The organism is Pseudomonas japonica (genome assembly GCF_900188455.1).
GTDB lineage: Bacteria > Pseudomonadota > Gammaproteobacteria > Pseudomonadales > Pseudomonadaceae > Aquipseudomonas > Aquipseudomonas japonica.
This window is the reverse complement of the sequence record NZ_FZOL01000006.1, coordinates 227,448-284,262: the sequence shown is the minus strand read 5'-3', so window position 1 is coordinate 284,262 and position 56,815 is coordinate 227,448. Positions and strand designations below refer to the sequence as shown.

54 protein-coding genes and 2 pseudogenes (1 of these 56 running past the window's edge) are annotated in these 56,815 nt (G+C 63.6%); 32 read left to right on the top strand and 24 right to left on the bottom strand.

The features are described from left to right. Positions 1-144 precede the first annotated feature (144 nt). The 5 genes from CHB99_RS10545 to CHB99_RS10525 all read right to left on the bottom strand — a co-directional run bounded on the left by CHB99_RS10545 (position 145) and on the right by CHB99_RS10525 (position 3,939). Positions 145-954, bottom strand: a complete 810-nt coding sequence (locus CHB99_RS10545) for an OmpA family protein (RefSeq protein ID WP_042123353.1) — start codon at positions 952-954, stop codon at positions 145-147. Then, the gene (locus tag CHB99_RS10540) at positions 951-1,304 is read right to left on the bottom strand and encodes a DUF4398 domain-containing protein (protein ID WP_042123351.1); all 354 of its coding nucleotides are present in this window, start codon (positions 1,302-1,304) and stop codon (positions 951-953) included. Before CHB99_RS10540 ends, CHB99_RS10545 begins: the two co-directional genes overlap by 4 nt. A 9-nt stretch (positions 1,305-1,313) precedes the next feature. Further along, on the bottom strand, positions 1,314-2,138 hold the full coding sequence (locus tag CHB99_RS10535) for a substrate-binding periplasmic protein (protein ID WP_042123349.1): 825 nt from the start codon (positions 2,136-2,138) through the stop codon (positions 1,314-1,316). A 121-nt stretch (positions 2,139-2,259) separates the two neighbouring features. Then, the gene (locus tag CHB99_RS10530; protein WP_042123347.1) at positions 2,260-3,189 is read right to left on the bottom strand and encodes an electron transfer flavoprotein subunit alpha/FixB family protein; all 930 of its coding nucleotides are present in this window, start codon (positions 3,187-3,189) and stop codon (positions 2,260-2,262) included. Further along, entirely contained in the window at positions 3,190-3,939 is a 750-nt protein-coding gene (locus tag CHB99_RS10525; protein WP_042123345.1) for an electron transfer flavoprotein subunit beta/FixA family protein, read from the bottom strand. A 542-nt stretch (positions 3,940-4,481) separates the two neighbouring features. Between CHB99_RS10525 and CHB99_RS10520 the strand changes: the two genes are divergently transcribed. After that, a complete protein-coding gene (locus CHB99_RS10520) occupies positions 4,482-6,146 on the top strand; it encodes an electron transfer flavoprotein-ubiquinone oxidoreductase (RefSeq protein ID WP_042123343.1) in 1,665 nt (554 codons plus the stop codon). Positions 6,147-6,205: 59 nt separating this feature from the next. Here the strand turns inward: CHB99_RS10520 and CHB99_RS10515 are convergent, their stop codons facing one another. Together CHB99_RS10515 and CHB99_RS10510 are read right to left on the bottom strand one after the other, a co-directional pair. Continuing rightward, the gene (locus CHB99_RS10515) at positions 6,206-7,516 is read right to left on the bottom strand and encodes an MFS transporter (protein ID WP_042123341.1); all 1,311 of its coding nucleotides are present in this window, start codon (positions 7,514-7,516) and stop codon (positions 6,206-6,208) included. Between the two features lie 90 nt (positions 7,517-7,606). Then, the gene (locus tag CHB99_RS10510; protein WP_042123339.1) at positions 7,607-8,089 is read right to left on the bottom strand and encodes a hypothetical protein; all 483 of its coding nucleotides are present in this window, start codon (positions 8,087-8,089) and stop codon (positions 7,607-7,609) included. Between the two features lie 372 nt (positions 8,090-8,461). On the opposite strand from CHB99_RS10510, the gene CHB99_RS10505 reads away from it, so the two are divergent. From CHB99_RS10505 to CHB99_RS10495, 3 genes are read left to right on the top strand one after another with little or no spacing between them, the layout of a single operon-like run. After that, positions 8,462-9,637 (top strand): efflux RND transporter periplasmic adaptor subunit, encoded by a 1,176-nt coding sequence (locus CHB99_RS10505; RefSeq protein WP_042123337.1) that lies wholly within the window; start codon positions 8,462-8,464, stop codon positions 9,635-9,637. Then, positions 9,638-11,605 carry a MacB family efflux pump subunit gene (locus tag CHB99_RS10500; protein WP_042123335.1) on the top strand — a complete coding sequence of 656 codons (1,968 nt, stop codon included), beginning with the start codon at positions 9,638-9,640 and terminating at the stop codon, positions 11,603-11,605. It begins immediately after the preceding gene. Between the two features lie 3 nt (positions 11,606-11,608). Then, positions 11,609-13,006, top strand: a complete 1,398-nt coding sequence (locus CHB99_RS10495) for an efflux transporter outer membrane subunit (RefSeq protein WP_042123334.1) — start codon at positions 11,609-11,611, stop codon at positions 13,004-13,006. Between the two features lie 111 nt (positions 13,007-13,117). Here CHB99_RS10495 and pvdP read toward each other — a convergent pair whose 3' ends face one another. The 3 genes from pvdP to CHB99_RS10480 form a co-directional block, all read right to left on the bottom strand. Next, positions 13,118-14,737: a pyoverdine maturation tyrosinase PvdP gene (gene pvdP / locus CHB99_RS10490; RefSeq protein WP_042123333.1), complete on the bottom strand. Its 1,620-nt coding sequence runs from the start codon at positions 14,735-14,737 to the stop codon at positions 13,118-13,120. Positions 14,738-14,970: 233 nt separating this feature from the next. Further along, positions 14,971-16,290 carry an ATP-binding protein gene (locus tag CHB99_RS10485; protein WP_042123331.1) on the bottom strand — a complete coding sequence of 440 codons (1,320 nt, stop codon included), beginning with the start codon at positions 16,288-16,290 and terminating at the stop codon, positions 14,971-14,973. Beyond that, on the bottom strand, positions 16,287-16,970 hold the full coding sequence (locus CHB99_RS10480; protein WP_042123329.1) for a response regulator: 684 nt from the start codon (positions 16,968-16,970) through the stop codon (positions 16,287-16,289). Before CHB99_RS10480 ends, CHB99_RS10485 begins: the two co-directional genes overlap by 4 nt. 165 nt (positions 16,971-17,135) lie before the next feature. Here CHB99_RS10480 and dsbD point away from each other — a divergent pair, with 165 nt between their 5' ends. The 4 genes from dsbD to CHB99_RS10460 all read left to right on the top strand — a co-directional run bounded on the left by dsbD (position 17,136) and on the right by CHB99_RS10460 (position 21,367). Continuing rightward, complete coding sequence (gene dsbD / locus CHB99_RS10475; protein WP_377697924.1) at positions 17,136-18,857, top strand: protein-disulfide reductase DsbD; 1,722 nt, start codon at positions 17,136-17,138, stop codon at positions 18,855-18,857. Beyond that, positions 18,857-19,702 carry a TlpA family protein disulfide reductase gene (locus CHB99_RS10470; protein WP_042123327.1) on the top strand — a complete coding sequence of 282 codons (846 nt, stop codon included), beginning with the start codon at positions 18,857-18,859 and terminating at the stop codon, positions 19,700-19,702. The genes dsbD and CHB99_RS10470 overlap by 1 nt, the downstream gene beginning before the upstream one ends. Further along, complete coding sequence (gene dsbG / locus CHB99_RS10465; protein WP_042123326.1) at positions 19,699-20,457, top strand: thiol:disulfide interchange protein DsbG; 759 nt, start codon at positions 19,699-19,701, stop codon at positions 20,455-20,457. Before CHB99_RS10470 ends, dsbG begins: the two co-directional genes overlap by 4 nt. A 364-nt stretch (positions 20,458-20,821) precedes the next feature. Next, positions 20,822-21,367, top strand: a complete 546-nt coding sequence (locus tag CHB99_RS10460; RefSeq protein ID WP_042123324.1) for an RNA polymerase factor sigma-70 — start codon at positions 20,822-20,824, stop codon at positions 21,365-21,367. A 28-nt stretch (positions 21,368-21,395) separates the two neighbouring features. Here the strand turns inward: CHB99_RS10460 and CHB99_RS10455 are convergent, their stop codons facing one another. Further along, complete coding sequence (locus tag CHB99_RS10455; protein ID WP_084702632.1) at positions 21,396-22,199, bottom strand: substrate-binding periplasmic protein; 804 nt, start codon at positions 22,197-22,199, stop codon at positions 21,396-21,398. Between the two features lie 169 nt (positions 22,200-22,368). Between CHB99_RS10455 and CHB99_RS10450 the strand changes: the two genes are divergently transcribed. Beyond that, positions 22,369-22,920 carry a 3'-5' exonuclease gene (locus CHB99_RS10450; RefSeq protein WP_042123321.1) on the top strand — a complete coding sequence of 184 codons (552 nt, stop codon included), beginning with the start codon at positions 22,369-22,371 and terminating at the stop codon, positions 22,918-22,920. Between the two features lie 74 nt (positions 22,921-22,994). Further along, positions 22,995-23,279, top strand: a complete 285-nt coding sequence (gene ppnP, locus CHB99_RS10445) for a pyrimidine/purine nucleoside phosphorylase (protein WP_042123319.1) — start codon at positions 22,995-22,997, stop codon at positions 23,277-23,279. Positions 23,280-23,423: 144 nt separating this feature from the next. Here ppnP and CHB99_RS10440 read toward each other — a convergent pair whose 3' ends face one another. Further along, complete coding sequence (locus CHB99_RS10440; RefSeq protein WP_042123464.1) at positions 23,424-24,125, bottom strand: alpha/beta family hydrolase; 702 nt, start codon at positions 24,123-24,125, stop codon at positions 23,424-23,426. Between the two features lie 49 nt (positions 24,126-24,174). Between CHB99_RS10440 and ccoN (CHB99_RS10435) the strand changes: the two genes are divergently transcribed. The 14 genes from ccoN (CHB99_RS10435) to hemN all read left to right on the top strand — a co-directional run bounded on the left by ccoN (CHB99_RS10435) (position 24,175) and on the right by hemN (position 38,406). Next, a complete protein-coding gene (ccoN, locus tag CHB99_RS10435) occupies positions 24,175-25,599 on the top strand; it encodes a cytochrome-c oxidase, cbb3-type subunit I (RefSeq protein WP_042123317.1) in 1,425 nt (474 codons plus the stop codon). A gap of 10 nt (positions 25,600-25,609) precedes the next feature. Then, complete coding sequence (gene ccoO / locus CHB99_RS10430) at positions 25,610-26,218, top strand: cytochrome-c oxidase, cbb3-type subunit II (protein ID WP_042123315.1); 609 nt, start codon at positions 25,610-25,612, stop codon at positions 26,216-26,218. A 5-nt stretch (positions 26,219-26,223) separates the two neighbouring features. Further along, positions 26,224-26,421 (top strand): cbb3-type cytochrome oxidase subunit 3, encoded by a 198-nt coding sequence (locus tag CHB99_RS10425; RefSeq protein ID WP_042123314.1) that lies wholly within the window; start codon positions 26,224-26,226, stop codon positions 26,419-26,421. Continuing rightward, positions 26,418-27,353, top strand: coding sequence for a cytochrome-c oxidase, cbb3-type subunit III (gene ccoP, locus CHB99_RS10420; RefSeq protein WP_042123311.1), 936 nt, complete (start codon positions 26,418-26,420; stop codon positions 27,351-27,353). Before CHB99_RS10425 ends, ccoP (CHB99_RS10420) begins: the two co-directional genes overlap by 4 nt. 493 nt (positions 27,354-27,846) lie before the next feature. Further along, a complete protein-coding gene (gene ccoN, locus CHB99_RS10415; RefSeq protein WP_042123309.1) occupies positions 27,847-29,289 on the top strand; it encodes a cytochrome-c oxidase, cbb3-type subunit I in 1,443 nt (480 codons plus the stop codon). After that, positions 29,289-29,897 (top strand): cytochrome-c oxidase, cbb3-type subunit II, encoded by a 609-nt coding sequence (ccoO, locus tag CHB99_RS10410; RefSeq protein WP_042123307.1) that lies wholly within the window; start codon positions 29,289-29,291, stop codon positions 29,895-29,897. Before ccoN (CHB99_RS10415) ends, ccoO (CHB99_RS10410) begins: the two co-directional genes overlap by 1 nt. Before the next feature lie 5 nt (positions 29,898-29,902). After that, entirely contained in the window at positions 29,903-30,100 is a 198-nt protein-coding gene (locus CHB99_RS10405) for a CcoQ/FixQ family Cbb3-type cytochrome c oxidase assembly chaperone (RefSeq protein ID WP_028945389.1), read from the top strand. Continuing rightward, positions 30,097-31,077, top strand: coding sequence for a cytochrome-c oxidase, cbb3-type subunit III (gene ccoP / locus CHB99_RS10400; protein ID WP_042123304.1), 981 nt, complete (start codon positions 30,097-30,099; stop codon positions 31,075-31,077). Before CHB99_RS10405 ends, ccoP (CHB99_RS10400) begins: the two co-directional genes overlap by 4 nt. A 390-nt stretch (positions 31,078-31,467) precedes the next feature. Beyond that, on the top strand, positions 31,468-32,886 hold the full coding sequence (gene ccoG, locus CHB99_RS10395; protein WP_042123302.1) for a cytochrome c oxidase accessory protein CcoG: 1,419 nt from the start codon (positions 31,468-31,470) through the stop codon (positions 32,884-32,886). A gap of 12 nt (positions 32,887-32,898) precedes the next feature. Beyond that, positions 32,899-33,435, top strand: coding sequence for a FixH family protein (locus CHB99_RS10390; protein ID WP_042123300.1), 537 nt, complete (start codon positions 32,899-32,901; stop codon positions 33,433-33,435). A 148-nt stretch (positions 33,436-33,583) separates the two neighbouring features. Next, entirely contained in the window at positions 33,584-36,040 is a 2,457-nt protein-coding gene (locus CHB99_RS10385; RefSeq protein WP_042123298.1) for a heavy metal translocating P-type ATPase, read from the top strand. Positions 36,041-36,049: 9 nt separating this feature from the next. After that, complete coding sequence (gene ccoS / locus CHB99_RS10380; RefSeq protein WP_042123296.1) at positions 36,050-36,265, top strand: cbb3-type cytochrome oxidase assembly protein CcoS; 216 nt, start codon at positions 36,050-36,052, stop codon at positions 36,263-36,265. Next, on the top strand, positions 36,258-36,941 hold the full coding sequence (locus CHB99_RS10375; protein WP_042123294.1) for a sulfite exporter TauE/SafE family protein: 684 nt from the start codon (positions 36,258-36,260) through the stop codon (positions 36,939-36,941). The genes ccoS and CHB99_RS10375 overlap by 8 nt, the downstream gene beginning before the upstream one ends. 82 nt (positions 36,942-37,023) lie before the next feature. Beyond that, the gene (hemN, locus tag CHB99_RS10370; RefSeq protein WP_042123292.1) at positions 37,024-38,406 is read left to right on the top strand and encodes an oxygen-independent coproporphyrinogen III oxidase; all 1,383 of its coding nucleotides are present in this window, start codon (positions 37,024-37,026) and stop codon (positions 38,404-38,406) included. Here the strand turns inward: hemN and CHB99_RS10365 are convergent. Next, positions 38,403-38,741, bottom strand: coding sequence for a hypothetical protein (locus tag CHB99_RS10365; RefSeq protein WP_141137280.1), 339 nt, complete (start codon positions 38,739-38,741; stop codon positions 38,403-38,405). The genes hemN and CHB99_RS10365 overlap by 4 nt on opposite strands. Before the next feature lie 277 nt (positions 38,742-39,018). On the opposite strand from CHB99_RS10365, the gene fnrA reads away from it, so the two are divergent. Together fnrA and CHB99_RS10355 are read left to right on the top strand one after the other, a co-directional pair. Then, a complete protein-coding gene (gene fnrA, locus CHB99_RS10360; protein WP_042123290.1) occupies positions 39,019-39,753 on the top strand; it encodes a Crp/Fnr family transcriptional regulator FnrA in 735 nt (244 codons plus the stop codon). 56 nt (positions 39,754-39,809) lie between these two features. Further along, positions 39,810-40,358, top strand: a complete 549-nt coding sequence (locus CHB99_RS10355; protein ID WP_042123289.1) for an adenine phosphoribosyltransferase — start codon at positions 39,810-39,812, stop codon at positions 40,356-40,358. A 126-nt stretch (positions 40,359-40,484) separates the two neighbouring features. Here CHB99_RS10355 and recR read toward each other — a convergent pair whose 3' ends face one another. The 5 genes from recR to CHB99_RS10330 form a co-directional block, all read right to left on the bottom strand. Beyond that, positions 40,485-41,087: a recombination mediator RecR gene (gene recR / locus CHB99_RS10350; RefSeq protein WP_042123287.1), complete on the bottom strand. Its 603-nt coding sequence runs from the start codon at positions 41,085-41,087 to the stop codon at positions 40,485-40,487. A 236-nt stretch (positions 41,088-41,323) separates the two neighbouring features. After that, entirely contained in the window at positions 41,324-41,650 is a 327-nt protein-coding gene (locus CHB99_RS10345) for a YbaB/EbfC family nucleoid-associated protein (RefSeq protein ID WP_009396198.1), read from the bottom strand. Between the two features lie 64 nt (positions 41,651-41,714). Continuing rightward, positions 41,715-43,748, bottom strand: a complete 2,034-nt coding sequence (gene dnaX / locus CHB99_RS10340) for a DNA polymerase III subunit gamma/tau (protein ID WP_042123285.1) — start codon at positions 43,746-43,748, stop codon at positions 41,715-41,717. 96 nt (positions 43,749-43,844) lie between these two features. Beyond that, entirely contained in the window at positions 43,845-44,774 is a 930-nt protein-coding gene (locus CHB99_RS10335; protein WP_212555909.1) for a LysO family transporter, read from the bottom strand. Beyond that, positions 44,771-45,535, bottom strand: coding sequence for a 2OG-Fe dioxygenase family protein (locus tag CHB99_RS10330; RefSeq protein WP_042123283.1), 765 nt, complete (start codon positions 45,533-45,535; stop codon positions 44,771-44,773). The genes CHB99_RS10335 and CHB99_RS10330 overlap by 4 nt, the downstream gene beginning before the upstream one ends. A 313-nt stretch (positions 45,536-45,848) precedes the next feature. Here CHB99_RS10330 and CHB99_RS10325 point away from each other — a divergent pair. Beyond that, positions 45,849-46,112, top strand: a pseudogene (locus tag CHB99_RS10325) (MerR family DNA-binding protein); the annotation flags it as partial. 29 nt (positions 46,113-46,141) lie between these two features. Here CHB99_RS10325 and CHB99_RS10320 read toward each other — a convergent pair. The 4 genes from CHB99_RS10320 to CHB99_RS10305 all read right to left on the bottom strand — a co-directional run bounded on the left by CHB99_RS10320 (position 46,142) and on the right by CHB99_RS10305 (position 51,321). Further along, on the bottom strand, positions 46,142-47,338 hold the full coding sequence (locus tag CHB99_RS10320) for an OprD family porin (protein ID WP_245655594.1): 1,197 nt from the start codon (positions 47,336-47,338) through the stop codon (positions 46,142-46,144). Between the two features lie 101 nt (positions 47,339-47,439). Continuing rightward, positions 47,440-48,744 carry a CitMHS family transporter gene (locus CHB99_RS10315; RefSeq protein WP_042123278.1) on the bottom strand — a complete coding sequence of 435 codons (1,305 nt, stop codon included), beginning with the start codon at positions 48,742-48,744 and terminating at the stop codon, positions 47,440-47,442. 120 nt (positions 48,745-48,864) lie between these two features. Continuing rightward, a complete protein-coding gene (locus CHB99_RS10310; RefSeq protein WP_042123276.1) occupies positions 48,865-50,184 on the bottom strand; it encodes a dicarboxylate/amino acid:cation symporter in 1,320 nt (439 codons plus the stop codon). A 57-nt stretch (positions 50,185-50,241) separates the two neighbouring features. Further along, on the bottom strand, positions 50,242-51,321 hold the full coding sequence (locus CHB99_RS10305) for a 4-oxalomesaconate tautomerase (RefSeq protein WP_084702628.1): 1,080 nt from the start codon (positions 51,319-51,321) through the stop codon (positions 50,242-50,244). 146 nt (positions 51,322-51,467) lie between these two features. Here CHB99_RS10305 and CHB99_RS10300 point away from each other — a divergent pair, with 146 nt between their 5' ends. The 5 genes from CHB99_RS10300 to CHB99_RS10280 all read left to right on the top strand — a co-directional run bounded on the left by CHB99_RS10300 (position 51,468) and on the right by CHB99_RS10280 (position 55,347). Then, positions 51,468-52,361 carry a LysR family transcriptional regulator gene (locus CHB99_RS10300; RefSeq protein ID WP_042123272.1) on the top strand — a complete coding sequence of 298 codons (894 nt, stop codon included), beginning with the start codon at positions 51,468-51,470 and terminating at the stop codon, positions 52,359-52,361. A gap of 140 nt (positions 52,362-52,501) precedes the next feature. After that, positions 52,502-53,392 (top strand): protein-tyrosine phosphatase family protein, encoded by an 891-nt coding sequence (locus CHB99_RS10295; protein WP_042123271.1) that lies wholly within the window; start codon positions 52,502-52,504, stop codon positions 53,390-53,392. 375 nt (positions 53,393-53,767) lie between these two features. Beyond that, positions 53,768-54,007, top strand: coding sequence for a hypothetical protein (locus tag CHB99_RS10290; protein WP_042123269.1), 240 nt, complete (start codon positions 53,768-53,770; stop codon positions 54,005-54,007). A 276-nt stretch (positions 54,008-54,283) separates the two neighbouring features. After that, on the top strand, positions 54,284-54,883 hold the full coding sequence (locus CHB99_RS10285) for a PAAR domain-containing protein (protein WP_084702625.1): 600 nt from the start codon (positions 54,284-54,286) through the stop codon (positions 54,881-54,883). A gap of 5 nt (positions 54,884-54,888) precedes the next feature. Beyond that, positions 54,889-55,347 (top strand): DUF6402 family protein, encoded by a 459-nt coding sequence (locus tag CHB99_RS10280; protein ID WP_052419399.1) that lies wholly within the window; start codon positions 54,889-54,891, stop codon positions 55,345-55,347. Positions 55,348-55,514: 167 nt separating this feature from the next. Here CHB99_RS10280 and CHB99_RS29520 read toward each other — a convergent pair whose 3' ends face one another. Continuing rightward, on the bottom strand, positions 55,515-55,733 hold the full coding sequence (locus CHB99_RS29520; protein WP_141137279.1) for an SHOCT domain-containing protein: 219 nt from the start codon (positions 55,731-55,733) through the stop codon (positions 55,515-55,517). A gap of 330 nt (positions 55,734-56,063) precedes the next feature. After that, positions 56,064-56,815 (bottom strand): annotated as a pseudogene (locus tag CHB99_RS29515) (AbiJ-NTD4 domain-containing protein) (it continues 72 nt past the right edge of the window).

Here is a 56,815-nt window from a genome sequence, read left to right as displayed (position 1 = left end):
GGTAAGTGTACTGGGACAGATTGCAGATTAGACGACAATACAGTTGCGTGACAGCGATGCAAAGCGCTGGATGGTTATAAGCAGAATGGAATCCATAAAAAAACCCGGCATCTTTCGATTGCCGGGTTCTTCAGTGCGCTGGACTCAACGCTCGGCGCCGAGCTGGCCCTTTTCATCGGAGAAGACGATTTCCACGCGGCGATTCTTCGCCCTGCCCCGCTCCGAGGCATTCACCTCGACCGGATACTGATCGCCATAACCGATCACCGTGATGCGTTTTTCATCGACGCCCAGGTCCACCAGCATGTCGGCTACCGACTGGGCGCGATCCCGGGACAGCTTGAGGTTGTCGTCGGGGCTGCCGGTACTGTCGGTGTAACCCTCGATACGCACCACACGCTTCGGATTCAGCTGAAGGAACTGCACCAGTTTCAGCACGGTGCGACTGGCGGAATTCTTCAGCTCGGCCTCACCGGTATCGAACAGCACATCGCCCAGGGTCATCACCAGGCCACGGTCGCTCTGGGTGGTGGCGAGGCTGACGATCTGCTCTTCCAGCCACTTGCCCTGCTGCTGCACGCTGGACAGCTTGGCTTCACGCAGGGCCAGTTGCAGGCGCTGGCGCTCCAGCTCGAGCTTGGTCAGCCGCTCCTGATTGAGAACCAGGTTGCTGTGCTCGCGGGCGATTTCGCTGTAACGCTGGCTCAGGTAGGCATAGTGACGCACGTCGGAGCCCGTACCCCAGTAGGTCGCCAGGCGCTCGGCCTTGGCCAGCGACTCACCGGCACGAATGACGTCCCGCGGCGCACTGCGCAGCACACTGGAATCGTCCTTGACCGACTGGAAGGCCACCGCCGCCTGGTCCAGCGCCACTTCGCTGCGCTCGCTGGCGCAGCCCTGCAATCCGAGAACGCCGGCGATGGCCAGCAATGCCAAAGGCTTGATCGAACTCACCGTTGCTCTCCCAGTTGCTTGCGCAGACGATCTACCCGCGACTGCAGCAGGGTCAGTTGCTCCTGGCTCTTCAGGGTCAGCACTTTCGCCTCGGCCAGACGCGCATCCAGCTCGGCCTGCTCGGCACGCATACGCGCATCGCGGAACGACTCGCTGGCCATGTTGGAGCGGGCGCGCGCCAGCTTTTCCTCGGCCAGCTTGAACTCCGCCACGTCGTCGGTGGTACCGACGGCCTTGGCCTGCTCCAGTGCCTGCTCGGTCAGGCGCATCTGTTCATGGGGGGCCGGATCGCTGGCGCAACCGGCCAGGGCCAGCAGCGCCAGAACAACGAATAGCGGTTGAGTTCTCACACGGTTTTCCTACTGTTTGGGGGCGTCGAGCGGCGCCTGCAACTGCGCCTGCCAGCGCTCGACGTTGCGTTGCAAGACCGCCTGGACTACGCCAGAGGCCGGCAATTCTGTCAGTTTTTTCGCCAACTGTCCGCGCAACCAGGCATCGTTGCAGGCGGAATTGTGCGACAGGGCCAGAAACAGCCCCGGATGATCCAGCGCCAGGTCACGCGCCACCAACTCATTGGCCATCCCCAGACTCCGCACCATGGCCATGCCGGCATAGCGCCCGGCGAGGACATAGTCCACCTGGCCCAGCAGGAGTTTCTGGAAGGCCTGGGTCAGGTTCGGCAGCGGCGCCAGCTTCAGCTCGGCCTTGCTGAACGCCTCGAACTCCGGCGTCAGCCGCGCCTTCTCGGAGATCGCGCCTTGATGCTTGTGCAGATCGGCGAGGTTGTCGAAGACCAGTGCGGAGTCATGGCGGGTCCAGACCACGTACTCGTTGTGCGACAGGGCGGGATGAATGTAGTCGACGGAGGTCAGCTCGGCGACCGTGAGCGGTGCGTCCACCAGCAGGTCCATGCGGCCGCTGCGCACTTCGGCCTGGGCATCGGCGCGCTTGCCGCCGTACAGCACCTCGACCTTGAGCCCCAGTTCGCCAGCCACCTGCTGCAGCAGGTCGACATTGGCGCCGATCAGGTGCCGCGGGTCCTGCGGGTCGCGCCACGAATACGGCGGTGCGTCCGGACTGCCGGTCGCCACCAGACGCTCGCACTTGCCGACTGCCATCGCCAGCGATGGCAGACACGCCAGCCCGAGCATCGCCAGCACTCCCTTTCGCGCAAAACCCGTCATGCACACGCCCCTTCATCGACCGGCAAAAATCAAAAAGCCCGGTTGCCCGGGCTGTGCGGCGATGGCGAAGCATCAACGCACAGCCCGGACAACCGGGCCCTTTATAAGTGAAGCGACTGGATTAAACCAGCTTCTCCAGCTCAGGAACGGCTTCGAACAGATCCGCCACCAGGCCATAGTCGGCCACCTGGAAGATCGGTGCTTCTTCGTCCTTGTTGATCGCGACGATCACTTTCGAGTCCTTCATACCGGCCAGGTGCTGGATCGCGCCGGAGATACCGACGGCGATGTACAGCTGTGGCGCGACGATCTTGCCGGTCTGGCCGACCTGCATGTCGTTCGGCACGAAGCCTGCGTCGACCGCGGCGCGGGAAGCGCCGACCGCCGCGCCCAGCTTGTCGGCCAGGGCGTACAGGTGCTTGAAGTTCTCGCCGTTCTGCATGCCGCGGCCGCCGGAAACGACGATCTTGGCAGCGGTCAGCTCAGGACGATCGGACTTGGCCAGCTCTTCACCGACGAACGCCGACTTGCCAGCGTTGTGTGCGGCAGCGACGGCTTCCACGGCAGCCGAACCACCTTCGGCGGCAACGGCGTCGAAGCCGGTGGCACGCACGGTGATGACCTTGACCGCGGCGCTCGACTGCACGGTGGCAATGGCGTTGCCGGCGTAGATCGGACGCTTGAAGGTGTCAGCGGATTCGACCGAAATGATCTCGGAGATCTGGTCGACGTCCAGCAGCGCGGCAACGCGTGGCAGGACGTTCTTGCCGTTGGAAGTGGCTGGCGCCAGCACATGGCTGTAGCCTTTGCCGAGTTCGGCTACCAGCGGCGCGACGTTTTCCGGCAGGAAGTTGGCGTAGGCGGCGTTATCGGCTACCAGAACCTTGGCCACGCCAGCGATTTTCGCGGTAGCTTCGGCTACACCACCGACGTTCTGGCCAGCGACCAGGACGTGGATGTCACCACCGATCTTGGCGGCGGCGGCAACGGTGTTCAGGGTAGCGGGTGCAACGGCACCGTTTTCGTGTTCAGCGATAACCAGGATAGTCATTTAGATTACCTTCGCCTCGTTCTTCAGTTTCTCGACCAGTTCAGCAACCGACTTGACCTTGATACCCGCGCTGCGTGCAGCCGGCGCTTCGACTTTCAGGGTCTTGTTGGTCGAGGCGGTGGAAACGCCCAGCGCGTCCGGAGTGACAGTCTCCAGCGGCTTCTTCTTGGCTTTCATGATGTTCGGCAGCGACGCGTAGCGCGGTTCGTTCAGGCGCAGGTCGGTGGTGACGATCGCCGGCAGGTTCAGCGCGACGGTCTGCAGGCCGCCGTCGATTTCACGGGTGACGTTGACCTTGTCACCAGCGATCTCGACCTTGGAGGCGAAGGTGCCCTGGCCGAAACCGGTCAGCGCGGCGAGCATCTGGCCGGTCTGGTTGTTGTCGCTGTCGATGGCCTGTTTGCCGAGGATGACCAGCTGTGGCTGTTCCTTGTCGACAACGGCTTTCAGCAGCTTGGCGACGGCCAGGGAGTTCAGCTCCTCGGCGGACTCCACCAGCACGGCGCGGTCGGCACCCAGCGCCAGGGCGGTACGCAGTTGTTCCTGGGCCGTGGCCGGGCCGACGGTAACGACGACGATCTCGCTGGCCACGCCTTTTTCTTTCAGGCGGACGGCTTCTTCGACGGCGATTTCGCAGAAGGGGTTCATGGACATTTTGACGTTGGCGAGGTCGACGCCGGAGTTGTCCGCCTTGACGCGAACCTTGACGTTGTAGTCGACCACTCGTTTGACAGCTACAAGAACCTTCATGGATTCCTCGTTACTCTCCGGTGAAAAGAATGTCGCCTGGGCCGAAGCCGGCGATTGCGCGTGGGTACAAGGGCACCTCTAAAAACGATTGCAGCCGGACGAATTTAAACTGACTGGGCAGTCCTGATCCGACCCTTCATCGCAAAACCTCGCAGTCATTTTTTGTCGTGGCGTGTAAACTCCACTACAAAGCGGGGTTTGGCATAACTGCCCTGCTTTTAACCAGGTCTTTAGGGGTGCTCCTGCATCCGACGGTCAGCCTACGGCGAGCGTAAAACCGCCCGTATCTTGACCGTAACGCCTAATCTGGTCAATACGGCAAAACCGCCAGCTTCAAGCCGTGCCTCTTTGATTTTACTGGGCTCCGGCAAATTCAAACAAACGTTTGTATTGGACCGCGCAAGTGGTGTAGATATAATGCGCGGCCAAGAGAAAGCGGTGTAGTACGTCATCCCCCGAAGCTACAGAATCGCCCCCTTCGACGTGACCGCATTGCACCCACTACAAAGAAAAACCGATGAGCCTTGAGTAGGAGAGAACCTGTGGAACGCGAATACATGGAATTCGACGTGGTCGTCGTCGGCGCAGGCCCGGCGGGCCTGTCCGCCGCCTGCCGCCTGAAGCAGAAGGCCGCCGAAGCCGGTAGCGAAATCAGCGTCTGCGTGGTCGAGAAAGGCTCCGAGGTCGGCGCGCACATCCTCTCCGGCGCGGTCTTCGAACCGCGTGCCCTGAACGAACTGTTCCCCGACTGGAAGGAACTCGGCGCGCCGCTGAACACCGAGGTCAAGCGCGACGACATCTACGTGCTCAAGAACGGTGACAGCTCGATCAAGGTCCCCGACCTGTTCGTGCCGAAAACCATGCACAACCAGGGCAACTACATCATCTCCCTGGGCAACCTGTGCCGCTGGCTGGCCCAGCAGGCCGAGAACCTGGGCGTGGAAATCTACCCGGGCTTCGCCGCCCAGGAAGTGCTGTTCGACGACAACGGCGTGGTCCGCGGCATCATCACCGGCGACATGGGCGTGGACCGCGAAGGCCATCCGAAAGACGGCATGTACACCCCCGGCATGGAACTGCGCGGCAAGTACACCCTGTTCGCCGAAGGCTGCCGTGGCCACCTCGGCAAGCAGTTGATCAAGCGCTTCAACCTCGACAGCGACGCCGATGCCCAGCACTACGGCATCGGTCTCAAGGAAATCTGGGAAATCGACCCGGCCAAGCATGAGCAAGGCCTGGTGGTGCACACCGCCGGCTGGCCGCTGGACGTGACCAGCAAGGAGAACACCGGCGGTTCCTTCCTTTATCACCTGGAAAACAACCAGGTGGTGGTCGGCCTGATCGTCGACCTGTCCTACTCCAACGCCTACCTCTCGCCGTTCGACGAATTCCAGCGCCTGAAGCACCACCCGGTCCTCAAGCAGTACCTGGAAGGTGGCAAGCGCATCAGCTACGGCGCCCGCGCCATCTGCAAGGGCGGCCTGAACTCGCTGCCGAAGATGGTCTTCAACGGGGGCGCGCTGATCGGCTGCGACCTCGGCACCCTGAACTTCTCGAAGATCAAGGGCAGCCACACCGCGATGAAGTCCGGCATGCTCGCCGCCGAAGCGGTGGCCGATGCCCTGCTCGCCGGTAGCGAAGGCGGCGACCAGCTGAACAGCTACGTCGACGCGTTCAAGGCCAGTTGGCTGTATGAAGAGCTGTTCGCCAGCCGCAACTTCGGCCCTGCACTGCACAAGTTCGGCCCGTTGCTCGGTGGTGCGTTCAACTACGTCGACCAGAACTGGTTCGGCGGCAAGCTGCCGTTCACCCTGCACGACACCAAACCGGACTACGCCTGCCTCAAGCTGGCCGCCGACTCGAAGAAGATCGACTACCCGAAACCCGACGGCAAGCTGAGCTTCGACAAGCTGAGCTCGGTGTTCCTCTCCAGCACCAACCATGAAGAGGAACAGCCGTGCCACCTGAAGCTGGCCGACGCCGGCATCCCGATCGGCACCAACCTGCCGCTGTACGACGAACCGGCGCAACGCTACTGCCCGGCCGGCGTGTACGAAGTGGTCGCCCAGGAAGACGGCAGCAAGCGCTTCCAGATCAACGCGCAGAACTGCGTGCACTGCAAGACCTGTGACATCAAGGATCCTTCGCAGAACATCACCTGGGTGACCCCGGAAGGTGCGGGCGGTCCGACTTACCCGAACATGTAAGTCAAACCTCCACAAAAAGCCCCTCTCGCGAGGGGCTTTTTCGTTACTGCCGGAAAGCCTCAGCCTTTGGCAAGCAACATGTCCTCTTCAGCGCACAGCCGCTCGCGCCCACTGAAATACAGCGCCGTCAGCACCCCGACAACGCCCATCAACGCACAGAACGCCACGCACACCCACGGACTCCACGGCATCAGCGCGATCAGCAGCAGCGGCGTGGTGCTCGCCCACAACGCATAGGCGACGTTATAGGTAAAGGAAATGCCCGACACCCGAATCCGTGCCGGGAACAACCCGACCATCACCGACGGCACCACGCCGACGACCCCGCACCCCAGGCCAGCCAGGGCGTAGGCCACGCCCACCGTATCCCAGCCCGCCACCAGGCTGCCATACAAGGCAGCGATGCCCAGCGGCAGCAGCAGCGAGTACAGGATCAGCGCACGCCAGGCACCGATGCGGTCCACCAGCATGCCGGCCAGCACGCAACCGATATTGAGGAAGACGATGCCAAGGCTGCTCAGGGCAAAGGTGTGCGCGGCGGTCATGCCGAAGCGTTGCTGCATCGCCGTCGGGGTGATCACCACCAGCACCACCACCGCCGAGGTCAGTACACAGGTCAGCAGCGCCGCCGGAATCAATGCCCGGCGATGCTCGCGCAGCACCGCGCGCAGGGGCAACTCCACCGGCCTGTCATGGCGCTGGCGCGCCAGCGCGAGGAATACCGGCGTCTCGCTGAGCCAGCGCCGCAGCCAGACACCGATCACGCCGAACACGCCGCCAAGCAGGAACGGATAGCGCCAGGCGTAGTCGAGAATCTCCTGCGCCGTGAACAGTTGCGCCAGCACGGTAGCGGTGAGCGCGCCGAGCAGATAACCGAAGGTCAACCCCGCCTGGAGAAAGCCCAGGGCATAACCACGGCGCCCCACCGGGGCGTGCTCGGCGACGAAGGTCCAGGCACTCGGCACTTCGCCACCCACCGCCGCGCCCTGGAGGATGCGCAGGGCCAGCAGGATCAGTGGTGCCGCGTAGCCGATCTCGGCGTAGGTCGGCATCAGGCCGATCAGCAGGCAGGGCAGCGCCATCATCAGGATGCTCAGGCTGAACACCTTCTTGCGCCCCAGGTGATCGGCGAAGTGGGCCATAAGGATCCCGCCCAGCGGCCGCGCCAGGTAACCGGTGACGAAAATCCCGAAACTCTGCAGCAGGCGCAGCCACTCGGGCATTTCCGGCGGGAAGAACAACTGGCTCAGGGTCAGGGCGAAGAACACGAAGATGATGAAGTCGTAGATCTCCAGCGCACCGCCCAGGGCCGCCAGGCCGAGGGTCTTGTGGTCGCTGCGCGAGAGCCGCGCGCAATCGTTGGCAGTCATAGGGGTTTCCGCGGGAATGAACGGGACCGCGCGCCATCCGGCGCGCCTGAACGAAGGCGCGAGCATAACAAACGAATGAGGAGAGGCGGATCAGGACGGCCGGGAAAATACCGTGTGGGCAAGGTTCTGCCAGCGCCTGGATGGCCCGCGCAGGCCCTTGCCGGACGGATGAGGCAACTGGCCGATGAGCCGCGGCGCATCGACCAGGGCCATGAACGCGTGCAGGGTTTCGTCGTCCGGCACCTTGGGCAGGCTGATGCTCACCGCCTGGCGCTGGCCCGGCGGCACCGCGGGCATTTTCAGGTGCTGCGATTCATAGAGCAGCGCGTGCTGGATCTGCACATTGACCCGGCAGAAGCGCTCCAGGTCGACCCCGGCGTGGCTGGCCAGGTCGATGTTGCCGATGAGCAGGTTGAACGGCAGCAGCGCGTTCTGCACCAGGTGCTGGAGATCTTCGAAGGACTGCACCGGGGCGATGCGGAAGTAGCCCATGGCATTGAGCATCTTCTCCAGTTGCAGGAGCTGCATCGGGTGTGCGTCGGCGAGCAGGATTCGCAAGGATTTGTCGGGCATCGTCAGTGACCACGGGCAAAGGTTTTCGGGAACGATCCTTGGTCAACGTCACCGCGCCGACGCACCGGGCAGTGTTTCCGTAAGAGCTTCATTTGATAGTTGACGGGAAACCGTCGGAAATCAAGGGACCGTCAATATTTTGTTGAAGTAGCGATCCCGCCCTTCGTTCCGTGAACGGCGGATTATATCGCGCGAGTGGAAATGGTTCTCACACGTATTTAGCCGATTCAGCATAGTATGGCGCCCCCACGCCCCGCAGCCGCCCGCGCCGGGGCTGGGTAAATTACCGCGCACTCCTCTCGTTTAAATGGGAGTCTCCCGGGCGGACGCTCTCACGCCGCACGGACCGAATCCCTCTGGCTGGAACCCTGCATGAGACGTCCGACTTTCAAACGCCGCCTGCTGATCTGTGCCCTCGGCCTGGTCAGCCTCGGCGCCCTGGTTGCCTGGAAAGCCCTGCCGGGCAACGATCCACTGAGCACTGTCGCGGTTACCCGTGGCGACATCGAAAGCAGCGTGACCGCCCTCGGCACCCTGCAGCCCCGTCGCTATGTGGATGTCGGCGCCCAGGCGTCCGGGCAGATCCGCAAGCTGCACGTCGAACCCGGCGACCAGGTCAAGGAAGGTCAGTTGCTGGTGGAAATCGATCCGTCGACCCAGAAGGCCAAACTCGACGCCGGTCGTTTCTCCATCGACAACCTCAAGGCGCAACTGGCCGAACAGCAGGCCCAGTACACGCTCGCCGAACAACAGTACAAGCGCCAGCAGAGCCTGGCCGCCGGCGGCGCCACCCGCGAGGAAGACGTGCAGACCGCCCAGGCCCAGCTCAAGGTGACCCAGGCCCGCATCGACATGTACCGCGCGCAGATTCTCCAGGCCCAGGCCAACCTGCGCAGCGACGAGGCGGAGCTGGGCTACACACGGATCTACGCGCCGATGTCCGGCACCGTGGTGGCGGTGGATGCCCGCGAGGGCCAGACCCTCAACGCCCAGCAGCAGACCCCGCTGATCCTGCGCATCGCCAAGCTGTCGCCGATGACCGTCTGGGCCCAGGTTTCCGAGGCCGACATCAGCCACGTCAAGCCCGGCATGAATGCCTACTTCACCACCCTGGCCGGCGGCAAGCGGCGCTGGATCAGTACCGTGCGGCAGATCCTGCCGATCCCGCCCAAGCCGCTGGACCCTTCCATGCAGAGCAGTAGCAGCAGTTCCGGCAGCGGCAGTGGCGGCAGCGGCGGCAAAGTGGTGCTCTACACCGTACTGCTGGACGTCGACAATCCGGACAACAGCCTGATGGCGGAAATGACCGCCCAGGTCTTCTTCGTCGCCGGTCAGGCCCACGACGTGCTCACCGCGCCGCTGGCGGCCCTCGAGGACGACGGCGACAAACCGGACCAGCGCCTGGCCCAGGTGGTCGGCGGCAACGGCAAGGTGGAACTGCGGCATGTGCGCACCGGCATCAGCGACCGCCTGCGTGTGCAGATCCTCGACGGCCTGGCCGAGGGCGAGCACCTGGTGATCGGCGCGCCCGTCGCCAGCGGGGGTTGAATGAGCACGCCCCTGATCGAACTGCGCGATATCCGCAAATCCTACGGCGGCATCGACACGCCGAAAGTCGAGGTGGTGCGCGGCGTCGACCTGGCCATCCACCCGGGTGAGTTCGTCGCCATCGTCGGCGCCTCCGGCTCCGGCAAGTCGACCCTGATGAACATCCTCGGCTGCCTCGACCGCCCCACCAGCGGCCAGTACCTGTTCGCCGGCAAGGACGTCGCCGATCTGGACAGCGACGAACTGGCCTGGCTGCGCCGCGAAGCCTTCGGTTTCGTGTTCCAGGGCTACCACCTGATCGCCTCCGGGTCGGCCCAGGAAAACGTCGAGATGCCCGCCATCTACGCCGGTACCCCGGCCAGCGAGCGCCATGCCCGCGCCGCCGCCCTGCTGGAGCGCCTGGGCCTGGGCGAGCGCACCGGCAACCGCCCGCACCAGTTGTCCGGCGGCCAGCAGCAGCGGGTGTCGATCGCCCGCGCGCTGATGAACGGCGGCCACATCATCCTCGCCGACGAACCCACCGGTGCCCTCGACAGCCAGAGCGGCGCCGAGGTCATGGCCCTGCTCGACGAACTGGCCAGCCAGGGCCATGTGATCATCCTCATCACGCACGACCGCGAGGTCGCCGCCCGCGCCCAGCGGGTCATCGAGATCCGCGACGGCCTGGTGATCAGCGACTCGGTGAATGAACAGCACGAACGCCAACCGGCACAGAAGACCGGCCCGCGGGCCGACGAGCTGCGCCAGCACCTGGACCGTGGCGCGACCCAGACCGGGGCCTGGAAAGGCGAACTGCTGGAGGCCCTGCAGGCCGCCTGGCGCGTCATGTGGATCAACCGCTTCCGCACCGCACTGACCCTGCTCGGCATCGTCATCGGCGTGGCCTCGGTGGTGGTCATGCTCGCCGTCGGTGAAGGCAGCAAGCGCCAGGTCGTGGCGCAGATGGCCGCCTTCGGCTCGAACATCCTCTACCTCAGCGGCAAGCCGGCCAGCCTGCACGAGCCGGCCGGGATCGTCACCCTGGAGGATGTCGAAGCGGTTTCCGGGCTGCCCCAGGTGAAGAAGATCATGCCGGTGATCGGCAACCAGATGACCGTGCGCTATGGCAACGCCAGCCACGAGTTCTACGTTGGCGGCAACAACACCGAGTTCTCGCAGATCTTCAACTGGCCGGTGGTCGAAGGCAGTTTCTTCACCGAAACCGACGAACGCGCCGGCACCGCGGTGGCGGTGATCGGGCAGAAGGTCAAGGAGAAGCTGTTCGCCGAACGCAACCCCATCGGCCAGTACATCCTGATCGGCAACGTGCCCTTCCAGGTGCTCGGCATCCTCGCCGCCAAGGGCGCCAGCTCCGGCGACTCGGACAGCGACGAGCGGGTTGTGGTGCCCTACTCCGCCGCATCGATCCGCCTGTTCGGCAGCCGCGATCCGGAGTACGTGACCATCGCCGCGATCGACTCGGGTCGGGTCAAGGAAACCGAAGTGGCGATCGACCGCCTGATGCGCAAGCTGCATCGCGGCAAGCACGACTACGAGCTGACCAACTTCGCCGCGCTGATCCAGGCCGAGGCACGCACGCAGAACACCCTGTCGCTGATGCTCGGCGCGATCGCGGCGATTTCCCTGCTGGTGGGCGGGATCGGCGTGATGAACATCATGCTCATGACCGTGCGCGAGCGAACCCGCGAGATCGGCATCCGCATGGCCACCGGCGCACGCCAGCGCGACATCCTGCGCCAGTTCCTCACCGAGGCGATCCTGCTGTCGATGGTCGGCGGCGTCACCGGCATCGTCGTCGCCGCGCTGATCGGCGGCGGCCTGATGCTGATGGATATCGCCGTGGCCTTCTCCCTCGGCGCCGTGCTCGGCGCCTTCACCTGCGCCGTGATGACCGGCGTGGTGTTCGGCTTCATGCCGGCGCGCAAAGCGGCCCGGCTCGATCCGGTCAAAGCCCTGACAAGCGAATAATCGATGACATTGCCCAGCCGTCTCAGTCTCCTGTCCCTCTGCATCCTGCTCGCCGCCTGTGCTAGCAAGGAGCCCGACAGCGCACCCCCCCCCGCGCCAGCACAGTGGCAGGGCGCGACACAGCCCGCCGCGATCGCCGACGGCCCCTGGTGGCAGGCCTTCGCCAGCCCGCAACTGGATAGCCTGATCGAACAGGCGCGGCGCAACAGCTTCGACCTCGCCGCGGCCATGGCCCGGGTGCGTCAGGCCCAGGCCCGTGTGGTGATCGCCGGCGCACCGCTGCTGCCGGAAGTGAAATTCGGCCTCGACGCCAGCCGCCAGCGCCTGCTGCGCGGCAACGGCTACAACGGCATCGACGCCAGCGACAACCAGCGCACCTACAACTCCTACGGCACCAACCTCAGCGCCAGCTATGAAGTGGACTTCTGGGGTGGCAAGGCGGCGGCCCGCGACAGCGCCCTGCGCAGCCTCGACGCCAGTCGCTTCGATCGCCAGACAGTGGAGCTGACCCTGTTCAGCGCGGTCGCCAGCAGTTACCTGCAAAGCCTGGCCCTGGCCGAGCAGATCGACATCGCCCGGCTCAACCTGACCAATGCCCGGGATGTGCTGCAGGTGGTGCAGACCCGCCATGATGCAGGCTCGGCCACCGCCCTGGAACTGGCGCAGCAGCGCAGCCTGGTGGCCGCCCAGGAGCGGCAGATTCCGCTGTTCGAACAGCAGTTGCAGGACACCCGCATCACCCTCGCGACCCTGCTCGGCGATCCGGTGCAGCAACTGCCGGCCAGCAGTGAAGCCTTCGCCGCCATCCACTGGCCGGATATCGGCAGTGGTGTGCCCAGCGACCTGCTCAGCCGCCGCCCGGACATCGCCGCGGCGGAAGCGCGACTGGCGGCGGCCAAAGCCAATGTGCAGGTGGCACGCGCGGCGATGCTGCCGAGCCTGACGCTGGGTGCCAACCTTGGCTCCGGCGCGCAAGTGTTCGACGAATTGCTGCGCAGCCCCTACTACAGCCTGACCGCCGGCCTCGCCGCGCCGATCTTCAACAACGGCCGGCTCAGCGCCGAGCGCGACCGGGCACGGGCCGAGCAGGAGGAATTGCTGCAGGTCTATCGCGGCAGCATCGTCGCCGGCTTTGGCGACGTGGAGAAGGCGCTGAACAGCATCGGCGGCGTGGATCGCCAGCGCCAGTGGCAGGACGAGGAAGTGCGGCAGGCACGGACGGCCTTCGAGCTGGCTGAAAGCCGCTACCGCGCGGGCGCGGAGACCTTGCTGACGGTGCTGGAAACCCAGCGCACGCTGTACCAGGCCCAGGACCAGCAGGTGCAACTGCGCCTGGCACGGGTGCAGGGCAGCGTGGCGTTGTACAAGGCGTTGGGTGGGGGGTGGCGGGTCAGTCAGTGATCGGGGCCGCTTTGCGGCCCTTTCGCGGTGGTTCGTCACACGACAAGTCGCGCTCCCAAGAGGGCTTGCTAGCGTGGCTTGTCGTGTGACGAACCGCCGCGCAGCGGTCCCCTAGACAATCCCCTTCATCGACAGATGCCGCGCATACCAGGGCCGCTGCGGCACCCGCTTGAACAGCGGCGCGAGAATGTCTTCCTCGGCAAAGACGATGCGCAGCGCCAGCTTCATGGTCTCGATATCCATCTCCACCGACTTGCCCGGGAACATCCCCGGCGTGGTGTTGCAGCCATGGGTGATCGGGCCCAGCCACGGATCGTCCACCTCGTTCCAGCGCCCCGGCGCGAACCACTGCACGCCATTGATCTGCGCACGCTGGACCTGCCCCGGATTGTGCCGCTCGTGAGCGCGGTACCAGTCTTCGATACGGTCGTCGATCCAGCCATGGAAGCCCCAGAACACCGGGTTCACATGGGAGGAAAAAGGGTCGCCGAGGAAGTCGTTCGACGCACCGTACCAGCGCGCGGCAAAGTCGGAAGGGTCGCGGGCGAACGGCACCGGCGCGCTGTTCGACGGATCACGCGGCACCGAAGCCCAGCACATGTGCAGCCAGTCGTGCAGGTTCATCTCCAGTTCCGAGCCCAGCTCGCCGAGGGTCATCTTCGACAGGTACACCGGATCCTGATACTGCGACTCCCAGACCTGGAAGTTGCTGCAGAACGTCTCCCGCGCCTTGATCGCCGCGACCCACTGGCTGTAGTCGTCGTCCCCTGGCGCCAGCCAGGTGGGCGGGACGCTGTAGCCGTCATGGTTGTCGAAGTAACGGGCAAATCCGTGACGGTCGTATTCCACGTTCGGCTGCGGCAGCGGAAAGTGCGGCCACGACGGCAGTGGCTGGAAGGTCCGCGCGGCGTTGAGCATATGCCGGTGCATGAACAGGAAATCCACCCCGGAGCCATTGCGGTGCTTGCGCGGACCACGGGCGTCGCGCTCCTTGTCCCGCGGACCGGGCTGCCAGCCAAGACCGCGCAGGGCGCCGTGCTTTTCCTCGGAGAGGTTGTGCCACTTGTCCCGGGTCGCATGCCAGAGCTGATGGAACAGCCGATGTTCGGCGTCGATCAGCCAGGCACGCAGTTCCGGGGTGTAGGCGATGCGCTCGCGGGCCTCGGGAAACATCCGCTTCACCGCGACGAAATGACTGTCCTGCAGCGGCAGGGCCATGGAGCGATCAAGGCGCTGCAGGCGCCCGCTGAGGGTGCCGCTGCCGGCATTGCCGAACTCGCCCCAGACTTCGTCGAGGGTGGCGACGCATTCGAATCCCGGGCCGCCGAGGTTGCTCAACAGGCGCCAGCGCACCTGGGCGGTCGAAGCGCCGACCAGGTCGCCGAGCACACGGTAGGCGGCCGGACCGGGTTGTTCGAGGTTCTCACGGGTGCCGAGCACGCCACGCAGGCCGCGCCCCTTCGCCGCGATATCGAGGTAGAGCTGCACACCTTCACGGGGCTGGTCGGGCAGGCCGCCGTCGGCGCCGGTGAAACGGATGTCCCATACACCGCGCAACTGATTGGCCAGTTGCTGCCCGGCGATATCCGCAAGCTCGACGCTGGCTTCGCCGGGGGTGACGACGTCGTCCTCGGGGTCGTGGGTCAGCTTCTTGTGGGCGTAATACACCGCCGGCACCGCCGCGCCCGTCACCGCCAGCCCTGCTATGAACCCTCGCCGCGATATCGTCATTCCCCACCCGTGCCAGCCATGGAAACTACTTATGTCCAAGCTAGAACGTTGGGTCGGGGAGGAAATTTAGGGGAGTGGGCGATTCCGAATCCACGCGATCCTTGTAGGAGCGTGGCTTGCCCGCGAAGGACCGCAACGCGGTCCCAAATCGACACGTCTCAGAATCGGGAACCGGGACCGCTGCGCGGTCCTTCGCAGGCAAGCCAGCTCCTACAAAAGCAGCGTGAGGCCTGTCAGGCAGTCTTCAGCGGCATCTGCAACAACACCCGCAGACCATCCGCCCGGCTTTCGAAGTGCAACGAGCAGGCACAACGCTGCACGATCGCCTGGACGATGGCCAGGCCCAGGCCGCTGCCCTCGCTATGCCCGTTGCGCCAGAAACGCTGGGTCAGGTGCTGCAGGTCCTGCTCGGGGATCCCGGGGCCATGGTCGCGCACGAGGAAACCGACCCGTTTCTCCTCCACCTCCAGCTCCAGTTCCACCGGCGCCTCGCCGCTGCTGTGGCGCAGGGCGTTGTCCAGCAGATTGCGCAGCGCCGCCACGGCCAATGCGCCGGGCATGTCCAGCAACACCTCGGCGGCCCGCGGCGGCGCATTGAGGACGATGCGCCGGTCGTCGCCGGTGTCCTGGATCGCCTGCCTGGCCACCTGGTCGGCACTGCACTGCACGCCATCGTCGAACGACAGACTGCCTTCGACCCGCGCCAGCAACAGCAGCTGCTCCAGCGTCCGATGCAGGCGGTCGGCACCTTCCTCGGCATGGGCCAAGGCCTGTTCACGGACCAGGCCGTCGGTCATCCGCGCCACCTGCAGGTGGGTCTTGATCGCGGTCAGCGGGCTGCGCAGTTCGTGGGCTGCGTCGCCGGTCAGGCGGCGCTCGCGCTCGATGGTCTGGCCGATGCGCAGGAACAGCTGGTTCTGGGTATCCAACAGCGGCTGCAGCTCGCTGGGCACCGCCTTGATCTGCAACGGCTCGACCGAATCCGGGCTGCGTCGGCGCAGGGCTTCGCGCATCCAGTTCAGCGGCGCCAGGCCTTTGCCGATACCGATCCACAGCAGTCCCAGGCTGCCGAGCAAGGCCACCAGCACCGGCGCCGAGGCGGCCAGCAGGATCGAGCGGTTGAGCGCTTCGCGCTCCAGATGCCGGTCCGCCGTGGTGATGCGAATGTCGTCGTGGACGAAGGTGAAGCTGCGCCAGCGCGCGCCGTCGATCATCTGGTCATGGAAACCGCCCTGGCCATCGTCGAGGTGCTGGTCGGGATTGTGGTGGCTGCGCGCAAGGATCTCGCCGCGCAGGGAGGTGACCTGACAGGCCATGCCATCGGGCACGCTCAACTGATCGGCACTGAGGCGGGTGCCCTCGCCCTGGCTGGTCAGCGGCTGCGGCAACTGGTCGATCAGCCCGGCGACCATTCGCGCCGAGGCCACCAGGCGCTGGTCGAGGGAAAACATCATCTGCTGGCGCAGGTCGCGCAGCATCCAGGCCGCGGCCAGCGCCCAGATCAGCACGAAGGCGGTACCGAGGATCAGACTCAGACGCAGGCGCAGGCTCATCGCCGGGCCTCCTCGGGCGCTTGCGCCGGCCCCAGGCGATAGCCGAGGCCGCGCACGGTCTCGACGATGCCGTTGCCGAGCTTGCGCCGCAGATGGTGGATATGCACGTTGAGGGCGTTGCTTTCCACTTCGTCGCTGAAGCCGTAGACACTGTCCTTGAGCTGCTCGCTGGACAGCACCCGACCGGGGTTGTTGAGCAGGGCCTGGAGCAGCGCCTGCTCGCGCCGCGACAGGTCCACCGGCTGGCCGCCGAGGCTGACTTCGCAACTGCTCGGATCGAAGCTCAGCGGGCCGTGCTCGATGATGTTGACGCAGCGCCCGGCCATGCGCCGCACCAGGGTGTGCAGGCGCGCGGCCAGTTCGCGCAGGTCGAAGGGCTTGAGCAGGTAGTCGTCGGCGCCGGCCTGCAGGCCGTCGACGCGGTCGGTCACCGCATCGCGCGCGGTGAGGATCAGCACCGGCAGGTTGTGGCCTTGCTGGCGCAGGCGTTGCAGCAGCTTCAGACCGTCCTCGTCGGGCAGGCCGAGGTCGAGCACCATCACGTCGAAATGCGCGGCCTGGAGCATCGCCCGCGCCGCGCTGGCGTTGGCCACGCGGTCCACGGTCAGACCCTGGGCGCTGAGGCCGGCAATGATGCCGCTGGCGATCAGGTCATCGTCTTCACAGAGCAGTACATGCATGGGCGGAGTCGGTCATCGGCGGGAAAGCCCGCATTGGGCCAGAACAGGATTAACCGGGGATTATGCCCTGCCCCGCGGGCCCCGTCGCCTGCCGGCCGACGGCTTAACCCTGGGTTAATCCAGGCTGTTCAGCCTTGGCCGCTGATGACATTCCAAGGCTTCGATATGCGTGCATTGATCCTGGGGTTGCTCTGCCTGTTCAGTTCCCTGAGCCTGGCGCAGACCTTCGCCAATCCATTCGCCCAGAGCGAATTTCTTCCGGTGGAGGAGGCTTTCGTCTTTTCCAGCGAACGCCTTCCCTCCGGCCAGACCCGCCTGCACTGGGCGATCAGCGACGGCTACTACCTGTACCAGAAGCGCCTGAAGTTCGACGGCCTGACGCCGGAACAGATCCCGCCACTGCCGGTTGCGCAGGACCATCACGACGAATTCTTCGGCGACCAGCCGGTCTACCGCGGCGAACTCGAACTGCTGCTGCCCGCCACGGCCAGCGGCACCCTGCGCATGGGCTGGCAGGGCTGTGCCGATGCCGGCCTGTGCTATCCGCCGCAAACCAACGTGGTCGAGCTTGGCGGCGCCAGCCCCGACACCCGCGCACAGGCCGACGACCAGGCCCTGGCTGGGACCCTGCGACAGCAGCATCTGGGCTGGGGCCTGCTGGTGTTCTTCGGCCTCGGCCTGCTGCTGGCCTTCACCCCCTGCTCACTGCCGATGCTGCCGATCCTCGCCGGGCTGGTCATGGGCAACAACGCCAGCAGCCGGCGCGGCTGGGTCCTGGCCGGCACCTACGTGCTGAGCATGGCGCTGGTGTACGCCGCCCTCGGGGTGATCGCCGCCCTGCTCGGCGCCAACCTCCAGGCCTGGCTGCAGCAACCCTGGCTGCTGGGCAGCCTGGCGGCCCTGTTCGTCTTGCTGGCGTTGCCGATGTTCGGCGCGTTCGAGTTGCAGTTGCCGATGTTCCTGCGCGACCGCCTGGAGCGTGCCGGCAGCCGCACCCGCGGCGGCAACCTGCTTGGCGCGGCGCTGCTCGGCGCGCTGTCCGGCCTGCTCATGGGACCGTGCATGACCGCGCCGCTGGCCGGCGCCCTGCTTTATATCGCCCAGAGCGGCAATGCCGTACACGGCGGCCTGGTGCTGTTCAGTCTCGGCCTGGGCATGGGCCTGCCACTGTTGCTGCTGGTGACCCTGGGCAACCGCTACCTGCCCCGTCCCGGTCACTGGATGAATCTGGTCAAGGCGTTCTTCGGCTTCGTCTTCCTTGCCATGGCCCTGTACACCTTGCGCGTGGTGCTTGCACCGAGCCTGTGGCTGGGCCTCGCCGGCGCCTGGCTGCTGGCCCTGGCCTGGAGCGCCTGGCCGGCACTGCGTCGCTGGCGCGCCATGCAGCCCGTCCTGCTGGTCGCCGGGCTGTGGGGCACGCTGGCGCTGGTCGGCGCGGCCGGCGGTGGCAGCGATCCGTGGCGGCCACTGGCGCCTTATGCCGGTGGTGGCGCAGGCGCGAGCGCCGCGGCCAGCCATGACGCCTTCACCACCGTCAGCACCCCGCAGGCCCTGCAGGCCGAACTGGACGCCGCGCGCAACCAGGGTCAGTGGGTGTTTCTCGACTACTACGCGGACTGGTGTGTGTCGTGCAAAGTCATGGAGCAGCAGGTGTTCGCCCGTGCCGATGTCCTCGACGCCCTGGGCGGTGTGCGCCTGATCCGCCTGGATGTCACCGCCGATGCCGCGCCCGCCCGCGAACTGCTCAAGCGCTACCAGGTACCGGGGCCGCCGAGCATGCTGTGGATCGGCCCGGACGGCGAAGAACGCCGCGCGCGGCGCCTGGTCGGGGAAGTGGATGCCGCGACCTTCCTGAAACACTGGAACGCAGTGCGGAGCGAAGGCTGATGCTGACAGTGAATATCGGACCACTCGCCCTGGCCCTGGATCACCTGCTGCTGCTCCTGGCCCTGGGCCTGGCGACCCTGGTCGGCTGGCGCGTGGCCAGGCGTGGCGGCGACAATCCGGAATCCTCGCTGTTCAACCTGTTCATCGTCGGCCTGGTCTGCGCCCGTATCGGCTTCGTCATCGCCTATTGGCCCATGTACCGCGACGACCTGCTGCAGATCGTCGATATCCGCGACGGCGGCTTCCTGCCCTGGGTCGGCCTGGTCACCGTACTCCTCGGCGCGCTGTGGACCGCCTGGCGCAAACCGGCGCGCCGCCGGCCGCTGGGCTGGGGCCTGGGCAGCGGCGCGCTGTTCTGGATCCTGGCCAGCTGGGCCAGCCATCTCTATGAACAGGGCACGCAACTGCCGACGCTGAACCTGAAGGATGCCCGCGGCCAGGAAGTGGCGCTCGACAGCCATCGCGGCAAGCCGCTGGTGGTCAACCTGTGGGCCACCTGGTGCCCGCCGTGCCGGCGGGAAATGCCGGTGCTGCAACAGGCCCAGCACGAGTACCCGAACGTGACCTTCCTGTTCGTCAACCAGGGCGAGACACCGCAGATCGTCACCAACTTCCTCGCCACCACTGGCCTCAACCTGTCCCATGTGCTGTTCGATGCCGGTGGACAACTGGCCGCCCAGGTCGGCTCGATGGCCCTGCCCACCACCCTGTTCTACGACGCCGATGGCCGTCTGGTCGGCAGCCATCTCGGCGAGCTGTCCCGCGCCAGTCTGCGTCACGCCCTGCAGTCCCTGGATGGCGACCTGCAACCGCTCACCACGCCCGCAACAAGGAATGCACCATGAGAATCCCGTTGTCCCTGAGCCTGGCCCTTGGCCTGTTCGTCAGCCCGCTGCTTCAGGCCGAAGAGCTGCCGACGGCCGTGCGCCAGATCGAAGCCAAGGGCGCCAAGGTCGTCGGCAGCTTCGATGCCCCCAATGGCCTGAAAGGCTATGCCGCACAGTTCCAGAACCGCGGCGTGGCCCTGTACCTGACACCGGATGGCAAGCATGTGCTGGTCGGCAGCCTGTTCGACGAGAACGGCCAGGACCTCAGCGAAAAACCGCTGGAACAGCTGGTCTACGCACCGATGGCCAAGGAGGTCTGGGCGAAGATGGAGAAATCCGCCTGGATCGCCGATGGCAAGGCCGACGCGCCACGCATCGTCTACCTGTTCAGCGATCCCAACTGTCCCTACTGCAACCTGTTCTGGGAACAGGCGCGGCCCTGGGTCGAGTCGGGCAAGGTGCAACTGCGCCATATCATGGTCGGCATCATCCGCGCCGACAGCCCGGGCAAATCCGCCGCCCTGCTCGCAGCCAAGGACCCGCAGCAGGCCCTGCTCGAACACGAGAAGGCCGGCAAGGCCAGCACGCTCAAGCCACTGCAGAGCATCCCGGCGCAGGTCGAGGCGAAACTCGCCGCCAACCAGGCGCTGATGGAAGAGCTGGGCCTTTCCGCCACGCCGGCGATCTTCTACCTCGACGACCAGCAGCATCTGCAACAGCAACAGGGCGCGCCGCGTCCGGACATGCTCGGCAAGATCCTCGGCAAACGCTGACCCCTCCTCCCACCCGGAGCAAATTCAGCCACGCTCCGGGTCACCTGGCCGCCGTACAGGCGGCATTTTTTCCCCTCGTCCCGCATCGCCCGCAATGGCACAGATTCGTCACCTGCCTGTGCGATAACGGAGCGCCTCCCCCGCGCAAGCAGTGCAACGCCTCTATGACGCGGCTCTTCGCCAGAGCGGCAAACCCATGGTTTGGTGCACGCGTTCACAGTTATTGGCTTAGAACAAAATCACATAGGGACTTATTAACTTTCGCAATTGACAATAATTATCATTAATACTAGTTTGTCGCACGTCGCAGCGAACCGCCCCACACGGCAAGGTTCGCTATCCACTTAGAGAAAAGGTGATTTCCATGGCGGAACAACTATCCACAGGTAAGTGCGATTCACCGTTACTCCAAGCGTTCGTCGACAACCGCAGCATTCTCGTCAAGATCGCGGCCCGCATCACCGGCTGCCGCTCACGCGCCGAGGATGTGGTGCAGGACGCTTTCTTCCGGCTCAATTCAGCGCCACAGATCACCTCCTCGTTCAAGGCGCAGTTGAGTTATCTGTTCCAGATCGTGCGCAACCTGGCTATCGACCATTACCGCAAGCAGGCGATGGAGATGAAATATTCGGGCAGTGAAGAGGAAGGTCTGAACGTGGTCGTCCAGGGTGCTTCGCCCGAGGCCGCGCATATCAACTTCGCCACCCTCGAACATATCGCCGAGGCTCTTGGCGAACTGCCACCGCGGACCCGCTACGCCTTCGAGATGTACCGCCTGCATGGTGTGCCGCAAAAGGACATCGCCAAGGAACTCGGCGTCTCCCCGACCCTGGTCAACTTCATGATCCGCGATGCCCTGGTGCATTGCCGCAAGGTCTCCAGCGCCCGCAGCGCCGGTCACGCGAACTGAGCCAGCGCGCGGAACGGGCCAGGCCCGTTCAGCGACCGTGGGGCTCGATCACCTGGATCTGATAGGGCTTGAAGATCTTCAGCAGCTCGCCGCCATGGCGCAGCTGATTGAGCAGCGCGGCGAACTCCTCTCCGCTGATCTTCGCCTGCGGCCGCAGCAGCGCGTAGTGGTGATAGACCTGATCGATCCGCTCCGAGGCCAGCAACTGGCCGACACTGTCCGGGTTGCGCACCTCGTAGTCACTCAGGTACGAACGGGTGACCAGCGCGATGTCGGCACGCTCGCGTTGCACCATCAGCAGGTTGCTGTCGTGGGAATAGGTCAGCGTGGCGTTGTAGGTGGTGGCCAGGTAGCGCGGGTCGGGATTGAAACCGGCGAAGGCGTAGTGGTAACCGCTGAACAGCGCCAGGCGCTTGCCCTTCAGGTCGTCGAAGTAGCGCTGGTCACGCCCCGTGACACGGCGAGTGACGAAGACTTCGGCATCTTCCAGTCCCATGTCGACAGCCACATGGGGAATGTTCTGCCAGCCCCACTCGGGATTCTCGAAGATCGCCATGTCCACCCGCCCCTGCTCGAAATCGCGGAAGCGCCGCGGAATGGACGTGGGCACGAGGACAAAGTGGAAACGGTTCTGCGCCTGGTTCAGCGCTTCGGCCAGCTGCGGCAGCAAGCCGGTGTCGGCGCCCTGCTCGGGACGCACGGTATAAGGCGGAAAGTGAGCCGCGCCGATCCTGATTTCGACGGTATCGACGGCGAGAGCCGCATCGGCCTGCCAGGCCAGGGCAAAACACAACAACGAAGGCAATACCCGCGGTATTGGCGCTGGAATCAAGGCAACACTCTCAAGGATTCGGACCTGGATCCGACTAAGCTAGGCGTTTTCCCGGGGTAGTACAACCCGTTGCATGCGCCATTTTCCAGCATCTGGGCAAAATGCCATGGGATATCGCCATCGATTGTGTTTGGCTACGCTTGAGCGACATCTTGTCAGGGAATCAGTTATGGGCCATTGGTTGGTCATCGACCTGGAAGCCACCACCGACGACGGTGGCTGGCCGATCACGGATATGGAAATCATCGAAATCGGCGCCAGCCTGGTCAATCGCGAGGGGCGCGAAGTCGATCATTTCCAGCGTTTCGTCAAGCCGCGCCGGCGTCCGCAACTCACCCCCTTCTGCCGCGAACTGACCCACATCAGCCAGGCCAACGTCGACGCGGCGGCGCCGTTCGGCGAAGTCTGGGCCCAGTTCGAACGCTGGCTCGGACACTACCAGCCGCGCCTGGAAGGCTGGACCAGCTGGGGCGACTACGACCGCAAGCAACTGCTCCAGGAATGGCAGGCCAATGGCCTCGACAGCCTGCTGGCACAGGTACCCCATCTCAACCTCAAGCAGCGCTTCGCCAAGGCCCGCCATCTGCAGCGGCCGCTGGGCCTGAACGGGGCCTTGCAACTGGCGGGGTTGCAGTTCAACGGCCAGCAGCACCGGGCCCTGGAAGACGCGCGCAACACCGCGCGTCTGCTACCGCTGACACTGCCGCTGCAGGGCTCCTGAAAGCGGATGACGGGGCCAACGGGCTTGGGCATACTGGCCGGCCTTTTTGGTCCCTTTCTTTTCAGGAGTCGCCCATGTTCAAAGTCAACGAGTACTTCGATGGCACGGTCAAATCGATCGCTTTCGGCACCGCTGAAGGTCCGGCTACCGTCGGCGTGATGGCCCCGGGCGAATACGAGTTCGGCACCTCCCAGCGCGAGATCATGCATGTGGTCGCCGGCGCCCTGACCGTCAAGCTGCCGGAAAGCGACAACTGGGAAACCTTCTCCGCCGGCAGCCAGTTCAATGTACCGGCCAATGCCAAGTTCCAGCTGAAGGTGGCGGTGGATACCGCTTACCTTTGCGAGTACCGCGACTGATCGCAGATTTCGGGACCGCTTTGCGGTCCTTTCGCAGTGGTTCGTCACACGACAAGCCAGCTCCTACAAGGGCAACGCACCATCCCGTAGGAGCGTGGCTTGCCCGCGAAGGACCGCATAGCGGTCCCAAAGTACAACGCGGAATCAGGCCCTTCGCGGGCCCAGGAAGGTCGCCACCTGCTGTGCCGCCGTCTGCAGATGTTGTTCATGCGTAAACCCTGAAGCCTTCAACGGCTTGAGGTCATGGTCCCCCGCCACCAGCCAGCACAGCTCGATCGCCGGCGACAGCTCATACCCCTCCACCGTCTCCCGATTCCCAAGCCCGTCCCGCTCGCCCTGGATGATCAAGGTCGGCGTCTTCAATTCCGCCAGATGTGCCACCCGCGGCTTCTCCGGCTTGCCCGCCGCATAGAACGGATAACCCAGACACACCAGCGCATCCGCCCCCAGCTCGTCGGCCAGCAGACTGGCCATCCTCCCGCCCATCGACTTGCCACCAATGGCCAGCGGCCCAGCGACCAATGGTCGCACCTCGCGCCACACCTCGCGCCAGCACTCCAGCAGCACGGCCTGCGGATTCGGCGGCCTTTTGCCACCAGTGACCCGCCGGTCGGCCATGTACGGAAACTCGAAGCGCAGTACGCCAAGCCCTTGCCCGGCAAGCCTTTGCGCCATGTCCTGCATGAACCCGCTGTCCATCGGCGCCCCCGCGCCATGGGCCAGGATCAGGCACCCCCTGAAGCCGCCATCTGCCTGATTTTGCGGGGCATTCCACAACCACCCACGCACGTTCGCCCTTGCCGCCAATTGATCCCCGTCAATACCGGCGACCTGCCCATTAATCATGCTTGCCTCGCTGTTTAGCCTGCCTATAACCGTGGATGGGAACCCATACATGAACACAACCAGCAGTACCCCCTACAACTACAGGGTGGTCCGCCAATTCGCCATTATGACGGTGATCTGGGGAATCGTCGGGATGGGGCTCGGCGTTTTCATCGCCGCGCAACTCGTCTGGCCAGCCCTCAACTTCGACCTTCCCTGGACCAGCTTCGGGCGCCTGCGCCCGCTGCATACCAACGCGGTGATCTTCGCCTTCGGTGGTTGCGCGCTGTTCGCCAGCTCGTACTACTCGGTGCAGCGCACCTGCCAGACCACTCTGTTCGCGCCCGCCCTCGCGGCGTTCACGTTCTGGGGCTGGCAACTGGTGATCCTGCTGGCCGCCATCACCCTGCCGCTGGGTTACACCAGTTCCAAGGAATACGCCGAGCTGGAATGGCCGATCGATATCCTGATCACCATCGTCTGGGTGGCCTATGCCGTGGTGTTCTTCGGGACGCTGCTCAAGCGCAACACCAAGCACATCTACGTGGGTAACTGGTTCTTCGGCGGGTTCATCCTCACCGTGGCCATGCTGCACATCGTCAACAACCTGGAACTGCCGGTCAGCCTGACCAAGTCCTACTCGCTGTACAGCGGCGCCACCGACGCCATGGTGCAGTGGTGGTACGGCCACAACGCCGTGGGCTTCTTCCTCACCGCGGGCTTCCTCGGGATGATGTACTACTTCGTGCCCAAGCAGGCCGAACGTCCGGTGTACTCGTATCGCCTGTCCATCGTGCACTTCTGGGCGCTGATCACCCTGTACATCTGGGCCGGTCCGCACCACCTGCACTACACCGCGCTGCCGGACTGGGCGCAGTCGCTGGGCATGATCATGTCCCTGGTGCTGCTGGCGCCAAGCTGGGGCGGCATGATCAACGGCATGATGACCCTCTCGGGCGCCTGGCATAAGCTGCGCAGCGACCCGATCCTGCGCTTCCTGGTGGTCTCCCTGGCGTTCTACGGCATGTCGACCTTCGAAGGTCCGATGATGGCGATCAAGACCGTCAACGCCCTGTCCCACTACACCGACTGGACCATCGGCCACGTACACGCCGGTGCCCTCGGCTGGGTCGCGATGATCTCCATCGGCGCCCTGTACCACATGATTCCGAAAGTCTTCGGCCGTACCCAGATGCACAGCATCGGCCTGATCAACGCGCACTTCTGGCTCGCCACCATCGGCACCGTGCTCTACATCGCCTCGATGTGGGTCAACGGTATCGCCCAGGGCCTGATGTGGCGCGCGGTCAACGCCGACGGCACGCTGACCTACTCGTTCGTGGAAACCCTGGTGGCCAGTCACCCAGGCTTCATCGTGCGCTTCGTCGGCGGCGCGATCTTCCTGACCGGCATGCTGCTGATGGCCTGGAACACCTGGCGCACCGTGCGTGCCCCGGCTCCGGCAACCGCAGACGCAACCGCGCAGCTGGCCTGAGGAGTAGGACATGAAACACGAAGTGATCGAGAAAAACGTCTTCCTGCTGGTGCTGCTGATGGTCTTCGCCGTGAGCATCGGCGGCCTGACCCAGATCGTCCCGCTGTTCTTCCAGGACGTCACCAACAAGCCGGTCGAAGGCATGAAGCCCTACACCGCGCTGCAACTGGAAGGCCGCGACATCTACATCCGCGAAGGCTGCGTCGGCTGCCACTCGCAGATGATCCGTCCGTTCCGCGCCGAGACCGAGCGCTATGGTCACTACTCGGTGGCCGGCGAGAGCGTCTGGGACCACCCGTTCCTCTGGGGTTCCAAGCGTACCGGTCCGGACCTGGCCCGCGTCGGCGGCCGCTACTCCGACGACTGGCACCGTGCGCACCTGTACAACCCGCGCAACGTCGTGCCGGAGTCGAAGATGCCGTCCTACCCGTGGCTCGTCGCGCAACAGGTCGATACCAGCCACACCGAAGCCAAGATCAAAGCCATGCGCAGCCTCGGCGTGCCTTACACCGATGACGACATCAGCGGTGCCGTCGCCTCGGTGAAAGGCAAGACCGAAATGGACGCGCTCGTCGCCTACCTGCAGGTGCTCGGCACCGCGATCAAGAACAAGAGGTAAGCGCCATGGACTTCACCCTGGATATCGGCCAGTTGCGCGGTCTCGGCACCCTGGTGGTGGCGATCGCCTTCATCGGCCTGTCGCTCTGGGTCTTCAACCGTCGCCGTGACCGTGAATTCGCCGAAGCGGCCCTGCTGCCCTTCGCCGACGAGCGCCTGCCAAGCGCCGAAAAAGAAAAAGCCTTGAGGAGTAACCGGCAATGACCACCTTCTGGAGTACGTACATCAGCGTACTGACCATCGGTAGCCTGATCGGCCTGACCTGGTTGCTGCTGTCCACCCGCAAGGGCGAGACACCCGGCAGCACCGACCAGACCATGGGTCACGCCTTCGATGGCATCGAGGAATACGACAACCCGCTGCCGCGCTGGTGGTTCTGGCTGTTCGTCGGCACCCTGGTGTTCGCCGTCGGCTACCTGGTGCTCTATCCGGGCCTGGGCAACTGGAAAGGCATCCTGCCCGGCTATGAAAATGGCTGGACCGGTACCAACGAATGGCAGAAGGAAATGGAACGCGCCGACGCCAAGTACGGACCGATCTTCGCCAAGTTCGCCGCCATGCCGGTGGAGGAAGTGGCCAAGGATCCGCAGGCGCTGAAGATGGGCGGTCGCCTGTTCGCCTCCAACTGCGCCGTGTGCCACGGCTCCGACGCCAAGGGTTCCTACGGCTTCCCCAACCTCACCGACAGCGACTGGCGCTGGGGCGGCGAGGCGGAAACCATCAAGACCACCATCATGCTCGGTCGTCACGGGGTGATGCCGGCCTGGTCGGAAGTCATCGGTGAACAGGGCGTGGCCGACGTGGCCGCCTTCGTCCTGAGCAACCTCGATGGTCGCAGCCTGCCGGAAGGCACCAAGGCCGATGCAGCCAACGGCGAGAAGATCTTCGCCGCCAACTGCGTGGCCTGCCATGGCGCCGAAGGCAAAGGCACCCCGGCCATGGGCGCGCCGAACCTGACTCACCCGCAGGCGTTCATCTACGGTTCCAGCTTTGCCCAGTTGCAGCAGACCATCCGCTACGGTCGTCAGGGCCAGATGCCTGCCCAGCAGGACATTCAAGGCAACGACAAGGTCCACCTGCTCGCCGCTTACGTCTACAGCCTTTCGCAGCAAGGCGACAAGACTTCTGCACAGTGATACATCAGTCCATCTGAGCATTGACTGAAACCGCCGCGCCCGACCCGGGCGCGGCGGTTCCCTTCTCCCCTTGCGACAGAGTGTCGCACCCCTTGTGCCCCCTGCCTTGCACCCCCTTCGAACGAGACTAAGCTTGTTTCCTCATGTGGCAGGAAGCGATGTCGCGCATGCACCTGTGTCTGGTTCATTACCCTCGTCGCCCTGGCGCAAAGCCGATGTCTGCTTGCATCACCCTGTTTTTCACGGGGTGAAAAGGCTACGTCCCAGCGGCTTCGCGAGCCTTCTTTGGCGTGCAATCCACAATAAAAATGGTGCACATAAAGAATTGATTATTGTGTACAATTTTCGCGGCAGACTGATCGGAAGAGCCGGAACAAAGGCTCTGGCATGGTGTGGGGCAGACCCCCTTGCGTTGCAATACCCACACTGCCTGTAGATACTTGCGCCGATTTCTCTACCTACAAAAACACCTAAAAACCGTGGAACCTTGGAAATGAGCACAGCAATCAGTCCGACTGCTTATAACTATAAGGTCGTCCGCCAGTTCGCCATCATGACGGTGGTCTGGGGGATCCTTGGCATGGGCCTCGGTGTCTTCATCGCCTCGCAACTGGTCTGGCCACACCTGAACCTTGACCTGCCGTGGACGAGCTTTGGACGCCTGCGCCCCCTGCACACCAACCTGGTGATCTTCGCCTTCGGCGGTTGTGCACTGTTCGCCACCTCCTACTACGTCGTGCAGCGAACCTGCCAGACCCGACTGATCTCCGACAGCCTCGCGGCCTTCACCTTCTGGGGTTGGCAAGCGGTCATCGTCGGCGCGCTGATCACCCTGCCCATGGGTTACACCACCACCAAGGAATACGCCGAGCTGGAATGGCCGATCGCCATTTTGCTGGCCATCGTCTGGGTGACCTACGCCGTGGTGTTCTTCGGCACCATCGTCAAGCGCAAGACCAAGCACATCTATGTCGGCAACTGGTTCTACGGTGCCTTCATCCTGGTCACCGCGATGCTGCACATCGTCAACCACATGTCGCTGCCGGTGAGCCTGTTCAAATCGTACTCGGCCTACTCCGGCGCCACCGACGCAATGATCCAGTGGTGGTACGGCCACAACGCCGTAGGCTTCTTCCTGACCACCGGCTTCCTCGGCATGATGTACTACTTCGTACCGAAGCAGGCCGAGCGTCCGATCTACTCGTACCGCCTGTCCATCGTGCACTTCTGGGCGCTGATCACCCTGTACATCTGGGCCGGTCCGCACCACCTGCACTACACCGCCCTGCCGGACTGGGCGCAGTCCCTGGGCATGGTGATGTCGATCATCCTCCTGGCTCCGAGCTGGGGCGGCATGATCAACGGCATGATGACCCTCTCCGGCGCCTGGCATAAGCTGCGCACCGACCCGATCCTGCGTTTCCTCGTGGTCTCCCTGGCGTTCTACGGCATGTCGACCTTCGAAGGTCCGATGATGGCGATCAAGACCGTCAACTCGCTGTCCCACTACACCGACTGGACCATCGGCCACGTGCACGCCGGTGCCCTCGGCTGGGTCGCGATGATCTCCATCGGCGCCGTGTACCACATGATTCCGAAACTCTACGGCCGCGCGCAGATGCACAGCGTCGGCCTGATCAACGCGCACTTCTGGCTCGCCACCATCGGCACCGTGCTCTACATCGCCTCGATGTGGGTCAACGGCATCACCCAGGGCCTGATGTGGCGTGCGATCAACGATGACGGCACCCTCACCTACTCCTTCGTCGAAGCCCTGCAGGCCAGCCACCCTGGCTACATCGTCCGCGCCCTGGGCGGTGCGTTCTTCGCCTCGGGCATGCTGCTGATGGCCTGGAACGTCCTGCGCACCGTACGCGCAGCGAACTCGGCCGAAGCCAAGGCCGCCGAACAGATCGTCGTCGTGGGAGCGCACTGATGAAGCACGAAGTAGTCGAGAAGAATATCGGCCTGCTGGCCTTCTTCATGGTCATCGCCGTGAGCATCGGCGGCCTGACCCAGATCGTTCCGCTGTTCTTCCAGGACGTCACCAACAAGCCGGTCGAAGGCATGAAGCCGCGCACCGCGCTGGAACTGGAAGGCCGCGACGTCTACATCCGCGAAGGCTGCGTCGGCTGCCACTCGCAGATGATCCGACCGTTCCGCGCCGAGACCGAGCGCTACGGCCACTACTCGGTGGCCGGTGAAAGCGTCTGGGACCACCCGTTCCTCTGGGGTTCCAAGCGTACCGGTCCGGACCTGGCCCGTGTCGGCGGTCGTTACTCCGACGACTGGCACCGCGCGCACCTGTACAACCCGCGCAACGTGGTTCCCGAGTCGAAGATGCCGTCCTACCCGTGGCTGGTGGAAAACAAGCTCGATGGCAAGGACACCGCCAAGAAGATGGAGGTCCTGCGCACCCTGGGCGTGCCGTACACCGACGCGGATATCGCCGGTGCTCGCGACGCGGTCAAGGGCAAGACGGAAATGGACGCGCTGGTCGCGTACCTCCAGGGCCTCGGCACCATCATCAAAAGCAAACGGTGACTGCGATGGATATCGGGATGATTCGAGGCCTGGGCACCGTCGTGGTGATGGTGGCCTTCGTCGGCCTGGCGTTGTGGGTGTTCAGTTCTCGGCGCAAGTCCGAGTTCGACGAAGCGACCATGCTGCCCTTCGCGGATGATCCCGAGGCCAGCAAGCACGTCGAGCAAGCGCAAGCGAAAGCGTCTAGGAGTAACAACGAATGACTACCTTCTGGAGTCTGTACGTCACCGTTCTGAGTCTGGGCACCATCTTCGCCCTGACCTGGCTGCTGCTGTCCACCCGCAAGGGCCAGCGCAGCGAAACCACCGAGGAAACCGTCGGCCATTCCTTCGACGGCATCGAGGAATACGACAACCCGCTGCCCAAGTGGTGGTTCATGCTGTTCGTCGGCACCATCATCTTCGCCCTGGGCTACCTGGCCCTCTACCCGGGCCTGGGCAACTGGAAAGGCATCCTGCCTGGCTACCAGTACCTGGACACCGAGAAGAAGGTCGACTTCGCCAACGGCCAGGCCGGCTGGACCGGCGTCCATGAATGGGAAAAGGAAATGGCTCGGGCCGACGCCAAGTTCGGACCGATCTTCGCCAAGTTCGCGGCCATGCCGATCGAAGAAGTGGCGAAAGACCCGCAAGCACTGAAGATGGGCGGTCGCCTGTTCGCCTCCAACTGCTCGGTCTGCCACGGCTCCGACGCCAAGGGTTCCTACGGTTTCCCCAACCTCACCGACAACGACTGGCGCTGGGGCGGCGAACCGGAAACCATCAAGCAGACCATCATGGCCGGTCGTCACGGCGTGATGCCGGCGTGGGCCGAAGTGATCGGCGAGCAGGGCGTGGCGGATGTCGCCGCGTTCATCCTGACCAACCTCGACGGCCGCAACCTGCCGGAAGGTACCAAGGCCGACCCGGCCAACGGGCAGAAGATCTTCGCCGCCAACTGCGTGGCCTGCCACGGTCCGGAAGGTAAAGGCACCCCGGCGATGGGCGCGCCCAACCTGACCCACCCGCAGGCGTTCATCTACGGTTCCAGCTTCGCCCAACTGCAGCAGACCATCCGCTACGGCCGCCAGGGCCAGATGCCGGCGCAGCAGGAAATCCAGGGCAACGACAAAGTCCACCTGTTGGCGGCCTACGTCTACAGCCTGTCGCACAAGGAAGAGAAAACGGCCGAGGCGCAGTAAGGCCCGGCGGTAGGAAAAGGCCCCGTCAGTGCAGACTGGTGGGGCCTTTTTTCTTCTACCCCCGTAGGAGCGTGGCTTGCCCGCGAAGGACCGCAAAGCGGTCCCAATACACTGTGCCATGGTGTCTGCGTTGATCGGGGACCGCTTTGCGGTCCTTCGCGGGCAAGCCACGCTCCTACAGAAGGAAGGCGATAAATTGCGGGGGCATGACCTGGATCAATTGACAGCGCCATTACACCATTGTTGGCTTCCAACCAACGCGACCCAGTGTCGCACCCGCGTCCGGGAGCCCCTGCACAGGCGTATGATGCGGACCAGAGCAGCAACACCTCTGACTGCGGTCGGCATGCACTGGCCGCGGCGTTTTTCCACTGCCGTGGGACTGTAACGATGAGCAAGCAGATTCCTGTACAAGACATCACCCCGCCTGCCAAGAACAAGAAAGACACGGGCGTCGACCTCTATGCCGCCCGGGAAAAGATCTACACCCGGGCCTTCACCGGGCTGTTCCGCAACCTGCGCATGGCCGGCGGAGCGTTCCTCTTTCTTCTCTACTTCGGGACCGTCTGGCTCAACTGGGGCGGTCACCAGGCCGTCTGGTGGAACCTGCCGGAGCGCAAGTTCTACATCTTCGGCGCGACCATCTGGCCGCAGGACTTCATCCTGCTCTCCGGCATCCTGATCGTCGCCGCCTTCGGCCTGTTCTTCATCACCGTGTTCGCCGGCCGCGTCTGGTGCGGCTACACCTGCCCGCAGAGCGTGTGGACCTGGATCTTCATGTGGTGCGAGAAAGTCACCGAGGGCGACCGCAACCAGCGCATGAAGCTGGACAAGGCGCCGATGAACGCCAACAAGTTCGCGCGCAAGCTGGCCAAGCACAGCCTGTGGCTGCTGATCGGCTTCGTCACCGGCCTGACCTTCGTCGGCTACTTCTCGCCGATCCGCGACCTGATGGTCGATTTCTTCACCGGCCAGGCCGACGGCTGGGCCTATTTCTGGGTCGGTTTCTTCACCCTCGCCACCTACGGCAACGCCGGCTGGCTGCGCGAACAGGTGTGCATCTACATGTGCCCCTATGCGCGCTTCCAGAGCGTGATGTTCGACAAGGACACCCTGATCGTGTCCTACGACCCGCGTCGCGGCGAGAGCCGTGGCCCGCGTAAAAAAGACGTGGACTACAAGGCCAAGGGCCTCGGCGACTGCATCGACTGCACCATGTGCGTCCAGGTCTGCCCGACCGGCATCGACATCCGCGACGGCCTGCAGATCGAGTGCATCGGCTGCGCCGCCTGCATCGACGCCTGCGACAGCATCATGGACAAGATGAACTACCCGCGCGGCCTGATCAGCTACACCACCGAGCACAACCTGTCCGGGCAGAAGACCCACATGCTGCGCCCGCGCCTGATCGGCTACTTCATCGTCCTGCTGGTGATGATCGGCCTGCTGGCCAGCGCCTTCTTCATGCGCTCGCTGGTGGGCTTCGACGTCAGCAAGGACCGCGTGCTGTACCGCGAGAACGCCCAGGGCTGGATCGAGAACGTCTACAGCCTGAAGGTCATGAACAAGGACCAGCACGACCACGTCTACGTTCTGGAGGCCAAGGGCCTGCCGAACCTGCGCCTGGACGGCGCGAAGGAAATCCGCGTGGCCGCCGGCGACATCGTCAGCCTGCCGGTACAACTGTCGGTGTCCCCGGAACAGTTGCCATCCACCACCAACGAAGTCATCTTCGTGCTTCGCGACGCCGACGACAGCGGCTCCGAAGTCGAAGCCAAGAGCCGCTTCATCGGCCCGCAAATCCGTTAAGAGAGCATTCCCATGCCTGCAGCAAACCCTGCTCACAGCGTCTGGTACAAGAACCTCTGGCCGTGGATCATCATCGGCATCCTGGCCACCTCGGTGACCCTGAGCCTGACCATGGTGAGCATCGCGGTGAACAACCCGGACAACCTGGTCAACGACAACTACTACGAGGCCGGCAAGGGCATCAACCGCTCACTGGACCGCGAACTGCTGGGCCAGACCCTCAAGCTCAAGGCCAGCGTGCACCTGGACGAGGTCACCGGCGAAGTGGAACTGCGCCTGAGCGGCGACAGCCAGCCGCAGACCCTGGAACTGAACCTGATCTCGCCGACCCAGCCGGAGAAGGACCGCAAGATTGCCCTGACCCTCAGTGGCGAGGGCCGCTATGTCGGGCAGTTGCCGGATCGTGTCGAAGGCCGGCGTTTCGTCGAGCTGCTGGGGACTCAGGATGGGCAGACCTGGCGCTTGTTCGAGGAGGAAGAGGTCAAGCATGACGCGACCTTGCTGCTTGGGGATGAAGAGCTCAAGGGTGCCGAGCATCTGGACAAGTGAAGCCCATGGGGCCGCTTTGCGGCCCTTCGCAGTGGTTCGGCACACCGACAAGCCAGCTCCTACAGGTTGCACACCGCCCCCGTAGGAGCTGGCTTGCCTGCGAAAGGACCGCAAAGCGGTCCCAAAACAAACCTGCGATAAGACAGTCATGACCACCCCCACGCCTTGCTATCACTGCGCCCTCCCCATCCCCGCCGACAGCCGCTTCAGCGCCGTCGTCCTCGGCGCGCCGCGGCAATTCTGCTGCCCTGGTTGCCAGGCCGTGGCCGAAGCCATCGTCGCCGGCAAGCTGGAGAGCTACTACCAGCATCGCAGCGAAGCCAGCGCCAACCCCGACGCCCTGCCCCGACAGTTGCAGGACGAACTGGCCCTGTACGACCGCGCCGACGTCCAGCAGCCCTTCGTCCGCCACGAAGGCGAGCTCGCGGAGACCACCCTGCTGATCGAAGGCATCAGCTGCGCCGCCTGCGGCTGGCTGATCGAAAAACACCTGCGCGCCCTGCCCGGTGTCGCCGAAGCACGCCTGAACCTGTCCAACCACCGCCTGCTGGTGAACTGGTCCGACAGCCAATTGCCGCTGTCGCAGTTGCTCGCCGAACTGCGCCAGATCGGCTACGCCGCCCACCCCTACCAGCCCGACCGCGCCGCCGAGCAACTGGCCAGCGAAAACCGCACCGCCCTGCGCCAGCTCGGCGTCGCCGGACTGCTGTGGTTCCAGGCGATGATGGCGACCATGGCCACCTGGCCGGAATTCAACATCGACCTCAGCGCCGAGATGCACACCATCCTGCGCTGGGTGGCGATGTTCCTGACCACGCCGATCGTGTTCTACAGCTGCGCGCCGTTCTTCAAAGGCGCCGCCCGCGACCTGCGCACCCGCCACCTGACCATGGACGTCTCGGTGTCCCTGGCCATCGGCCTGGCCTATGTCGCCGGGATCTGGACCGCGATCACCGGCAGCGGCGAGCTGTACTTCGACGCGGTGGGCATGTTCGCCCTGTTCCTCCTCGCCGGTCGCTACCTCGAACGCCGCGCCCGCGAACGCACCGCGGCGGCCACCGCGCAACTGGTCAACCTGCTGCCGGCCTCGTGCCTGCGCCTCGATGCCGCCGGCAACAGTGAACGCATCCTGCTGCGCGAGCTGCAGATCGGTGATCGCGTGCTGGTCCAGCCCGGTGCGGTGCTGCCGGCGGACGGGCGCATCGTCGATGGCCAGTCGAGCATCGACGAGTCGCTGCTCACCGGCGAATACCTGCCCCATCCACGCCAGGCCGGCGACACCGTCACCGCCGGCACCCTCAACGTGGAAAGCGTACTGACCGTGGAAGTCCAGGCCCTCGGCCATGACACCCGGCTGTCGGCCATCGTGCGCCTGCTGGAGCGGGCCCAGTCGGAAAAACCGCGCCTGGCGGAAATCGCCGACCGCGCCTCGCAATGGTTCCTCCTGTTCAGCCTGGTCGCCGCCCTGGGCATCGGTCTGCTGTGGTGGCAGATCGACGCCGCACGAGCCTTCTGGATCGTCCTGGCCATGCTCGTGGCGACCTGCCCCTGCGCCCTGTCCCTGGCCACCCCGACCGCCCTCACCGCCGCCACCGGCACCCTGCACAGCCTCGGCCTGCTGCTGACCCGCGGCCATGTGCTGGAAGGCCTGAACCAGATCGACACGGTGATCTTCGACAAGACCGGCACCCTCACCGAAGGCCGCCTGACCCTGCGCGCCATCCGTCCGCTGGCCGGCCTCGACGCCGACCACTGCCTGCGCCTCGCCGCCGCCCTGGAAAACCGTTCGGAACACCCCATCGCCCGCGCCTTCGGCCGCACCGTGGCGGTGGCCGAAGCCGTGCAGAGCAGTCCGGGCCTGGGCCTGGAAGGCCAGGTGGAGAACCGCCAGTTGCGCATCGGCCAGCCGGCCTTCGTCTGCCAGTTGAGCGGCGCGGCGCTGCCGGCCATGCCGGACGAACCCGGCCAGTGGCTGCTGCTCGGCGATACCCAGGGCCCGCTGGCCTGGTTCGTCCTCGACGACCGCCTGCGCGCGGATGCCGCCGACCTGCTCGAAGCCTGCCGCGCACGCGGCTGGCAGACCCTGCTGCTGTCCGGCGACAGCTCGCCGATGGTCGCCAGCGTCGCCGCCGAACTGCAGATCGACCAGGCCATCGGCGGCCTGCGTCCGGACGACAAGCTGCAACGCCTGAAAGCCCTGCAGGCCGAAGGACGCAAGGTGCTGATGCTCGGTGACGGGGTCAATGACGTACCGGTGCTGGCCGCCGCCGACATCAGCATCGCCATGGGTTCGGCCACCGACCTGGCCAAGACCAGCGCCGACGCCGTGCTGCTGTCCAACCGCCTGGACAGCCTGGTGCAGGCCTTCGGGCTGGCCCGGCGGACCCGCCGGATCATCATCGAGAACCTGTGCTGGGCCGCGCTGTACAATGGCCTCATGCTGCCATTCGCCGCCCTCGGCTGGATCACCCCGGTGTGGGCGGCGATCGGCATGTCGGTCAGTTCGCTGATCGTGGTGCTCAATGCCCTGCGCCTGACCCGGCTGCGCGGCGCGCCGCCGGCGCACCCCGCGACCGGTGGTCCCCGGCAACTCGCGACGGTCTGAGGAGATGCCATGCCCGCGCTCTATGTGATGATTCCCGCCGCCCTGGTCCTGGTCGGCATCGCCGTGTACATCTTCTTCTGGGCCGTGGACAGCGGCCAGTACGAAGACCTCGACGGCCCGGCCCACAGCATCCTGTTCGACGACCAGGACCCGAAGCACCAGGCCGCGGTGAAAGGCGAGGAAGCCGGCGAAGACGACAAACCCGAGCCCCCTGCCCGTGCTTGAAGTGCTGCCCCTGCTGAGTTCCGCACTGATCCTCGGCCTGCTCGGTGGCGGCCATTGCCTGGGCATGTGCGGCGGCCTTATGGGCGCCCTGACCCTGGCCATCCCGCCGCAGCAGCGCGCCCGCCGCCTGCGCCTGCTGCTGGCCTACAACCTCGGCCGCGTGCTCAGCTACGCCAGCGCCGGACTGCTCCTCGGCCTCGCCGGCTGGGCCATGGCCGGCAGCCCGCTGGCCACGGCGCTGCGGGTGATCGCCGCGCTTCTGCTGATCTGCATGGGCCTCTACCTGGCCGGCTGGTGGAGCGGCCTGACCCGCGTGGAAAGCCTCGGCCGCGGCCTGTGGAAACACATCCAGCCGTTCGCCACACGCCTGCTGCCGGTCTCCAGCCTGCCGCGGGCGCTGCTGCTCGGCGCGCTGTGGGGCTGGCTGCCCTGCGGCCTGGTCTACAGCACCCTGCTCTGGGCCTCCAGCCAGGGCAACGCGCTGCACAGCGCGCTGCTGATGCTGGCCTTCGGCATCGGCACCTGGCCGGTCCTGCTCGCCACGGGCATGGCCGCCGAGCGCGTCACCGCCCTGCTGCGCCAGCGCGGCGTGCGTATCGCCGGCGGCCTGCTGGTGATGCTCTTCGGCCTGTGGACCCTGCCCGGCCCGCACCAGCACTGGCTGATGGGTCACTGAAGCACGCTTGATGCAAATCAACACCGATGTACGTACGGCTCCCTAGACTCCGGACACTGCCGCAATTCCTGGGACCGCCACCATGCACGACGCCCTCCACTGGGACGCTGACCTGATCCGTCGCTACGATCTGGCCGGCCCGCGCTACACCTCCTATCCGACCGCGGTGCAACTGCACAGCGAGATCGGCTCCTTCGACCTCCTCCACGCCCTGCGTGACAGCCGCCGCGCGGCGCGTCCGTTGTCCCTCTACGTGCACGTGCCGTTCTGCGCGAACATCTGCTACTACTGCGCCTGCAACAAGGTCATCACCAAGGATCGCGCCCGCGCCCAGCCCTACCTGCAGCGCCTGGAACAGGAAATCCAGTTGATCGCCTGCCACCTCGACCCCGGCCAGACCGTGGAACAACTGCACTTCGGCGGCGGCACCCCGACCTTTCTCAGCCATGTCGAACTGCGCGAGCTGATGGCCCACCTGCGCCAGCACTTCAACCTGCTGGACGATGACTCCGGCGACTACGGCATCGAGATCGACCCGCGCGAAGCCGACTGGTCGACCATGGGCCTGCTCCGCGAACTCGGTTTCAACCGCGTCAGCCTCGGCGTGCAGGACCTCGACCCGGCCGTGCAGCGGGCGATCAACCGCCTGCAGAGTCTGGAACAGACCCGCGCCATCATCGAGGCGGCGCGCACCCTGCAATTTCGCTCGATCAACCTCGACCTGATCTACGGCCTGCCCAAGCAGACCCCGGAAGCCTTCGCCCGCACCGTCGACGAAGTGATCAAGCTGCAGCCGGATCGCCTCTCGGTGTTCAACTACGCGCACCTGCCGGAACGCTTCATGCCGCAACGGCGCATCGACGCCAGCGACCTGCCGGCCCCGGCGGCCAAGCTGGAGATGCTGCACAACACCATCGAACAGCTGACCCGCGCCGGCTACCGCTACATCGGCATGGATCATTTCGCCCTGCCCGACGACGAACTGGCCATCGCCCAGGAAGAAGGCACCCTGCAGCGCAACTTCCAGGGCTACACCACCCATGGCCACTGCGACCTGATCGGCCTGGGCGTATCCGCCATCAGCCAGATCGGCGATCTGTACTGCCAGAACGGCAGCGACCTGAACGAATACCAGAACGCCCTGGATGGCTCGCAACTGGCCACCAGCCGCGGCCTGATCTGCAACCAGGACGACCGCATCCGACGCGCCGTGATCCAGGACCTGATCTGCCACTTCGAGCTGAGTTTCGAGCGCATCGAAAGCCTGTTCACCCTCGACTTTCGCGGCTACTTCAAGGACCTCTGGCCGGCGCTGGAAGGCATGGCCAGGGACGGCCTGATCGAACTGCGCGGCGACGGCATCAGCGTGCTGCCGGCCGGTCGCCTGCTGGTGCGTTCGGTGTGCATGGTGTTCGACGCCTACCTGGACCTGAACAACCGCCAGCGTTTCTCGCGAGTGATCTAACTGACGAGGAACTTCATCGCCTTGCCCACATCGTCGGGGCTCAGTTCGGCCTGGCTCATCGCCCGGACCAGACCGAAGTTGACGGTGTTGAGCGAGGCCGACAACGCACTGACCCGGGCCTGCAGGGCCGCGGTCTTCTTCTGCATTTCAACCGGATCGAGGGAACGATCCCGCATCAACGCCTGGAGCTGGCGGTTGGCCTCGGCCAGTTCCTTTTGCAGTTTGCGAATCATCTTGAGCAACTGACGAACGGACTCCGGCAGCCCGCTTTCGTCGATATCGGCATCGCCCTGCTGCGTACGGGCGACTTCCAGGCCCTTGAGGGAGAGGTTCACCCGAATCCCTTCGGCGGACGCCGCAGCCTGGCCCGACGTCTCTGCCGCGGGGTTGGAACGGGCATCGGACGAATTGACAAGGGTCGCCTGGCGAGTCGTTTTACTGTCGACGGTCAACATGGGCGGGTCTGCCTGGAGAGATGATTCATGGCGTTTTATCGGCGTCAAAGCCGCGAACTTGAGCGAAAGCCGCACCAGAACAGAGCAAGCTGGCCTACAGTAGCCCGGCTGGGTTACCCTTGCGTTCTATGTGTGCTTTCCCACAAGGATCGATGAAATGTCTGAGCCAGTTAAACTGCGCCCTCACAACCAGGCCCATTGCAAGGATTGCAGCCTGGCGCCCCTGTGCCTGCCCCTGTCGCTCAACCTGGAAGACATGGATGCACTGGATGAAATCGTCAAACGCGGTCGTCCGCTGAAAAAAGGCGAGTTTCTGTTTCGGCAGGGTGACAATTTCGGCTCTGTCTACGCGGTGCGCTCCGGCGCCCTGAAAACCTTCAGCCTGAGCGACGGTGGCGAAGAGCAGATCACCGGCTTCCACCTGCCCAGCGAACTGGTCGGCCTGTCCGGCATGGATACCGAGACCTACCCGGTGTCGGCCCAGGCCCAGGAGACCACCTCGGTCTGCGAGATTCCCTTCGAGCGTCTGGACGAGCTGTCGGTGCAACTGCCCCAGTTGCGTCGCCAGCTGATGCGGGTAATGAGCCGGGAAATCCGCGACGACCAGCAGATGATGCTGCTGCTGTCGAAGAAGACCGCCGACGAGCGTATCGCCACCTTCCTGGTCAACCTGTCCGCGCGCTTCCGTGCCCGTGGCTATTCGGCCAACCAGTTCCGCCTGAGCATGTCGCGCAACGAGATCGGCAACTACCTGGGGCTGGCGGTGGAAACCGTGTCCCGCGTGTTCACCCGCTTCCAGCAGAACGGCCTGATCGAAGCGGAAGGCAAGGAAGTCCGGATCGTCGACCCGATCCAGCTGTGTGCCCTCGCAGGTGGTGCGCTGGAAGTCTGAACCGCGCGTTAAACGGGTATACTGACGGGCGTTTTGCCCATCAGGATACCCGCTCCATGCCAAGCGAAAGCTTTGACCTCAAATCCCTGATCCGCCCGGTTCCGGACTTTCCCAAGCCCGGCGTGATCTTCCGTGACATCACCCCGCTGTTCCAGTCGCCACGGGGCCTGCGCCATGTCACCGACCAGTTCATCGAACGCTATGTCGAGGCCGAGTTCAGTCATATCGGCGCGATGGATGCCCGTGGCTTCCTGATCGGCTCGATCATCGCCCATGAACTGAACAAGCCGCTGATCCTGTTCCGCAAGCAGGGCAAGTTGCCGGCGGATGTGATCAGCCAGGCGTATCAGACCGAATATGGCGAGGCGTTCCTGGAAGTGCACGCGGACAGCCTGTGCGAAGGTGACCAGGTGCTGATTTTCGATGACCTGATCGCCACCGGCGGCACCTTGCTGGCAGCGGCCAGCCTGGTCCGGCGCATGGGCGCGGCGGTGTTCGAGGCGGCGGCGATCATCGACCTGCCGGAGCTGGGTGGCTCGCGGAAGCTGGTCGAGGCCGGGGTGCCGACGTTCTGCCTGACCGAGTTTTCCTTGAGCGAATATTGAGTGGGGACCGCGTTGCGGTCCTTTCGCGGGCAAGCCACGCTCCTACAACCGTCAACACAAATCCGGACACCGCCCCCTCGTAGGAGCGTGGCTTGCCCGCGAAGGCCCGCAACGCGGGCCCATGGCTCACAACGAAATCGGCTTCCGCCCCGCAAACGAGTGAGCCAGCGTCCCGCCATCCACCAGCTCCAGCTCCCCACCCAGCGGCACGCCATGGGCGATCCGCGACGCCACCAGGCCCTTGTCCACCAGCAACTGCGCGATGTAATGCGCCGTCGCCTCGCCTTCCACCGTCGGGTTGGTCGCCAGGATCACCTCGGCGAAAGTCCCCTGCTCCTCGATCCGCGCCATCAACTGCGGAATCCCGATCGCCTCCGGCCCCAGGCCATCCAGCGGCGACAGGTGCCCCTTGAGCACGAAATAGCGCCCGCGATAGCCGGTCTGCTCCACCGCGTACACATCCATCGGCCCTTCCACCACGCACAGCAGCGTGTCGTCACGCCGCGGATCGGCGCACTGCGGGCACAGTTCCTGTTCGGTCAGGGTGCGGCACTGACGGCAATGCCCGACCCCGTCCATGGCCCGGGTCAACGCTTCGGCCAGGCGCGTGCCACCGCTGCGATCGCGTTCGAGCAACTGCAAGGCCATGCGCTGGGCGGTTTTCTGACCCACGCCCGGCAGGGTGCGCAGGGCGTCGATCAACTGGCGGATCAGGGGGCTGAAACTCATGGTAATGGGCCTGGCAAATCAACGAATGGGGAGAAACGACGGTGGGAGCGACAGCCTCGCGGCCGTGCTCCCACCGGGGTAAAACAAACTGGCAAGGTTTGGAGGAGAAGTGTCTGCGCGGCGATCAGGCAAGGCAAAGACAGGCTCGGAAGCGGAGTTGACTGGTTGTCAATGAGCATTCCGAGCCTGTCTTCAACGCAGCCGGATCGTCGCGCAGGCACTTATCGTCCAAAGCTTTAGAAAGGCATCTTGAAGCCTGGTGGCAGTTGCATGCCTGCGGTCATGCCGCTCATCTTGTCCTGGCTGTTCTGCTCGACCTTGCGCACCGCGTCGTTGACGGCGGCGGCGATCAGGTCTTCCAGCACTTCCTTGTCTTCCTGCATCAGGCTGTCATCCAGGCTGATGCGCTTGACGTCATGACGACCGGTCATGACCACGCTGACCAGACCGGCGCCGGATTGACCGGTCACTTCGGCGTTGGCCAGTTCTTCCTGCATCTTGGCCATCTTTTCCTGCATCTGCTGCGCCTGCTTCATCAGGCCGGCCATGCCACCTTTCATCATGGGAGTCACCTCGGTATCAAGTTGTCTGGTACGCCGCGTCGTTCGCGCGGCGCTGGGTATCCGGTTATTCGCCCTGGGTCACCAGGACGTCGACAGGTTCAATAGTATCGTGGCGCACGGTGGCGCCGAACTTCTGGATCATCTGCTGGATGAACGGGTCGTTCTCGATCGACGCTTCCGCCTCGCGCTGACGGTTGGCGCGCTTGCGCGCCGCGGCCTGAGCCGGGGTTTCCTGCTCGGGACGGATCAGCTCGATGTTCAGCGTCAGGGTACGGCCGAGGTGCTGGTTCAGCGCCTCGTTCAGACGTCGCTGCTGGGTCGCGTTAAACAGCGCGCTGTGGTTCGGGTCCAGGTGCAGCAGCCAGTTGTCGCCATCGGCGGCGATCAGCGTGCAGTTGGCGGCGATGCTGCCGGTCATGCCCGAGATCGGCAAATGCGGGTACATCTCCAGCCACTGCAGGGCCAGGCCGCTGGCCGGCTGCGCGGCGGGCTCGGGTTCCGGCTCCGGCTTGGGCTCGGCGGAGAGCTCCGCGGCGTGCTCGGTGGCCAGTTCGTCCAGGTAACTGAAACCGGCGGGATCGAGATCGCTCGGGTAGTAGTCGTCGTCCGGTGGCGGCTCGTCGTCACGGTCCATGCCGGCCGGGCTGTAGGTATGGTCGTCGAGTGGCGGCTCGTCGTCGCGAGCGGCCGCCGGTGCGGCAGGTGGGGCTGGAGCCGGAGCCGGGGCGGGCTCGGGTTCGGCGAGCGGTGCGGGGACAGGGTCTTCCCACGGCAGATCGATCACTTCCTCGACCGGCTCGGCTATCGCTTCGACGACAGGCTCGGGCTCGGGTTCCGGTTCGGGCTGTGGCTCCGGTTCAGGCGCCGCCTCGACGACCGGGGCTGGGGCCGGAGTTGGGACAGGTTCGGGAGCTGGCGCGGCGACCGCGACCGGGGCCACCGGCGCCGGGGAATCAGTCGTGGCCTGGCTGATTCCCACTGGCTTTAGTGTCGTGCCAGGGGCATCGCCGGTATCCGCCGGACGGAACGCCAGCATCCGCAGCAGGACCATCTCGAAGCCGCCACGGGGATCCGGCGCCAGCGGCAGGTCGCGACGGCCGATCAGGCCCATCTGGTAGTAGAACTGCACATCCTCGGCCGGCAGGGCCTGGGCCAGGGCCAGCACCCGCTCGCGATCGCCTTGGCCGTTGTCCACCGCTTCCGGCAGGGCCTGGGCGATGGCGACGCGGTGCAGCACATTGAGCATTTCCGAGAGCACGCCGTTCCAGTCCGGCCCCTGCTCGGCGAGATGACGCACGGCTTCCAGCAGTGCCCGGGCATCGCCCTCCAGCAGGGCCTGGAGCACGCCATAGACCTGGCCGTGATCGAGGGTGCCGAGCATCGCCCGGACATCTGCGGCGAGGACCTTGCCCTCACCGAAGGCGATGGCCTGGTCGGTGAGGCTCATGGCATCGCGCATCGAGCCGTCGGCGGCGCGGCCGAGCAGCCACAGGGCATCGTCCTCGAACGGCACGTTCTCCACACCCAGCACATGGCTCAGGTGCTCGACCACGCGCTCGGGGGTCATGTTCTTCAGGGAGAACTGCAGGCAACGGGAGAGGATGGTCGCCGGCAGTTTCTGCGGATCGGTGGTGGCGAGGATGAACTTGACGTAGGGCGGCGGCTCCTCGAGCGTCTTCAGCAAGGCGTTGAAGGAGTGGCTGGAGAGCATGTGCACTTCGTCGATCAGGTAGACCTTGAAGCGCCCGCGGCTCGGCGCGTACTGCACGTTGTCGAGCAGTTCGCGGGTGTCCTCGACCTTGGTCCGGCTCGCGGCGTCGATCTCGATCAGGTCGACGAAACGGCCCTCGTCGATCTCCCGGCACACCGAACAGGTGCCGCAAGGGGTCGAGGTGATGCCGGTCTCGCAGTTGACGCACTTGGCGATGATCCGCGCGATGGTGGTCTTGCCCACCCCGCGGGTGCCGGTGAACAGATAGGCGTGGTGCAGGCGTTGATTGTCCAGCGCGTTGATCAGGGCCTTGAGCACATGGGTCTGGCCGACCATTTCGCGGAACGAGCGCGGACGCCATTTACGTGCAAGAACCTGATAACTCATGAAAAACCATCGTAACCTGAACGGGCTGAGAGACCGCTAATCCTAGCGGAGCGGGGGCAAAATTGCATCCTGCCGAGCGCGTTCTGCCTGCATCACTCAATTAAACGCCAGGAAAAACGTGATCAAGACAGGTGCAAGAACAGTGAGCATGAATCCACTCACCAACGCCAAGGGGATAACATCTGGATCGCAGGTTTGTTTGATAATTGGCAATGTCGAATCCAGCGCCGTCGCACCAGCACTCCCGATACCGGGATGTGGCTGTCGCCTCCCGAACAGATACAGAACAATGATTGCAAGCAGCTCACGAAACAGATCAATCATCAACGCCATCGCCCCATAAGTCTGTCCCAAGGCGTCCCGTATCAAGACACTCGACAGCGTGAACCAGCCAAAACCACTCCCCAGCGCCAAAGCCACGATCGCTTGCTCGCCTGAAAGCCACGCCACAAAGAGCGAACCGACAAAAGACCCCAGCACGACCCCACTCACAACCATGAGGGCTGTGCGTGAAAACCATCTCAACTCCAGCTTCACCTGAGACAGGTCGCTCCCTACCAGCACAATAAGGAGGATCAGCAACGATGAACTTGAAGGCAGGCCAACGGACAACGCTGGAAAACGCTGCGCCGTCACAAAATATACGGCGCCCATTACAACCATTGACAATGCGATCAAGCACTCCCTGACAGGCGCCCAAAAACTGAGGACCCGGGATAAATTCAATCTCTTGTTTCGCCGGCATCCCTCGGACCCGGCCAATACGTTCAGGAGTGCAACGAATCCACACGATGCCATCGTCGTAGAAAGTGCAAAAGCAAGTGCCACGGTCAAAACCATCAATGCAGAAGGTGCAGAAGCAACGACCCCGATAGACTCAACCCCGATCAGAAACAACAGGAACCACACCAACGGCGTAATTGACCTCGTTGAGATCACCGCAACGCTTTTCCAGTGCGCCCCCACCAAATAGCCAAGAAGCAAAGCCAAAATGATCGAAGCAATTGAGCCCAGCGTCGAAATCACAGGTTTTGCCTCATGGTTGAAAAATCAATGAGCAGAATGCAACGTTCCCCGTCCGCCCCTGTTTCTTCGGCTTTATGAATTGGCGTCACGTAGTGAGAAACCCGGGGATCGTGCACCGCGAAACTGTCCATGAATCCGGCCAACTCGAACCTGGAGATAAGATCTCGCTCGGAAATCATATCCGGCAATTTTTCTCTCGCCCAAGGTGCACAGATATAGTTGACGCCGCCCGCTGTGTTCCCTGCCCTGCGCACGAGATGCGCAAAGGTAAACGGCTCACCATCTTGGTGAAAGCAGTTAGGTGAACTAATGCCCAGGTCGGAAACCGCTGTCGAAACCAACCGCACAAAGTGCACGCCCACATAGATTGGCAAACGCACATCCTTGTCCGACCAGAATGTTTTTGAAAAGTCGGCCGTTATCAATGTTTGAAGGAACCGTGTGGACTTTACCCTCTCGCTCAGCGACCTGAAGTGCCTTGCAGCGGTGTGCTCGGGATTGTGGCCCCCTTGATCGTATCCGGATATGGGATAACCAGACTCATTTTTGCCCGCGGGAAGCCACTCGACAAAAGCTTCATTTCGCCACGGAAGAATCACGCCATTAGCGTAACGACGAAATCGTTTCACAGCGTCAGGGGCGTACTCATCGTGCTCCAGGCAATTGAACTCGGCCTCGATTATTTCACGCTCGATCGAATCACACTCGATGTCCTCCTTGAACCGCGCAAAGCCTTGATCCATGAGATCTTGAATGATCATTTCCCCTCCTGCGTTCCAGTTGAGTTCCGCTCTTGAAACCGATCTGCAGGCTGCTCACCAAACTCGGCAAATCTGCCGGGGAAAGGTTTATGGCTTGACAGATGGCGCAAAAGGTAACGCTGGCAATAGCTCGACTGATGCAGGCCGCTTCTCCAGGATTTGTCAGCGACATCCGAACACTCACCGCCGCCACCCCGGATGCAGTCACCTCATTGCAAGTGACGCTGCAACACACTTCGCTGAGCAATAAAGACCGAAACCGAACACCGCATGGGTCATCAGACTGCGCAGCCGATTCCGCCAGGGCGTCGGCGTCCAGGACCGCCTGACGCTGATCGCGCTGGGCCAGGCGGCGGGGTTTTCCCTGGAGGAAATCGGCGCGATGCTGGTGGACCTGCAAGTGGACAGGCAGATGCTGGTCGCCAGGGCCGACGAGATCGATGCGCAGGTGAAGCGCTTGCAGGCGATGAGCAAGGGGCTGCGGCATGCCGCGGAGTGCCCGGAGCAGGATCACCTCGCCTGCCCGACGTTTCGGCGCTTGATGAAGGTATCGCTGGTGAAGCGTCAGGGCGGCTGACCAGCGCGACCACCCTGGCGCTGTCCTGGTCACCAGATCGCGATGTCGTAGGTCAGGTACAGCCGATTGCTGTCCCGCCCCCGCGCGAAGTCCGAGCGGTAGACATAGTTGCGTGCCTTGATCCCCAGCCCCTTGAACGTGCCTGACTGGACCACATAGGCCAGCTCGACATCCCGCTCCCATTCCTTCAGACCCGCACTGCCCGAGCGCCCGTTGTCGCCACTCAGGTAACGGCTCATGAACGTCAGCCCGGGTATTCCGGCCGAGGCGAAGTTGTAGGCATAGCTCGCCATCCAGGTCTTTTCGTCTTCCTCGACGAACTTGCCAATGCCGACGTTGCTGAAGCTGTAGACCGTGGCACCGCTGATGTAGGGCAAGCCCGCGTCGCCGCTCAGTACCTGGTAGCCGGCCCCCAGGGCATGTCCGGAATGGTTGTAGACAAGCTGGCCGCTGAGCATGTCGTTGTCGATCGACCCGCCATGGGCCGCGCCGACATCACGGCTCTTGAAATAGCGCAGGTCGCTGGTCAGTACCCCGCCGGCCAGCGGCAGGTCATGCTGGATGCCGGCGAAGTCCTGGCGATAGAAATTCTGCAGCTCGCCGTGGAAGTAGCTGAGGCGCAACGGCTTGCCGACGGCGTAATCCGCACCGGCGTAGTTGAAGTCCCCCGACGCCGGGCCGCTGTAGCCATCGACGAACAAGCCGACACTGTCAGACGAATCACGCAGCTTGAAGCGATCCAGATGACCCGCCGTCAGGGTCAGGCCGGCGATGTCCTTGCTCACCAGTTCCGACCCCTGGTAAGTCTGCGGCAGCAGCCGGGCATCGTTGTAGACCAGCAACGGGTTCTTCGGCAGCAACGTGCCATGCCTGAGCAGGGTATCGCCGATCCGCATTTTGGCCGTCGCGCCGGCGCTGGCGAATTCGTCGGCCGCCCTGCCGTCGTCATGCACCGGCAGCAGGCCGGTGCCGCTGCGTCCGCGCCCGGAATCCAGCTTGACCCCCAGCAGGCCCAGGGCATCCACACCGAAGCCCACGGTGCCCTGGGTAAAGCCGGACTGGTAGTCGAGCAGGAACCCCTGCGCCCACTCCACCCGCTCGCTTTTCGCCGTGGCGGCGGCGCGGGCGCTGAGACCCTGTTCGTCGCGGAAGTTCTCATTGAAGTAGACGTTGCGCAGCTGCAGCTTCAACTTGCTGTCGTCGATGAAGCCGGCGGCCGTCACCATCGGCAGATAACAAAAGCAGGCGCCACAGGCCAACGCACGAGCGAAAGGATTCGTCATGTCGGAACACTCTTTATTGTTGTAGGGGTTGTTTCGTGAAGCGATCAGACGAAGAGCGATATCGCCCCGGTCAGCAGTGCCAGCGCGGTAATCACCAGCGAGGTCAGTACCGCCCACTTCACTGTGGCTTTCTGGAAATCGCCGATATCGCGGTCGACCATCCCCACCAGCAGCAGGGTCGAGGCCACCAACGGGCTCATCAGGTGAACCGGCTGGCCCAGCACCGAGGCGCGGGCGATTTCCAGCGGGTCGATGCCGTAGGCCGCCGCCGCGTTGGCCAGGATCGGCACCACGCCGAAGTAGTAGGCATCGTTGGACAGCACGAAGGTCAACGGCATGCTGGTGATCGCCACCACCAGCGGGAACCAGTGGCTCCAGGCGTCCGGAATCCAGTCGACCAGGGTCTGCGCCAGGGCATCGACCATCTTGGTGCCGGAGAAGATGCCCGCGAAAATGCCGGCCGCGAAGACAAGCAGTACCACGGTCATGGCATTGCCCGAGTGGGCGAGGATGCGCTCTTTCTGCAGGTCGAGCTGCGGGTAGTTGATCATCAGCGCGGCGACGAAGCCGATCATGAAGAGAATCGCCGCGTGCATCACGCCCATCACCAGGGCGACCATCACCGCGATGACCAGCACCAGGTTGAGATAGGCCAGGCGCGGGCGCTTGTACGGGGTGTCTTCCAGGATCGACTTGATGTAGCAGTTGCCGCCGCCGGATTCGAGGCGGATGTTGCCGATGCGCTTGCGCTCGGCCCGGCCCAGCAGGAACGCGGTGAACACCACCCACGCGGCGCCACCGATCATGGTCGGCAGCATGGGGATGAAGTACGCGGTGGCGTCCAGGCCGAGGGCGGCGATGGCGCGGGTCGCCGGTCCGCCCCACGGGCTCATGCCGCTCATGATGCTCAGCGACAGCATCGAGATGGTCGCGAGGATCATGGTGTTCATGCCGATGCGCTTGTACAGCGGCAGCATCGCCGCGCAGGTGATCATGTAGGTGGTGGTGCCATCACCGTCCAGGGCCACCAGCAGCGAGAGCAGCGCGGTGCCGATAGCGATCTTCTGCGGATCGCCGTTGACCCGCTTGAGGATCTTGCGGATCAGCGGATCGAACAGCCCGGCGTCGATCATCAGGCCGAAGAACAGGATCGCGAACAGCAACAGCGCCGCCGACGGCGCGACCATCTTCAGGCCGTCGAGCATCATCTTGCCGAGTTCGGGTGCGAAGCCGCCGATCACGGCGAAGACGATGGGCACGACGGTCAGGGCGACGATCGGGGAAAGACGTTTGCTCATGATCAGGTAGGTGAAGGTCACCACCATGATCAAACCCAGCAATGCCAGCATAGGAAGTTCTCTTGTTGTTATTGTCGATGGCCGCCAACCCGCGGACGGCCGTGGTCCTCGCCCGGCGCCAGGCACCGGGCGAACGCTTCGTGGTTGTGTCTGGGGGTGTTGCGCGCAGCGTCAGTGCGGACGCTGCCGTGGCTCCGGGGTCCAGTCGACGGACTGCTGCAGCGGGGCGGTCGAAGGCCGCGCACGCCCCTCCTCCAGGGTGCGCAGGAGCACCTCGCGGTCACAGGCTTTCTCGGACAGGGACATCACCACCGTGGCCACCGCGTTGCTCGCCAGGCTGGTCAGGGCCCGGGCTTCGGACATGAAACGGTCGATGCCGATCAGCAGGGCCAGGCCGGCCAGGGGGATGTCGTGGATCACCGTCAGGGTCGAGGCCAGCGCCACGAAGCCGCTGCCGGTGACACCCGCCGCGCCCTTGGACGAAAGCAGCATGATCGCCAGCATGGTCAGGGTCTGCCCGAGGCTCAGGTCGATGTTGCAGGCCTGGGCGATGAACACCGCCGCCAGCGACAGGTAGATGGCCGTGCCGTCGAGGTTGAAGGAATAGCCGGTCGGCAGCACCAGACCCACCACGCCTTTCTTGCAGCCCAGGCGTTCGAGCTTCTCGATCATCCGCGGCAGCACCGGCTCGGTGGACGAGGTGCCCAGCACCACCAGGAACTCCTCGCGAAAATAACGCAGCAGCTTCCACAGGCTGAAGCCATGCAGGCGGCACAGCGTGCCCAGCACCGCCACGACGAAGAACGCGCAGGCGATGTACAGGGTCATCACTAGCTTGGCCAGCGAGCCCAGCGAGGTAATGCCGTACTGCCCGACGGTGAAGGCCAGCGCGCCGAAAGCACCGACCGGGGCGAAGCGCATGAGGTAGCCGAAGATGCGGAAGACCATCTGCGACAGGGCCTCCAGCACATCCAGCACCGGCTTGCCACGCTCGCCCATGGCCGACAGGGCGAAGCCGCTGAGCACGGCGATGAACAGCACCGGCAGCACCTCGCCCTTGTTGAAGGCACCGACGAAGGTGTCGGGGATGATGTGCATGAAGAAGTCCACCACCCCCAGCTTGGCCGCGGACTCGGTGTACTGGCTCAACCCCGAGGTATTGAGGCGCGAAGGATCGATGTTCATGCCCACGCCGGGCTGGAACAGGTACACCGCCGCAAGGCCAATGCCCAGGCTGATCACCGTCAGCACCAGGAACAGCAGCAAGGTCTTGCCCATCAGGCGGCCCAGGGTGCTTTTATCGGTCATCCCGGCGATGCCGGTGACGATGGTGCAGAACACCACGGGGGCAATCATCATCTTGATCAGCTTGATGAACGCGTCGCCCAGCGGCTTCAAGGCAATGGCCTGCTGGGCCCAGAAGTGACCGACCAGCACACCCAGCACCACGGCGCAGAGGATCTGGAAGTACAGCGATTTGGCGATTTTCATGAGGCATCACCCATTGTTGGATTTGTGCGGATGCGCTTGACAACAATTGTATAAGAATTAACCAGCCAGGCGCCTTGACCGCGGCGCATACACGAAGCCGGAGAACAGCCGGCGTGCGGTGCGCACCACCGACGCCTGCAGCGGACCGCCCTGCGCGCCATTGCGCGACAGGGCGATATCGATCGCGCCGCTGGGGTGTTCCAGACGGATCCGAGCGAGTTCGCCGGCTGCCTCGCCGAGCATGTCCATGGCCACGGTTCCCGGGCTGACGCAGGCCGTCGCCAGACCGACGGCGCCGGTGATGGCCAGCGCCCGATGGCAGTTGTGCGGCATGAAGTAGCGAACCTGCAGCGTGCCGTCGTAGCGCGGGGGCGAGATCAGCACCGGCTTGGGAATCACCATGCTGCTCACATCACCGAGGCCCATCGCCCGACCGGCCTTGAGCCGCAGCGCTTCGAGCTTCTCCAGCAACGCCACGTCGGCATCCAGCTGCGCCGGGGATTCGGAACCGGTCACACCCAGCTGGCTGGCCTCGACGATCATCATCGGCATGGCCATGTCGATGCAGGTGACCGGGATCCCGTCGATCACATCGCGGGCCTGACCGGTGGGGAACAGCTTGCCGGTCTTGCTGCCGATGGCGTTGAGGAAGGTCAGGTGGATCGGCGCCGCGGTGCCGGGCACGCCATCGATGGCGGTCTGGCCTTCGTAACGGACGATGCCGCCCGGGGTTTCCACCCGCGAATTGACGAAGGTATTGGTGTTCAGGTTGCGGATGCGCACCAGGGTGTGACCGTCCTGCGCCTTGACCAGGCCCTGCTCGATGGCGAAGGGGCCGACCGCGCAGAGCATGTTGCCGCAGTTGGGCGCGGTATCGACCCGACGCTGGGCGACCATGACCTGGACGAACAGGTAGTCGACGTCCGCGTCGGCGTGCAGCGACGGGCTGACGATCGCCACCTTGCTGGTCTGCGGACTGCCGCCACCGATGCCATCGATCTCCAGCTCGTGGCCGGAGCCCATGATATTGAGCAGGACCTCGTCACGCTCGACGACGTTGGACGGCAGGTCCCAGGCATGGAAGACCGGGCCTTTGGACGTACCGCCGCGCATGAGCACACAGGGAATTCGTTGCATGACTACTGACTCTCACTGATCAATCGGCATAATTGATGTTGTGGGAGAAAGAGTGACACCCACGGATAAATCAATCCAATGCAAAGATCGTCGCTATTATTTCGTTTAGCGCATCAATATCTTTTGACTGCTACAGGCGTGCATTCATGGAATACGAGCTTCAGGATCTTCGATCTTTCGTCAAAATCGCCGAACTCGGCAGCTTCCACGAGGCGGCGGAAGCCTTGCACCTGTCGCAGCCGGCACTGAGCCGGCGGATCAAGAAGCTGGAAGAAGGGCTGGGCACGCCGCTGCTGGAGCGCACCACCCGTCGGGTCGGCCTGACCAGTGTCGGGCGGGACTTCCTGCCCAAGGCGCGGCGGTTGCTGGACGACTTCGAGGATTCGATCCTGAGCATCCGCGAACTGGCCGAGCGCCAGAGCGGCCAGGTCACCCTCGCCTGCATCCCCACGGCGGCCTTCTACTTCCTGCCGTCGGTGATCCGCGTCTACAACGACCAGTACCCGAAGATCCGCATCCGCCTGCTCGACCTCAGCGCCAACGACGGGCTCGAGGCCGTGCTGCGCGGCGAAGCCGACTTTGGCATCAACATGATGAGCGGCCAGCACCCGGACATCGAATTCGTGCCGCTGGTCCAGGAGCATTTCGTCCTCGCCTGCCGTCGCGACCATGAGCTGGCGAAGCGTGCCTCGATCACCTGGAGCGAACTGGTGGACTACCGCCTGATCGGCGTGGGTCGGCTGAGCGGCAACCGGATCCTCCTCGACCATGCCCTGTCCGGGCTGAACATCCGGCCCAAGTGGTTCTACGAGGTGCAACACCTGTCGACATCGCTGGGCATGGTGGAAGCGGGCCTGGGGGTATCGGCCATGCCGAGCCTGGCGATGCCGACCGCGGATCACCCGACACTGGTGAGCGTGCCGCTGGTGGAGCCGCAGGTGACCCGCACGCTGGGGCTGGTGTATCGGCGGGGGGCGTCGTTGTCGCCGGCGGCGGAGAAGTTCGTGTCGATTCTGTTGGAGAAGTGGCCGAATGCGTGAGACCCCATGCAGCATCGAAGCCCTCAATTTTCTCCTAGCGAAAACATAGCAATGTGCCACTCTACAACCGGCCCCGGTCACATCGATGTGCCACTGCCAACGCCACCTCCCCTTACCCTGAAGTAAGAAAGAGAGCTGTCATGACGACCACCGACAAAAAGATTCATGGACACGGCAACTTCATCCCCGGTTCAGTTCGGGTTGTGGACTACAACAGCTACTTCAACAACATCCTGGTCCGTGGCAGCTCTGCCTTCGGTGCCAAGACGGAAGCGGGCGATCCCTTCGTCATTGCCGACCTGATCGCAGCCATCAAGAGCGATGAAAACTTCGCCAGCACGGGCATCACCCTCAGCGCCAACCCCATGGTGATCGACTTCTGCCTGATCGGCTTCGGCAGCGAAAAGGACCAGAAGATCGTCGAGTCCGAGATCGCCTGGTTCGCCGAGGGCAGCCCCACCCCCAACGGCAACTCGGGTCCTTATCCGGTCTACTTCAGCGCCACCAACAGCGGGGTCGCCGCCGGCACCACGATGATGTACTGGCCGATCCAGGCATTGGGCAGTTCGCTGCTGCAGAGCGTCGGCGCGACCTGGAACCCGTCCCCCGCCAACTCCATTGGCCCGGGGACGAGCAATGAAGGTTTCAACTACAGCGCACTGGTCCCGGCGATCTGGAATGCCCTGCAGAACCAGACCCCCAACCTGCCCGGCGTACCTGCGACGCTGCAGGCGATCACCAACGCGATCATCTATGTTCACTGTGATTCGGGCGTGAACCGCACTGGCGCGGCGGTGGCTGGCTACCTGATGACCTTCGGCAGCAACCTGGCCGCCCTCGACCTGCCCGCGAGCAACGGCGTGCCCTGCACCCTGGCCAAGGCCCAGGCCGCGGCCGGACGCGCCGCCCCCAGCAACGACTCGCCACCGGGCGGCGTGGATATTCCGGTGACACAGGCGTACTGCAACTACATCTATACGAAGAACATCGATGGCGAGCTGATTGCGGCGTGCTTGCCGGCGAGTAGCTGAGTTCCCTCCCCCCGCAAGCCGGCGGATCGCTGCCGCCGGCTCTTTCATGCGCATCACAAGATGTTGCATTTACCCAGAAACTTCATCGATCTCCGACTTTCTTGTAGGCAATTTCCCAAGCATACTCCCCAACCCCGCCTGGCGGTTGCGTCCCCTGGAAACGGTACCTACTCTTCGCCGGTCGTTGCCAAATCAACGACCGGATTAGCAGTCCGTTCCCTGAGCGATCACCAGCGGCCAGTTATGGCGGCTGTATGTGTGGGCACCTTCGGGTGCGCCGGGTTCGCTCATTGACCGGTCTGCTAACCCACGTACAGTCGCCACCCATCGTTTAGCAGCGAAAGTGGCTAACTCAATCTCAATGAGTGATATGCCATGAAAAAGCTCGTCCCCGATCCGCCCGTCCTCTGCGTCGGCCCCGGCCTTCACCATGAAGAGGCCGTCCGCAAAGCCGAAGAACACCTGAAACGGGCCATCCACGCCGCCTCCTCCCTCCCCGACCTGCCCACCGAAAGGCATCAGATGATGCTCAGCAATGCCCTGCTGAATATGAGAATTAGCAAGGCATTGCTGTCGGTTGCGCTGTCGGCTTCGTCGGTGGCCGTACCGGTGTGAATGAAGGCCGCGGAGCTTGTCTCCGCGGCCCTCTGGCCTGTCCATATCGCTCGTAGGAGCGCGGCTTGCCCGCGAAGGACCGCAGGGCGGTCCCAGTACATCAAACAGACAATTCCCCAGCAATCTGCAGATCCTTCCTACTTCTTTCTCTCCCTATTACCCCCATCCTCTGGCCTTTCGGACGGCAGAGTCCTTCAGACCAGAGAACAGCCACTGCCATCCATTACCAAAATCCGCGCCCGATCCAGCGACTGGCGCATAAGGACTGGAGGCCCGATGGCTAAAGGAAATTTCATCGCCCTGGGCGACAAGACCACCTGCGGCGGCAGCGTCGTCGAGGGCGACACTCACATCAACATGTTCGGCTTCGCCCACGCCCGCGAAGGTCACCAGGTCACCTGCGGGGTCACCGGCAGGGTCTACACGATCATCGGCGGGATCGAAAGATTCACCAGCAACGGTCGAAAAGCGGCGGGGACACTGCACAGTTTCAGTTCCTGTCCCTGCCGGGCAAAGCTGATCCCCTCGATCAGCTTCATGACCTACGACTACGAAGACGATCCGCTGCCTGCTGGCTCGCAAGGCAGAGATTCGAGCCAACCTGGAAACGACTTCCGGCCTGCGCCAGCCGCAACGGCTGCGCATTCAGCGAGCAGAACTCCTCAAGACCTCGATATCGAACGTTGCAGCGGCGCCTTCCAGTTGGTCGATCAATGGAACATGCCCTGCCCAACCCATGACTACGCCCTACTGCGAAACGGCGCCTGCCTTGCCGGCGACACCCTCAACCCGGAGGGCTACAGCCATATCTGCTACAGCGCTCAAGCCACCCACCTGAACGTCGCCACCAGCGCCCCGGCGCCGCTCCTGGAGTAATCCCCATGTCCCTGAACGACTTCGAACAAACCAACGCACTGGGTCCAGACACCCTGTTTGCCCTGCCCAACGCGACACTGGATACCGCGCCCGGTAAAGACCATCCCCCCAAGAAGATCGTGATCAACCGACTGGCGCTGACGCGCCTGCCCGGCGCCATGCGCAATATGGGTTGGGAGACTGCGGCTGCTTTGATGCAGCGGTGGTTTGATAGTCCTGCGTGGGCGATGCCGGAGGCATGGAAAGAAGTTGAAACTCAACCCCATCCATTCACCCTCAGACCAGAAAATTGCGATCAAAGCATTGTCAAGATGGACTGGGCGATGCGATTTGAGCACTGTCGAAAAGCAGTGACTCAGGCAGAAGCGATCATCGATACATACAACGCAAAACGGTTATTGAAAGAGCGTTTGGTAGCAGCAGGTTGGTCATTCGACTCGCCATTCGAACTAGGCTCTGCATGAAACCTTTGAAATTCCGCCAACGCCCCAGTCCACCTGAGTTTCCGTAGAGTTCTGGCCTTTTCAGCGCAAGGCTCTGCCATGCCCAAACAGCGATACGAAATTTCCGACGCCGACTGGGGGTTGGTCGCGGACCTCTTCAACACGCCTCGCCGCACGGGACGCCTTCTTTAACTTTTTAGTTGCTGTGCTTTCTTGGTCGCAAATTCATCCTCAGTCAATATGCCCCATTCTTTCAGGGAAGCTAACTCTTCAAGCTCATCAGCTACAGACATATTTTCTTGAGTCGATGATGCGACGGTATTCGAGCGAGCAACAGCTTTTAATGACTCTAAATGACGTTCATTTTGAGCTGCCTGCTCCTGCTTTTTTGCCGCGTCCTTATACAAATCGCTGACTATGAGAGCAACGACTAGCCCAAGGAGAGGAGAAGTGATAAGAGACAGCAGCGCATACCCCTAAAATCCTCGCCCTTTCGAGTTCGCCAGCATACCCATGCCAGTGGAACAAGCAAACAAAAAAACCATGAAAAGAAATTCTAAGGTTATATTCCCATGATTGAAAAGCCTATAGTTAGACTCAATTACAGCACAAGACTACCATTACCGAGAGCTTTAGCCGGTTTAGTAACTGGAGCCGTCGAGCGACTACGAGAATAGGGGTCATGGTAGTAACTATGGCAAAACCTCTGTACTACTGAGTTTAATTATTCTAGGTGCTTATTCATCAATGCTGTCGATTACAAAGTTTATGAAGGCCGAGCAGCAAATCAGCATGAATCGGGCGTCAGCTTTTGTTGGAGTGGCAGAGCCATCCATCAGTGCATGCCTTATTCCTCCAGCATCACTTGTGTAGCCGTAAAGCTTCAAAAATGCCGACTTCATGCTTGCATGCAAATTATGTTTATCTTCCAGTATCTTGAGAGCATTACCTAGCGTGTCTTTCTCATCGCCAACCAGTTTTTTGGCAAGAGACTCAACGGCACTAATGCTTTCTTTTATCGAGTTTCGATAATCAGGATTTTCTCTGTCAGTAAGCAAGCCCAACGCAGTTTGAATGTGAGTTCTAACACCCGCGTAGCGATCCGAGTTGCGAATTGCTGACTCGACCTCCTCAACTTCCTCGGACGAAGAAATAGGAGTAATGCATCCCGACACAAACCGATAAGCTGAGTTCTCCCGTTCTAGAACCTTATTGAACTCACCAACAAGCTGACCTGAAGTATTACTGTAGTTAATAGCTACCAAAAACTCCATGAAGCTGTAGACCCGATGCCAAGGGGATTTAAAAAAAACCCTCTCAACTCCTGCCTAATTGACTCCCAGCTATCCGGCATAAAATCAATAGGTTTCTTAAGAAAGCCTGAATACACCTTCAGAGCCAATGCATTAAAGTTAGATTGTGAAAGGTCATCTATCCCAAGATGATTATTAGATCGATATTTAGAGAACAACTGCAGGCATACCACATT

Coding starts and splice junctions, on each gene's coding strand:
- CHB99_RS10505 (WP_042123337.1), top strand. CDS start 8,462: ATGAGACGTCCGACTTTCAAACGCCGCCTGCTGATCTGTGCCCTCGGC.
- CHB99_RS10500 (WP_042123335.1), top strand. CDS start 9,638: ATGAGCACGCCCCTGATCGAACTGCGCGATATCCGCAAATCCTACGGC.
- ccoS (WP_042123296.1), top strand. CDS start 36,050: ATGCCCGCGCTCTATGTGATGATTCCCGCCGCCCTGGTCCTGGTCGGC.
- ppnP (WP_042123319.1), top strand. CDS start 22,995: ATGTTCAAAGTCAACGAGTACTTCGATGGCACGGTCAAATCGATCGCT.
- dsbD (WP_377697924.1), top strand. CDS start 17,136: ATGCGTGCATTGATCCTGGGGTTGCTCTGCCTGTTCAGTTCCCTGAGC.
- ccoN (WP_042123317.1), top strand. CDS start 24,175: ATGAACACAACCAGCAGTACCCCCTACAACTACAGGGTGGTCCGCCAA.
- CHB99_RS10355 (WP_042123289.1), top strand. CDS start 39,810: ATGCCAAGCGAAAGCTTTGACCTCAAATCCCTGATCCGCCCGGTTCCG.
- CHB99_RS10330 (WP_042123283.1), bottom strand. CDS start 45,535: ATGATCATTCAAGATCTCATGGATCAAGGCTTTGCGCGGTTCAAGGAG.
- CHB99_RS10425 (WP_042123314.1), top strand. CDS start 26,224: ATGGACTTCACCCTGGATATCGGCCAGTTGCGCGGTCTCGGCACCCTG.
- CHB99_RS10285 (WP_084702625.1), top strand. CDS start 54,284: ATGGCTAAAGGAAATTTCATCGCCCTGGGCGACAAGACCACCTGCGGC.
- CHB99_RS10405 (WP_028945389.1), top strand. CDS start 29,903: ATGGATATCGGGATGATTCGAGGCCTGGGCACCGTCGTGGTGATGGTG.
- CHB99_RS10300 (WP_042123272.1), top strand. CDS start 51,468: ATGGAATACGAGCTTCAGGATCTTCGATCTTTCGTCAAAATCGCCGAA.
- CHB99_RS10310 (WP_042123276.1), bottom strand. CDS start 50,184: ATGAAAATCGCCAAATCGCTGTACTTCCAGATCCTCTGCGCCGTGGTG.
- ccoP (WP_042123311.1), top strand. CDS start 26,418: ATGACCACCTTCTGGAGTACGTACATCAGCGTACTGACCATCGGTAGC.
- ccoO (WP_042123315.1), top strand. CDS start 25,610: ATGAAACACGAAGTGATCGAGAAAAACGTCTTCCTGCTGGTGCTGCTG.
- CHB99_RS10535 (WP_042123349.1), bottom strand. CDS start 2,138: ATGACGGGTTTTGCGCGAAAGGGAGTGCTGGCGATGCTCGGGCTGGCG.
- CHB99_RS10470 (WP_042123327.1), top strand. CDS start 18,857: ATGCTGACAGTGAATATCGGACCACTCGCCCTGGCCCTGGATCACCTG.
- fnrA (WP_042123290.1), top strand. CDS start 39,019: ATGTCTGAGCCAGTTAAACTGCGCCCTCACAACCAGGCCCATTGCAAG.
- CHB99_RS10305 (WP_084702628.1), bottom strand. CDS start 51,321: ATGCAACGAATTCCCTGTGTGCTCATGCGCGGCGGTACGTCCAAAGGC.
- CHB99_RS10460 (WP_042123324.1), top strand. CDS start 20,822: ATGGCGGAACAACTATCCACAGGTAAGTGCGATTCACCGTTACTCCAA.
- CHB99_RS10525 (WP_042123345.1), bottom strand. CDS start 3,939: ATGAAGGTTCTTGTAGCTGTCAAACGAGTGGTCGACTACAACGTCAAG.
- CHB99_RS10440 (WP_042123464.1), bottom strand. CDS start 24,125: ATGATTAATGGGCAGGTCGCCGGTATTGACGGGGATCAATTGGCGGCA.
- hemN (WP_042123292.1), top strand. CDS start 37,024: ATGCACGACGCCCTCCACTGGGACGCTGACCTGATCCGTCGCTACGAT.
- ccoN (WP_042123309.1), top strand. CDS start 27,847: ATGAGCACAGCAATCAGTCCGACTGCTTATAACTATAAGGTCGTCCGC.
- CHB99_RS10385 (WP_042123298.1), top strand. CDS start 33,584: ATGACCACCCCCACGCCTTGCTATCACTGCGCCCTCCCCATCCCCGCC.
- recR (WP_042123287.1), bottom strand. CDS start 41,087: ATGAGTTTCAGCCCCCTGATCCGCCAGTTGATCGACGCCCTGCGCACC.
- dnaX (WP_042123285.1), bottom strand. CDS start 43,748: ATGAGTTATCAGGTTCTTGCACGTAAATGGCGTCCGCGCTCGTTCCGC.
- CHB99_RS10495 (WP_042123334.1), top strand. CDS start 11,609: ATGACATTGCCCAGCCGTCTCAGTCTCCTGTCCCTCTGCATCCTGCTC.
- CHB99_RS10315 (WP_042123278.1), bottom strand. CDS start 48,744: ATGCTGGCATTGCTGGGTTTGATCATGGTGGTGACCTTCACCTACCTG.
- CHB99_RS10450 (WP_042123321.1), top strand. CDS start 22,369: ATGGGCCATTGGTTGGTCATCGACCTGGAAGCCACCACCGACGACGGT.
- CHB99_RS10485 (WP_042123331.1), bottom strand. CDS start 16,290: ATGAGCCTGCGCCTGCGTCTGAGTCTGATCCTCGGTACCGCCTTCGTG.
- ccoO (WP_042123307.1), top strand. CDS start 29,289: ATGAAGCACGAAGTAGTCGAGAAGAATATCGGCCTGCTGGCCTTCTTC.
- CHB99_RS10390 (WP_042123300.1), top strand. CDS start 32,899: ATGCCTGCAGCAAACCCTGCTCACAGCGTCTGGTACAAGAACCTCTGG.
- CHB99_RS10510 (WP_042123339.1), bottom strand. CDS start 8,089: ATGCCCGACAAATCCTTGCGAATCCTGCTCGCCGACGCACACCCGATG.
- CHB99_RS10295 (WP_042123271.1), top strand. CDS start 52,502: ATGACGACCACCGACAAAAAGATTCATGGACACGGCAACTTCATCCCC.
- CHB99_RS10320 (WP_245655594.1), bottom strand. CDS start 47,338: ATGGTGACGGCCGCCGGCTTCATCGACGACAGCAAGTTGAAGCTGCAG.
- pvdP (WP_042123333.1), bottom strand. CDS start 14,737: ATGACGATATCGCGGCGAGGGTTCATAGCAGGGCTGGCGGTGACGGGC.
- CHB99_RS10345 (WP_009396198.1), bottom strand. CDS start 41,650: ATGATGAAAGGTGGCATGGCCGGCCTGATGAAGCAGGCGCAGCAGATG.
- CHB99_RS10515 (WP_042123341.1), bottom strand. CDS start 7,516: ATGACTGCCAACGATTGCGCGCGGCTCTCGCGCAGCGACCACAAGACC.
- CHB99_RS10280 (WP_052419399.1), top strand. CDS start 54,889: ATGTCCCTGAACGACTTCGAACAAACCAACGCACTGGGTCCAGACACC.
- dsbG (WP_042123326.1), top strand. CDS start 19,699: ATGAGAATCCCGTTGTCCCTGAGCCTGGCCCTTGGCCTGTTCGTCAGC.
- CHB99_RS10290 (WP_042123269.1), top strand. CDS start 53,768: ATGAAAAAGCTCGTCCCCGATCCGCCCGTCCTCTGCGTCGGCCCCGGC.
- CHB99_RS10530 (WP_042123347.1), bottom strand. CDS start 3,189: ATGACTATCCTGGTTATCGCTGAACACGAAAACGGTGCCGTTGCACCC.
- ccoP (WP_042123304.1), top strand. CDS start 30,097: ATGACTACCTTCTGGAGTCTGTACGTCACCGTTCTGAGTCTGGGCACC.
- CHB99_RS10480 (WP_042123329.1), bottom strand. CDS start 16,970: ATGCATGTACTGCTCTGTGAAGACGATGACCTGATCGCCAGCGGCATC.
- ccoG (WP_042123302.1), top strand. CDS start 31,468: ATGAGCAAGCAGATTCCTGTACAAGACATCACCCCGCCTGCCAAGAAC.